53 protein-coding genes and 1 tRNA gene (1 of these 54 running past the window's edge) are annotated in these 57,671 nt (G+C 37.0%); 28 read left to right on the top strand and 26 right to left on the bottom strand.

The window, feature by feature from the left end:
* The coding region (locus tag EGI31_RS19760) for an integrase core domain-containing protein (protein WP_255038886.1) at positions 1-1,131 on the top strand (1,131 nt) is incomplete at its 5' end.
* A 47-nt stretch (positions 1,132-1,178) separates the two neighbouring features.
* Here EGI31_RS19760 and EGI31_RS19765 read toward each other — a convergent pair.
* The 3 genes from EGI31_RS19765 to EGI31_RS19775 all read right to left on the bottom strand — a co-directional run bounded on the left by EGI31_RS19765 (position 1,179) and on the right by EGI31_RS19775 (position 4,555).
* Positions 1,179-1,904 carry a hypothetical protein gene (locus EGI31_RS19765; protein WP_255038887.1) on the bottom strand — a complete coding sequence of 242 codons (726 nt, stop codon included), beginning with the start codon at positions 1,902-1,904 and terminating at the stop codon, positions 1,179-1,181.
* Positions 1,905-1,966: 62 nt separating this feature from the next.
* Positions 1,967-3,205 (bottom strand): site-specific integrase, encoded by a 1,239-nt coding sequence (locus EGI31_RS19770; RefSeq protein ID WP_255038888.1) that lies wholly within the window; start codon positions 3,203-3,205, stop codon positions 1,967-1,969.
* Positions 3,206-3,472: 267 nt separating this feature from the next.
* On the bottom strand, positions 3,473-4,555 hold the full coding sequence (locus EGI31_RS19775) for an acyltransferase family protein (protein WP_255038889.1): 1,083 nt from the start codon (positions 4,553-4,555) through the stop codon (positions 3,473-3,475).
* A gap of 298 nt (positions 4,556-4,853) precedes the next feature.
* Here EGI31_RS19775 and EGI31_RS19780 point away from each other — a divergent pair, with 298 nt between their 5' ends.
* Together EGI31_RS19780 and EGI31_RS19785 are read left to right on the top strand one after the other, a co-directional pair.
* Complete coding sequence (locus EGI31_RS19780) at positions 4,854-6,455, top strand: hypothetical protein (RefSeq protein ID WP_255038890.1); 1,602 nt, start codon at positions 4,854-4,856, stop codon at positions 6,453-6,455.
* Positions 6,456-6,593: 138 nt separating this feature from the next.
* Entirely contained in the window at positions 6,594-7,889 is a 1,296-nt protein-coding gene (locus EGI31_RS19785) for a Gfo/Idh/MocA family protein (RefSeq protein WP_255038891.1), read from the top strand.
* A gap of 18 nt (positions 7,890-7,907) precedes the next feature.
* Here EGI31_RS19785 and EGI31_RS19790 read toward each other — a convergent pair whose 3' ends face one another.
* Positions 7,908-9,011 carry a site-2 protease family protein gene (locus tag EGI31_RS19790; RefSeq protein WP_255038892.1) on the bottom strand — a complete coding sequence of 368 codons (1,104 nt, stop codon included), beginning with the start codon at positions 9,009-9,011 and terminating at the stop codon, positions 7,908-7,910.
* Positions 9,012-9,183: 172 nt separating this feature from the next.
* Here EGI31_RS19790 and EGI31_RS19795 point away from each other — a divergent pair, with 172 nt between their 5' ends.
* Positions 9,184-9,522: a DUF6984 family protein gene (locus tag EGI31_RS19795; protein ID WP_255038893.1), complete on the top strand. Its 339-nt coding sequence runs from the start codon at positions 9,184-9,186 to the stop codon at positions 9,520-9,522.
* 109 nt (positions 9,523-9,631) lie between these two features.
* Here the strand turns inward: EGI31_RS19795 and EGI31_RS19800 are convergent, their stop codons facing one another.
* Genes EGI31_RS19800 through EGI31_RS19810 form a run of 3 tightly spaced genes read right to left on the bottom strand, consistent with a single transcriptional unit; the run spans position 9,632 to position 15,242 of the window.
* Positions 9,632-13,276, bottom strand: a complete 3,645-nt coding sequence (locus EGI31_RS19800) for a PVC-type heme-binding CxxCH protein (RefSeq protein WP_255038894.1) — start codon at positions 13,274-13,276, stop codon at positions 9,632-9,634.
* Between the two features lie 11 nt (positions 13,277-13,287).
* Positions 13,288-14,412 carry a Gfo/Idh/MocA family protein gene (locus EGI31_RS19805; protein ID WP_255038895.1) on the bottom strand — a complete coding sequence of 375 codons (1,125 nt, stop codon included), beginning with the start codon at positions 14,410-14,412 and terminating at the stop codon, positions 13,288-13,290.
* Positions 14,409-15,242, bottom strand: coding sequence for a sugar phosphate isomerase/epimerase family protein (locus EGI31_RS19810; protein ID WP_255038896.1), 834 nt, complete (start codon positions 15,240-15,242; stop codon positions 14,409-14,411). The genes EGI31_RS19805 and EGI31_RS19810 overlap by 4 nt, the downstream gene beginning before the upstream one ends.
* Before the next feature lie 135 nt (positions 15,243-15,377).
* Here EGI31_RS19810 and EGI31_RS19815 point away from each other — a divergent pair, with 135 nt between their 5' ends.
* Positions 15,378-16,244 (top strand): AraC family transcriptional regulator, encoded by an 867-nt coding sequence (locus EGI31_RS19815; protein WP_255038897.1) that lies wholly within the window; start codon positions 15,378-15,380, stop codon positions 16,242-16,244.
* A 2-nt stretch (positions 16,245-16,246) separates the two neighbouring features.
* Here the strand turns inward: EGI31_RS19815 and EGI31_RS19820 are convergent, their stop codons facing one another.
* From EGI31_RS19820 to EGI31_RS19830, 3 genes are read right to left on the bottom strand one after another with little or no spacing between them, the layout of a single operon-like run.
* Positions 16,247-16,456 carry a VF530 family protein gene (locus EGI31_RS19820; protein ID WP_255038898.1) on the bottom strand — a complete coding sequence of 70 codons (210 nt, stop codon included), beginning with the start codon at positions 16,454-16,456 and terminating at the stop codon, positions 16,247-16,249.
* Complete coding sequence (locus EGI31_RS19825) at positions 16,457-17,161, bottom strand: DUF3307 domain-containing protein (protein WP_255038899.1); 705 nt, start codon at positions 17,159-17,161, stop codon at positions 16,457-16,459.
* Positions 17,158-17,760 carry a SatD family protein gene (locus tag EGI31_RS19830; RefSeq protein ID WP_255038900.1) on the bottom strand — a complete coding sequence of 201 codons (603 nt, stop codon included), beginning with the start codon at positions 17,758-17,760 and terminating at the stop codon, positions 17,158-17,160. Before EGI31_RS19830 ends, EGI31_RS19825 begins: the two co-directional genes overlap by 4 nt.
* Positions 17,761-18,026: 266 nt before the next feature.
* On the opposite strand from EGI31_RS19830, the gene EGI31_RS19835 reads away from it, so the two are divergent.
* The 4 genes from EGI31_RS19835 (at position 18,027) to EGI31_RS19850 (ending at position 22,188) form a co-directional block, all read left to right on the top strand.
* The gene (locus EGI31_RS19835) at positions 18,027-19,904 is read left to right on the top strand and encodes an AAA domain-containing protein (protein ID WP_255038901.1); all 1,878 of its coding nucleotides are present in this window, start codon (positions 18,027-18,029) and stop codon (positions 19,902-19,904) included.
* 121 nt (positions 19,905-20,025) lie between these two features.
* Complete coding sequence (locus tag EGI31_RS19840; protein ID WP_255038902.1) at positions 20,026-21,051, top strand: glycosyltransferase; 1,026 nt, start codon at positions 20,026-20,028, stop codon at positions 21,049-21,051.
* Between the two features lie 110 nt (positions 21,052-21,161).
* The gene (locus tag EGI31_RS19845) at positions 21,162-21,620 is read left to right on the top strand and encodes a DinB family protein (RefSeq protein WP_255038903.1); all 459 of its coding nucleotides are present in this window, start codon (positions 21,162-21,164) and stop codon (positions 21,618-21,620) included.
* 13 nt (positions 21,621-21,633) lie between these two features.
* Positions 21,634-22,188, top strand: a complete 555-nt coding sequence (locus EGI31_RS19850; RefSeq protein WP_255038904.1) for a DinB family protein — start codon at positions 21,634-21,636, stop codon at positions 22,186-22,188.
* 76 nt (positions 22,189-22,264) lie between these two features.
* Here the strand turns inward: EGI31_RS19850 and EGI31_RS19855 are convergent, their stop codons facing one another.
* Genes EGI31_RS19855 through trpS form a run of 3 tightly spaced genes read right to left on the bottom strand, consistent with a single transcriptional unit; the run spans position 22,265 to position 24,215 of the window.
* On the bottom strand, positions 22,265-22,693 hold the full coding sequence (locus tag EGI31_RS19855) for a DUF2147 domain-containing protein (protein ID WP_255038905.1): 429 nt from the start codon (positions 22,691-22,693) through the stop codon (positions 22,265-22,267).
* On the bottom strand, positions 22,690-23,238 hold the full coding sequence (locus tag EGI31_RS19860; protein WP_255038906.1) for a phosphatase PAP2 family protein: 549 nt from the start codon (positions 23,236-23,238) through the stop codon (positions 22,690-22,692). The genes EGI31_RS19855 and EGI31_RS19860 overlap by 4 nt, the downstream gene beginning before the upstream one ends.
* A 2-nt stretch (positions 23,239-23,240) precedes the next feature.
* On the bottom strand, positions 23,241-24,215 hold the full coding sequence (trpS, locus tag EGI31_RS19865) for a tryptophan--tRNA ligase (protein WP_255038907.1): 975 nt from the start codon (positions 24,213-24,215) through the stop codon (positions 23,241-23,243).
* A gap of 55 nt (positions 24,216-24,270) precedes the next feature.
* Here trpS and EGI31_RS19870 point away from each other — a divergent pair, with 55 nt between their 5' ends.
* From EGI31_RS19870 to EGI31_RS19880, 3 genes are all read left to right on the top strand, one after another.
* On the top strand, positions 24,271-24,939 hold the full coding sequence (locus EGI31_RS19870; protein ID WP_255038908.1) for a DUF2461 domain-containing protein: 669 nt from the start codon (positions 24,271-24,273) through the stop codon (positions 24,937-24,939).
* 291 nt (positions 24,940-25,230) lie between these two features.
* The gene (locus EGI31_RS19875; protein WP_255038909.1) at positions 25,231-25,521 is read left to right on the top strand and encodes a hypothetical protein; all 291 of its coding nucleotides are present in this window, start codon (positions 25,231-25,233) and stop codon (positions 25,519-25,521) included.
* A gap of 124 nt (positions 25,522-25,645) precedes the next feature.
* Positions 25,646-28,078 carry a TonB-dependent receptor gene (locus EGI31_RS19880; RefSeq protein ID WP_255038910.1) on the top strand — a complete coding sequence of 811 codons (2,433 nt, stop codon included), beginning with the start codon at positions 25,646-25,648 and terminating at the stop codon, positions 28,076-28,078.
* A 79-nt stretch (positions 28,079-28,157) separates the two neighbouring features.
* On the opposite strand, the gene EGI31_RS19885 is transcribed toward EGI31_RS19880, so the two are convergent.
* From EGI31_RS19885 to EGI31_RS19910, 6 genes are read right to left on the bottom strand one after another with little or no spacing between them, the layout of a single operon-like run.
* Positions 28,158-29,327, bottom strand: a complete 1,170-nt coding sequence (locus EGI31_RS19885; protein WP_255038911.1) for a trans-sulfuration enzyme family protein — start codon at positions 29,325-29,327, stop codon at positions 28,158-28,160.
* Complete coding sequence (locus EGI31_RS19890) at positions 29,327-29,890, bottom strand: 1-acyl-sn-glycerol-3-phosphate acyltransferase (RefSeq protein WP_255038912.1); 564 nt, start codon at positions 29,888-29,890, stop codon at positions 29,327-29,329. Before EGI31_RS19890 ends, EGI31_RS19885 begins: the two co-directional genes overlap by 1 nt.
* Positions 29,891-29,892: 2 nt before the next feature.
* On the bottom strand, positions 29,893-31,023 hold the full coding sequence (locus EGI31_RS19895) for a site-2 protease family protein (RefSeq protein WP_255038913.1): 1,131 nt from the start codon (positions 31,021-31,023) through the stop codon (positions 29,893-29,895).
* A gap of 2 nt (positions 31,024-31,025) precedes the next feature.
* Entirely contained in the window at positions 31,026-31,658 is a 633-nt protein-coding gene (locus EGI31_RS19900) for an HAD family hydrolase (protein WP_255038914.1), read from the bottom strand.
* 1 nt (position 31,659) lies between these two features.
* Positions 31,660-32,613, bottom strand: coding sequence for an acetyl-CoA carboxylase carboxyltransferase subunit alpha (locus EGI31_RS19905; RefSeq protein ID WP_255038915.1), 954 nt, complete (start codon positions 32,611-32,613; stop codon positions 31,660-31,662).
* Positions 32,614-32,623: 10 nt separating this feature from the next.
* A complete protein-coding gene (locus tag EGI31_RS19910; protein WP_255038916.1) occupies positions 32,624-34,042 on the bottom strand; it encodes an MBL fold metallo-hydrolase RNA specificity domain-containing protein in 1,419 nt (472 codons plus the stop codon).
* Between the two features lie 85 nt (positions 34,043-34,127).
* On the opposite strand from EGI31_RS19910, the gene dacB reads away from it, so the two are divergent.
* The 4 genes from dacB to EGI31_RS19930 all read left to right on the top strand — a co-directional run bounded on the left by dacB (position 34,128) and on the right by EGI31_RS19930 (position 38,609).
* Entirely contained in the window at positions 34,128-35,525 is a 1,398-nt protein-coding gene (dacB, locus tag EGI31_RS19915) for a D-alanyl-D-alanine carboxypeptidase/D-alanyl-D-alanine endopeptidase (RefSeq protein ID WP_255038917.1), read from the top strand.
* Between the two features lie 154 nt (positions 35,526-35,679).
* Positions 35,680-36,957 (top strand): aminotransferase class I/II-fold pyridoxal phosphate-dependent enzyme, encoded by a 1,278-nt coding sequence (locus EGI31_RS19920; RefSeq protein ID WP_255038918.1) that lies wholly within the window; start codon positions 35,680-35,682, stop codon positions 36,955-36,957.
* A 6-nt stretch (positions 36,958-36,963) separates the two neighbouring features.
* The gene (locus EGI31_RS19925; protein WP_255038919.1) at positions 36,964-37,764 is read left to right on the top strand and encodes an alpha/beta fold hydrolase; all 801 of its coding nucleotides are present in this window, start codon (positions 36,964-36,966) and stop codon (positions 37,762-37,764) included.
* A gap of 29 nt (positions 37,765-37,793) precedes the next feature.
* On the top strand, positions 37,794-38,609 hold the full coding sequence (locus tag EGI31_RS19930; protein WP_255038920.1) for a hypothetical protein: 816 nt from the start codon (positions 37,794-37,796) through the stop codon (positions 38,607-38,609).
* Here EGI31_RS19930 and EGI31_RS19935 read toward each other — a convergent pair.
* Both EGI31_RS19935 and EGI31_RS19940 read right to left on the bottom strand, forming a co-directional pair.
* Positions 38,580-38,774, bottom strand: coding sequence for a hypothetical protein (locus EGI31_RS19935; RefSeq protein ID WP_255038921.1), 195 nt, complete (start codon positions 38,772-38,774; stop codon positions 38,580-38,582). The genes EGI31_RS19930 and EGI31_RS19935 overlap by 30 nt on opposite strands.
* Position 38,775: 1 nt before the next feature.
* Positions 38,776-39,033, bottom strand: a complete 258-nt coding sequence (locus EGI31_RS19940) for a cytochrome b5 domain-containing protein (protein ID WP_255038922.1) — start codon at positions 39,031-39,033, stop codon at positions 38,776-38,778.
* A 112-nt stretch (positions 39,034-39,145) separates the two neighbouring features.
* On the opposite strand from EGI31_RS19940, the gene EGI31_RS19945 reads away from it, so the two are divergent.
* The 5 genes from EGI31_RS19945 to EGI31_RS19965 all read left to right on the top strand — a co-directional run bounded on the left by EGI31_RS19945 (position 39,146) and on the right by EGI31_RS19965 (position 45,209).
* Positions 39,146-39,592, top strand: coding sequence for a hypothetical protein (locus EGI31_RS19945; RefSeq protein WP_255038923.1), 447 nt, complete (start codon positions 39,146-39,148; stop codon positions 39,590-39,592).
* Between the two features lie 89 nt (positions 39,593-39,681).
* A complete protein-coding gene (gene thiL / locus EGI31_RS19950) occupies positions 39,682-40,698 on the top strand; it encodes a thiamine-phosphate kinase (protein WP_255038924.1) in 1,017 nt (338 codons plus the stop codon).
* Positions 40,695-41,822: a C40 family peptidase gene (locus EGI31_RS19955; protein ID WP_255038925.1), complete on the top strand. Its 1,128-nt coding sequence runs from the start codon at positions 40,695-40,697 to the stop codon at positions 41,820-41,822. Before thiL ends, EGI31_RS19955 begins: the two co-directional genes overlap by 4 nt.
* A 49-nt stretch (positions 41,823-41,871) precedes the next feature.
* A complete protein-coding gene (locus tag EGI31_RS19960) occupies positions 41,872-44,859 on the top strand; it encodes a PVC-type heme-binding CxxCH protein (RefSeq protein ID WP_255038926.1) in 2,988 nt (995 codons plus the stop codon).
* Positions 44,860-44,930: 71 nt separating this feature from the next.
* Positions 44,931-45,209 carry an Rdx family protein gene (locus tag EGI31_RS19965; protein WP_255038927.1) on the top strand — a complete coding sequence of 93 codons (279 nt, stop codon included), beginning with the start codon at positions 44,931-44,933 and terminating at the stop codon, positions 45,207-45,209.
* A 53-nt stretch (positions 45,210-45,262) separates the two neighbouring features.
* Here the strand turns inward: EGI31_RS19965 and EGI31_RS19970 are convergent, their stop codons facing one another.
* Entirely contained in the window at positions 45,263-46,525 is a 1,263-nt protein-coding gene (locus EGI31_RS19970) for an asparagine synthetase B (protein WP_255038928.1), read from the bottom strand.
* A gap of 128 nt (positions 46,526-46,653) precedes the next feature.
* On the opposite strand from EGI31_RS19970, the gene EGI31_RS19975 reads away from it, so the two are divergent.
* Together EGI31_RS19975 and EGI31_RS19980 are read left to right on the top strand one after the other, a co-directional pair.
* Entirely contained in the window at positions 46,654-47,895 is a 1,242-nt protein-coding gene (locus EGI31_RS19975; RefSeq protein WP_255038929.1) for an ABC transporter permease, read from the top strand.
* A 116-nt stretch (positions 47,896-48,011) separates the two neighbouring features.
* Positions 48,012-48,095: transfer RNA gene (locus tag EGI31_RS19980), tRNA-Leu, on the top strand.
* An 816-nt stretch (positions 48,096-48,911) separates the two neighbouring features.
* Here the strand turns inward: EGI31_RS19980 and EGI31_RS19985 are convergent.
* Positions 48,912-49,709 carry an MOSC domain-containing protein gene (locus EGI31_RS19985; protein ID WP_255038930.1) on the bottom strand — a complete coding sequence of 266 codons (798 nt, stop codon included), beginning with the start codon at positions 49,707-49,709 and terminating at the stop codon, positions 48,912-48,914.
* A gap of 242 nt (positions 49,710-49,951) precedes the next feature.
* Here EGI31_RS19985 and EGI31_RS19990 point away from each other — a divergent pair, with 242 nt between their 5' ends.
* Positions 49,952-50,935, top strand: a complete 984-nt coding sequence (locus tag EGI31_RS19990; RefSeq protein WP_255038931.1) for a pyruvate dehydrogenase complex E1 component subunit beta — start codon at positions 49,952-49,954, stop codon at positions 50,933-50,935.
* A 50-nt stretch (positions 50,936-50,985) separates the two neighbouring features.
* On the opposite strand, the gene EGI31_RS19995 is transcribed toward EGI31_RS19990, so the two are convergent.
* Positions 50,986-51,606 (bottom strand): inorganic pyrophosphatase, encoded by a 621-nt coding sequence (locus EGI31_RS19995; RefSeq protein ID WP_255038932.1) that lies wholly within the window; start codon positions 51,604-51,606, stop codon positions 50,986-50,988.
* Between the two features lie 238 nt (positions 51,607-51,844).
* On the opposite strand from EGI31_RS19995, the gene EGI31_RS20000 reads away from it, so the two are divergent.
* The 3 genes from EGI31_RS20000 (at position 51,845) to EGI31_RS20010 (ending at position 54,052) form a co-directional block, all read left to right on the top strand.
* On the top strand, positions 51,845-52,189 hold the full coding sequence (locus EGI31_RS20000; RefSeq protein ID WP_255038933.1) for a hypothetical protein: 345 nt from the start codon (positions 51,845-51,847) through the stop codon (positions 52,187-52,189).
* 84 nt (positions 52,190-52,273) lie between these two features.
* A complete protein-coding gene (locus EGI31_RS20005; protein ID WP_255038934.1) occupies positions 52,274-52,702 on the top strand; it encodes a thioredoxin family protein in 429 nt (142 codons plus the stop codon).
* A 165-nt stretch (positions 52,703-52,867) separates the two neighbouring features.
* The gene (locus EGI31_RS20010; RefSeq protein ID WP_255038935.1) at positions 52,868-54,052 is read left to right on the top strand and encodes a thiolase family protein; all 1,185 of its coding nucleotides are present in this window, start codon (positions 52,868-52,870) and stop codon (positions 54,050-54,052) included.
* Here EGI31_RS20010 and hisD read toward each other — a convergent pair.
* Entirely contained in the window at positions 54,041-55,303 is a 1,263-nt protein-coding gene (hisD, locus tag EGI31_RS20015) for a histidinol dehydrogenase (protein WP_255038936.1), read from the bottom strand. The two genes, EGI31_RS20010 and hisD, sit on opposite strands and share 12 nt — an antisense overlap.
* A 3-nt stretch (positions 55,304-55,306) precedes the next feature.
* The gene (gene hisG, locus EGI31_RS20020; protein WP_255038937.1) at positions 55,307-56,164 is read right to left on the bottom strand and encodes an ATP phosphoribosyltransferase; all 858 of its coding nucleotides are present in this window, start codon (positions 56,162-56,164) and stop codon (positions 55,307-55,309) included.
* 414 nt (positions 56,165-56,578) lie between these two features.
* Here hisG and EGI31_RS20025 point away from each other — a divergent pair, with 414 nt between their 5' ends.
* Positions 56,579-57,671: the 5' portion of a S8 family serine peptidase gene (locus EGI31_RS20025; RefSeq protein ID WP_255038938.1), read on the top strand. The gene runs 536 nt beyond the window's last position; only the first 1,093 of its 1,629 coding nucleotides appear in the window; its start codon is at positions 56,579-56,581; its stop codon lies off the right edge, out of view.

Here is a 57,671-nt window from a genome sequence, read left to right on the forward strand (position 1 = left end):
ACTGCTAAAAAAGAAGTATCCCCAGACGAAAAAATAGATTTGGCCAGGAAGTACATTGGTCTGGGGTTAAGCAAATGTCTGGTATTTAGCTTATTAAGAATCACCAAGCATCAGTATTATTATAAGTCAAAGTTAACTGATAACCGAGGTTTGAAACCAACAGAAACTACCCTCAGGATAGATTCAAAGGGTAAGTTACAGCCTATTTCGAATCAAATTGTAGTAGAAATGATGATTAACACCTTATTCTTGCCAGAGACCAGCTATGGTTACAGAGCTATGACTGCCAGCCTGCAACATGATGGCCTTATCATCAATCATAAGAAAGTTTATCGACTTATGCGGGAGTACCAAATACTTAATGACCGCAACCAAAGACCTGCCAAAAACTATGTCAAGTATCGAAGAGTGTATCCCAATCAACCTCTGGAGGTATTAGAGATGGATATTAAGTTTCAGTGGGTGAGTGAACAGGCACGTTATGCATTCATTTTGACGGTTATCGACTGTTTTACCAGAAAAGTGCTGTATTGGGAGGTTGCGTTTTCAATTAAGTCAGCCCAAGTAAAAAAGGCTTGGGAAGAGATAATTCTCAACTATCTGCAACCCTATCAAATGCTTAAAAATGATATCACCGTCGAAATAAGAAATGATAATGACACCCGATTTGCTGCCAAAGAGATTCAGACGTTTTTTAAGGAAAACTACCTTAATCAGGTATTTACTCACCCCTACACTCCACAAGAAAACGGACATATCGAAAGCTTCCATTCCATACTGGCAAGGTCGTTAAATGCCAAAGCTTTCAAAACATTAAACGAGCTAGAAAAACACCTGATGAATTTTTATAAAATATACAATAACAGCAGATTACATGGAAGCCTCGATCACCTCTCGCCAGTAATTTTCTGGAAATTGTGGAATCAAAACTTAATAGAAATGATAGAAGAACAGAACAAGCCAAAAAGATTTAATCTAAAAATTCCCCACTACCTGCTATCGGGGAATGGAAGCCTGAGGGAAGTTTCTCCCGAGCTCGAAAAGCTCACTATCAAAATGCACGGGCCCGATACACTTGATCTACTTTCGGTGCAAAGGTCACCGTCGGTCGTTTCTCCATCACAAAATTAGTATATTGCAGTACACATTAAATTAACATTTAAAAAATAGTCCGAATTTCAGGGGGCTAAACCAATGACATTAAGAACATATTCAATATTATTAATAATTGAGTTTAATTGTTCAAGTTCTTTCGTTCCAAATGGTTCTTCATCTATTAGATCACATGTTATAGTCTCGATAATACTTGCTTCTCCTTCGTAAGTTTTGAAATAATAATCTATGTCCAGTTTTAACTGTTTTATAAACTTATTTTGCCAAACTTTCCCAGTTTTGGGTTCATCAAAGAATAACTTTACTCTTTTCAAACTTAAAAGATAATTACCAAGTATAGTATTTATTTTATCGAATTTTTCGAAAATACCCTCTAGCTCTTCATTTTTTGCACTAGAATAATCAAATTGAAATTGTGCATTATAGAGATGAAAAAAAGATTTTCTAACCATTTCCTCACTGACCTCTTTATCTATTTGTTCTGTTATTTTTCTTTCGTTTATCGGTGAGAAAAAATTTTCCTTTTCATTGGCCTCAAGTCGTGACTTTAGAATTTTATACTTTTCTTTCGCAAGATTTGTTTCGAAATCTTCCATACTCGAAGAATAATTTTGAAATCTCGGTGAAGGCTTTTTTGAAGTTATGTCTTTGAATACCTTTAACATAGAGTTGTAATCTTCAATGTCGAAGTGATAAACCTCGTTAAAAATGAATTTATCAATATCGGTATGGAAACAGTATATTTTGTAATCTAATAATTTAGTAAAATTATTTAATAAATTTTCACTCATATTTTTTCAGAAATTGAGATTTAACGAAGTCTAATATTTAGTATTTCGCACCATTTGAAGTATCAGGTACGGTTATACAACCGCTCCATATAATCGAGTAACTCCGATGTTTTGTCTATACTTCCTTTCCCGATATAATCAAGGAAGGCTCGTTCGGTAGTGTGACCCGTTTGCACCAATAATAATGCAATAGGTACTTTACCATAATAGTTTGTAGCGAATGACCTTCGGCCAACATGTGAGGTTACCAATTGCCATTTTTCATAAAAACCATCTATCCCTCTTTTAGTAGTTGCATCATATAAGGTACCTTCTTCAATGTGAGTGAGGCCAGCAATTTTACATACCTCCTTGATGTATTCATTATACCTTTGATCTGATATTGGTCTTGGAAAGTCACCGTCTCGCTTAGCTAGATATTCTTTGACCTTTTCAAAAACCCCAACCATTACAGCCTGGTCAGTTTTCTTTTGCCTTATGTCAACCAGCATTTTATTACCATTCATCACAATGCGTTTTTTAGAACACCGCATTAAGTCCGAAACTCTTTGACCTAGATGACAGCTGATAACTAACCAATCTCGAGCGTTTTCAAGGCTCTCGGTAGGCATGGGGGCTTCCTCGATAAGCCTTAGTTCATCCTCGTTCAGATAAGTTTTGAAAGCTTTCTTATCTTTTGATTTTATACTATCAAAATTAGTACTAGTACTATAACCTAAATCCTTAAAATACTTCCCCACCATCTTAATAAACTTTACATTTCTGAAAATATAACTTTGCTTATAGTTTTCACTTCTTAAGAATTTTTCAAAATCTGACATCCAATTGACATCTACATCTAAAAGGAGAAATTTTCTTCTTTTCTTTGTTTCATATCTTTTCACTAATGCTTGAACAGATTTTGTTTTTTTTAACAAAGATAACTTTGTTTCAGAATTTGTTTTTTTTTCATCGTGGTATACATCAAAGCAATTCTGTAAATAGTGGTCCTGGTCTTTGGCAAGTATTACTTCAGGGGTGGAAATAACTTTTTCAATCCATTCCTTTGTGATTATTATTGTTCTCTTAGAATTGTTAAGCTCTGTAATTATCTTACTCCTTATAGAAAACAGCTCACTCATAAGAGACTTTCCATTTGCATCTTTTATATTCTTAGGTTGTTTTTTAGATTTGCTCCAATCATTTGGACTTATAGAATATGAAGTTTTGAACTTAATATCAGCGTTTCTTCCATTTCGAAGTCTTAAATAAATTGGAGATGGATTCTTATCAGATTGAATTAAAAATTGTACAGTTGCCATATTCAATAGTTTTAAAATTTTTTAGCCCACATTTAGCCCACAAATGTCAATTTTAAAACAATTCAATCCAAGCGATTACAAGAATATATTTTATAAGTTATTGATATAGAGATTGTTTAAGATTGTATTTGATTGGATTAGATTGCCTATATGTAGAGCCTGCGTCTCCACAAATACTAATCGTAACTATTTGATTATTAAATAGTTGCGATTTTTCTTCTTAAACCTAGTCCGTATTTAGTCCAGATCATGATTAAAATCTATCTATTACTTAAACTTATGTTTGAGTTTGTTGATAGGATGTTCGAAGAACCTGAATGAAAACCAACAGAATCCCAGCAGTAAAACCAATTTGAGAACAAAGAAAATAATCTTTGTTTCTACGTTTGAGGTGGGTATGCTAGCAAAAAAGGCCGAATGTAAGGTTAAAGCGTTGAAGCCTAGGTTCCAAACCCACGGAATTATGCTGTGAAAAAGATAAACTCCATAACTTATTTTTCCTACAAAAATCAGAAATGAATTCTCCAAAATAAACTTATGTACAAGGGTATCTTTGTATTCTATCGCAAAAATAATTAATGCCAGTGCAATAATGGAGATAAAGGTTCGGTTTGAAATTATCGGATCAAATTGGAATATTTCTCTCGCTAAAAAAAAGAAAAAACAGCCTACTCCTACTTTTACAAAAGTACTTTTTAATTTTTCGATTTTATCTACCTTATAGACCCTTACATAGGCCCAGATGCCACCCAAAGAGAAGGCATCAAAACAAGTGGGGGTGAGTAAATCGTGGAATTCATTACCCGGGAAAATGGCTTTTATGACAAAAGTCGAAAGTATTCCCAGCAAAAAGCTCCCAATAATGACTGCTAGGATGTGCTTTCTCGGAACAAAAATAATTAACCATGGCCAGATGAGGTAAAATTGCTCCTCAACCGCTAAGGACCATAGATGCGAAAGCATTCCATCCCAATTTTGAGTATTAAAAAATAGAATATTTGAAGTGTATGTAAGATAATAAACAAGGTTTTGCTCAATATTGGTGTAAGTATACTTTGCAAATACAGCCAAAGTGATAATAAGAAGATAATAAATCGGAAATATCCTTAGGGATCTTCTGATTATGAAGTTTTTTAGATGTACAAACTTGGTTTTTATATTGTTTTCGTCTGATTCCTTTTCTTTTAGAAGATTGTGAGTTATCAGAAAACCACTCAAAACAAAGAAAATGTCAACACCGACATAGCCGAAGTGAAACACTTTTACAAAATTAAAAGGCAACCAGTGAGAAAGAATAACTAAAAAAACAGCGATTGCTCGAATAGCATCTAAAGTTTTGTAATACTTCATTTTGAAGAAGACTCCGAATAATAAAAAAAACAAAACTAATGCAATATAAGTATTAAACCAACTTTAAATATTGGGTAACTTTAGGGCCTGGTTGATATTCAAGATATACCAGAAACTATTTCTGAAATTATTGAAACTAATCTCTTCAATTATAAAATTTCAGAGTTTTTGATTTTCAAATAGGCTTGAGAGCCACTGTTTTTGTTGGAATCCTTAAATTTGGCACACTATGTGTATATGTGTTGGATGTGTAATAAAATTATTCAAAGGCTACTATCTTTGAAATACTCCTAATAAAATGAATACTTTTAAGTTTTTTCTATTCTTTTTAGTCCAATTGGTGATGCATTCGATAGAAAGTTCAGCCAATGACAAATTCCTAACATTGACACACTCGGCTATTGTACAAATTAACAACCCCGACGAGATAGAAGTTGGTAAATGGACCTTGCTACCAGGAAGTATATTGGTCATTAAAAAGACAAATAACACCTTTTGGCTAATGCAAACCGACAAAGATAGAAGCTATTATGTGGTTAGAGGAATGAATTTCTTGTATGACTCTAATGTTCAAGTTACCAAACCCATTAACCGAAATAAATTGTCAAATGAAATTACCGCAGAAGGTGGCCTGCTACCTGCTAAAAACGGGAGTTTACCAACAAAATGGGAGTCTGAATGGTGGAGATCTAATGGATATATCAGAAATAATATTGGCGAATTTGTAAAAAACAATATCACTGAGGTTAGCCCGCCTGTCGTGATGGACACTACTAAAGTTACACCTCCTGTGGTGGTGCAGCCAGTTCAAGTAGACCCGATAAGTTCGTCTGATAAAATCAAAATTCCGGTAGGTGCAATTATGTGGGATGGCTGGTATAGAGATTATTGGAACGATGAAAATCCTAAATATGACCTCCTGATAAACCACGTTTCAAAATCGAGATTGGTGGCTACCGAGTATATGGATCAGTTCAGAGTTGTACCTTTCTATGGCCAATATCACGAGCCGGAAATTATTAAAATCAGATATAATGTAAAATGGAGTCCAGAACTCGGACGCAATACTTATGACGAAATGGAGCGTGCTGTTCAAGTTAGATATGACAAAACCCAGGCGGATTGCGATCGAGAAATACAATATTATGCCGAAGCTGGCTTTGATTTCTTCTGTTTCAATTATTACAATAATGATAGCCCACTAAGCGAGGCTAGGTTACAATTTGTAAACTCAGAAAACAAACGTGGTGTTAAAATGACCTTTATGTTGGCTTCTAATCGCAGTGACACTGAAATTAACTACATTACCGATTTGATGCTTAAAGATTACTGGTTTAGGATAGACAATAAGCCTGTCTTATACTTCAATAACAGAGACATGCAAGATTTGCCCAAATATAGAGCTGCCTATTCGGCAAAAGGTGGTGGTGATATCTATGTAGTTTATTACAGCATGGGTGGAGCTCCGGGAGACTTTGGTCAATATATGCAATTTAGAGCCAATGCTGGAAGTTCTTACACACTTTTCGTAGGTCAGAAGACCGCAGAAGAATTTATACAGGCTGAAGTAGAAGCCAGAGATACTTGGATGAGACAATTTAAAATAACAGATATTAATCTTATACCTACAATTTCTACGGGTTTTGAGAATTTACATAACCGAAGTTCGCTTGATTTAGATAAGGCTGTTACTGTTGGCAAGGCTTCTCTTCCACAAATTGAGCAAAAACTAGAACTTATGAAAAAATTCATAAAAGAACATCCCAACAAAGTACCTGCTGTATTGTGGTATGCGGGTAATGAGATTCTTGAAAGTGGCAACCCGATAGTACCAACCAAAGGAAGAGACGGAAGGATTGATACAAGCATGTTAGATACCATTAAAAAACATTTAGAATAATACGAACTCACTAATCCCATCCACTTGATCAAGGCCATTTAGCACTAATAAAGCTGAATGGCTTTTGTTTTATGGGGTGTTATTTGCCAAAGTTATTTTTTAATCATAATTTCATGAACATTTATTCAAAACCTTAATATGAATCGTAAATCTTTTCTCAAAGCAACGGCTTTGGCCGCTGGTGCCGTTTTTACTCGTCCACTTATTACGTTTGCTTCACAATCGAAATATAGATTGGCTTTAATTGGCTCGGGCTGGTGGGGTACCAATATTCTCAGGGAGGCTTTAAAATCAGGCGAATGCCAATTGGTAGCTCTTTGTGATGTGGACGAAAGACAAGTTAAAAAATGTCTGGAAGAAGCTAATAAACTCACAAACGATCAGCCCAAAAATTATAAAAACTACGAAGAACTACTACATAAAGAGAAGCCTGAAATTGTTATAAATGCTACTCCCGACCACTGGCACGCTTTGATTGCCATTGATGCTATGAAGGCCGGAGCCCATGTGTATTTAGAGAAGCCGATAAGCCATACCGTTAACGAAGGAAAGGCCATTTTGAAGACAGCTAGAGATACCCAAAGAATATGTATCACTGGTTTTCATAGAAGATATTCACCTCATAATGTTAGCGGGCAAGAATTTCTTAAATCTGGAAAAGTAGGGCAAATTAAAGAGGTGAAAGCATTTGTAACTTATAATTTTGGACAAGGCAAAATAGTAGCGGATGAACCTGTTCCACAAGGCCTTGATTGGGATGCATGGTGCGGACCAGCCCCACTCGTTGCCTATAATCCAACCATTCATCCACGAAGCTGGAGACAAAGAACGGAATTTGCTAACGGCCAACTAGGAGATTGGGGACCTCACTGGTTTGACCAAATCCTTTGGTGGTCTGAGGAAACGGCTCCTAAGAAAATATTCTCATTGGCTTCGGATAAAATCAACACTAACAACAACAATGCTCCCGAAAGTCAGGTAGTTGTTTATGACTTTGAAGGATTTACATGCACTTGGGAACATAGCCAATTAAATGGCCGACCAACTTCCAAAACTGAAAACGTTGGTGTTTATTTTCATGGCACCGAAGGCACTTTTCATATGGGATGGATGGGCGGTTGGTCATTTTATCCAAAAAACAAAAATACCGAAATTATTCACCAAGATGCAAAACTGAATCAACCAGATCAACAAAACATTGATTTGGTTTGGGCGGATTTCTTAAATTCTATTAAAACCAAGAAACTGCCTTTTGCAGATATTCAGAAGGGATATGAGGCAACAAATATGAGTTTGCTCGGTATGGCTGCCCTGAAAGCTGGAAAAAGTCTGGATTGGGACGGAAAATTGGGAAAAATAACCAACGATTCAGAGGCCAACAAACTGCTGGAAAGGCAATATAGGAAAGGATATAGTTACCCAAAATGGAAATAAGTATCTAAGTTTAGATTCTTAAACATCCATAGAAGCTAATCTTTCTTTCATCGAAATCGCCATACCTTTATCCAATAAGTTCGGTAATTGTTGGAGAGCTTTTACTTTAAGCTCTCCAGCCACTTCGATATTGCCATGTAGCAATTCAAGAATGGCCTCAGCCATAAAAATCTGACCTTTCGGTACAAATGGACTGGGTGAAAACTTGTCCCAAAACTCTTTACATTTCTCAACGTCCTTTCTTGCCAAACCGTAAAAAATAGAGGCATCTAACCAACTGACTCCTCTAAATGCTTCCGGAATTTCCTGTATTTTATCTAGATATTGATTTAAATAGCTCTCAGCTTCGTCATAATCTTTTTTATCAAAGGCATGGTGGAACAAATAACTTAAAAGATAAACCTTAAATGGGTCATTCAGCTTTTCTGCTAATTCAAAAGCTCTTTTCAAGTCATTTGAGTTTAATGCGGCATATCTCTGGCCTGAAGTAGTTTTGGACATTATTTTTAAGAACAAGATTTCCATTTCTGAAGTCTCATCATTTTTAAGCAACCTCAATATACGTCCACCATCTGAATAGAAAGTACCTGCCTTAAACGGTACAACTGTTACCAAGAAAATCAGAAAAGAAAGAAATGAGGTGACCAACAAAATTACTCCAAGAAGACTTTCGAAATGATTAGATGAGGAAGATTGAACCAAGAAATAGACAATCAGAGAAATCAATGTAAGTATCAAACTTGCCGATGGACCTCCGGCGGCATATTTCATAAATTTCTCGCCTAAATTATGATCTGCTGTTGGCGTACAAATCACCATTCCACCCGACAAATTTAGACTTTTGTTCCATTTGAATTTCCAGTTCTGATTTTCCTTTTCCCAAAAAAATGGCCCGATAATGTACATCCTAAAATCAAAGCCAACCCATTTCCCGGCCACGGCGTGTCCTATTTCGTGAAATCCGACCACTATAAAATATATAGGAATCAAAGCTGCTAATAATGCAATCAAGTAGTTTTTGGGCAGGTCTTTTGGTATTGAACTTAATCCATATTTGCCAAATAGATAACCCAAAAAACCTCCAAAAAGTAACATTATGACGATTTTGAAAATTTTGTTCATAGCGATTAGGTTATATTTTTTGCAAATAAACTATGTACTCAATTAGTTTGTTTTTTTAAGTGATAATCGGATGCAATTAAGTTTGACGCTATCTTATAACTTTTACAATCGATGTGTGATTTGTTTGAAAGCTTAATGAATTGAATTTTCTTTGCGTAGTCAAATAAAAGAAATGCAAGAAAGACGAAAAATAAAACCGGAAGAAAAAGCTTTGATTGAGTTTCTATTAAGCAAAGTGGGTCTCAATTCGGAAGAGTATCCAATAGCAGACTTGGTGGATGAATACGAGGGCTATGTGATGGGAAGCATCGGATTAGGCGACCCCGAACTTGCTCCCTACGCTGGTGATTTAATTCAGGCGAAATACACCGATACAGACGGAAAAGAGGTGGTCATTACACTTACCATGGATGAAAACGGTCAACTGTTAGATTTAGATTTTTGGAAAGTAGATTTCTCTAAACTGATCACTTATCCAAAACCTGAGAATTTATTTTTTGAAGAAGATTAACAACATAAAATGAAAAAGTATTAGCAGTGGTTTCTGAAACGGTTTACCCAAATCGATACTTGTTTTGTGAAACAAACACTACTAATACTTTCTCTAGCCATTTAAGGTTTTATTTTACCACTTTCATGGTACCATTCATCAATCTCCAGTGTCCCGGGAATGTACACACATATGGATAATTTCCAACCGCTTCTGGGGCTTTGAATGTCAACTTAAAACTTTGATCTGGCGTAACGAGTGGAGTTGAGAATAGGACTTCGGATAATCCTGGCACATAGTTTTTCTCTGCACCCTTTTCGTCCATCATCATCTTATCGGCGGCTATTCCAACCTTCTCCATTGTTTTTGGCTTCACTATTACCAAATTATGCTGCATAGCATCTGGGTTCTCAAAGGTCAACTCCACGGTCTGTCCTCGCTTAACTGTAAACTCAGTCAAATCGTATTTCATTGCTTCTCTTATAGCTTTGATTTTAACAATTTTAACCTCACCATTTGGTTTTGTATCTTCAATTACTTTCCATGCAGTTAGCAATCTGGTTAGCCTTGTATCAGGTGTTTTGTACAAATTTGTTAGATATACCTTATCAGCTGGTTTAACTTTTACATCTTTAAGTCGGTAGTTCCAACCTTCAGAAATAGCTTTTAAAACTGAATTTTTACCTTGTAAATCTAGATTCTGAGAACGTTTTATTAAAGCCACCAAAGAATCCACTGGGGCAGTTGAAGCATAAGAACGAATTGATCTCTCTAAAGCAAAAGAATTCATATTTGCAGGTGCCGAGAAATTAATTTTCTTGCTTGCTGTATTGTTTTTCTTGTTGGCCTCATTTATTTCGTTGTTTTTGTCCATCACCACTCTGAGATTATACTCACCGATGATATCAGCTGAAAAAGAGATATTTCCAACCCATGGTCCGTTGATGTTTTTAGAAATAGAAACTGTTTCTCCCGCTTTTATTCCATCTTTATAATTCTTACTCAATTGATCAATCTTGATTCCCACACCTTCGAAAGTGAGGTCAAGTTGTATCAGTTTTTCAGCAGGTAAATCTTGTGTTCCTTGATTTTTTACATCTACTACCACTGAAACTCTTTCTCTAGCTGAAGGATTGGCTGGATCGATTTTTATCTCTGAAATCACCAAATCAACACCCTCTACTTTTGTTTCTGCCTTGGCCTCATGCATCATTTTGCTGTGGTCATGAGCCATGGGAGCTGCTGCCACTGGCTTAGCCGCTTTTGCTACCTTAAGCTGATTCGAGAAATGCTTTTTCATTAGTTTGCCGTTGTTTGCTGACAATACGGTAGCAAATGCATCTGGCAACCATCTGTCTTCCACTTCGTTAGACTTGGCCATTCTTTCGAAAAATACCTTCTCTGCTGCGGCGTTTAGTGGAGATTTTGAAAGTAGTAAAAGGGTATTCAAAACTACCAGTGGTTCTTCGTCATTTAGAAGGTCGTTTTTGATGACAGTTTCAACAGATTTTGCAGAAAAATCCATAACTTTTAATCCATTTTTGCGAACATCAGCAGAAGTATGATTTAATGCAATGTCAATCACATTTTGGTCAATAGCATTTAGACCTTTCAATGTCCAAAGAGCATGAATAGCAGGAGCATTGATACCAATTTCATCCAAAGTTTGGTCCTTCAAAATTTCGATTAATGCCGGAACTACATCTTTTTGGCCTCTTTCAACCAATAGTCTTTGGGCCTGCATTCTCCAAAACATATTATCGTTTTTCAACGTGGCTAACAGTTGAGCACTATTATTTTTAGAAAGTGTTATCGGAGTATATGCAGGAGCCTCCTTGGCCGAAACTCGATAAATTCTACCGTGTGTAAAATCTCTCAAGTCCGTTTCGTATGCATTTCCTGCTCCGTTTTTGAAGTCTTTAGGCACTGGATTGTGCTGAATAATGTAACTGTACCAGTCTGCCACCCAAACCGCACCGTCCGGACCTGTCTCTGCAAAAACGGGAGAAAACCATTCATCGGCTCCAGCCATGAGATTGAAACTTTCTTTATCGAAATAATCAGTACCTTTTTTAATCAAATTGTTCTGGTGTAGCACATGACCTGTTGGTTCTGCTACGAAGGCCATTTTGTTCCAATATTTTTTTGGAAATGCCCTTGCCGTGTAAAAATTATGTCCGGCAGCGGCAGTAAAACCACCAAATGCATCAACTTGTCTTACTTTTGGAGTAATTGGTTTCATATCGCGATGCGTATCCGTGCTTCTACTTCCATTGTCCACATTATTTTTTGAACTAAAATAACTGTGTGGAATGGCCATATACCAGCCGTGAGAGTTGTTGGCCGTTGAACCAAAAACATCGTTGGTTTCATTAAAACTCATACCCCAGGTATTGTTTGAAGTAGTTGTCATCCATTCCATCTTACTGCCATCAGGCAAAAATCTGAAAAATGCCTGGCCAAACTTTAAAGAATCTGTTTGCGGTAGTTTGCCGTTAAACCCAGAATAGCCTACACAACCCCAAATCCAGTTATCGAAGCCATAATGGAGATTAGAGGGTCCAGCATGTGTATCAAAAGTACCAAATCCAGTGAATAAAACTTTCTTTACATCGGCTTTATCGTCGCCGTCCGTGTCTTGTAAAAATAACATATCGGGTGCCTGCGAAACCACTAAGCCGCCATTGGCGAAGACCATTCCTGTGGGAATACTCAGGCCGTCCGCCCATTTTGTAAATTTATCAGCCTTACCATCTTTATCTGTGTCTTCGCACATTAAAATATAATCGGTACCTCCTTCTGGTTTTCTTTCGTTGGGATAATCTTTGGTGATCAACACAAACAATCTGCCTTTTTCATCCCATGTAAGTGCAATGGGGTGCATCACATTCGGTTCTGCAGCAAACATTTCCAACTTAAAATCTACCGGAATCTGAATATGCTTCATAGATTCCTCAGGCGTAAGGGGAAACTGCTGAAGTTGAGGCCCGGGACGTTGCTCGTAGTTAGGTAATTTGGCTTCACGATATTTGAAAGGCTCGGGATTTCGGTCATTATAAGCAGCAAGAGCCTCATCGTTTACAGCCCATAAAATTGCTCTGTAAAGCATTTCTTGGAACCCATCGTTTGACCAAGTTCGGTCATCGTGTCCGTAGGCCGTATAAAAAACTCTGCCTTTTCCATGCGTTCTTGTCCATGTATAAGGCTCGATTTTGGTATCTGGTTTATCTTTAAATTGGTCAGCTTTAATTTCTCTTGTGGCCAAAATATTATTGTCCGCCTCCAATTTTGTATGCAAGTATGTTTCATCAAAAACCGTGAAAGGTTTCAGACCTTGCATAATTGGATGGTTTGACTGAACGGTTTGGGTGGTAATGGAATCCATGGTGTGTCTCCAAAACTGCCCTCCTACTAACTTTATAAATTCTGGCGAGTTTCTAAAACAATAAGAAGCACAATGTATGGGCAAAAAACCTTTCCCAGAGGCCACAAAGTCAAGCAATGCTTTCTCTTGTGATGTACTGATTTCGTCCCAATTGGCAAAAAGCATCAAAGCATCATATTTGCCCAATGTTTTTGAGTTTAAATCGCTCAAGTCATCGGTATAAGTTACGTTAATGCCTTTAGGCCCTAAAGCAGCCATCAAAGACGGCACTCTTTCGATGGGTCGGTGATGACCGTTGTCTCCAAGAAAAAGCACCTCAAGCCTTCTCGCTTTTTGAGCAAAAGTTGAAACGAACGAAATGGTAAATAGAAAAATGAGTATTTTTCTCATTAGTTTTTTATTTAAATGTTGAAAAAATCTGGTACTCGTATAATTTCACCTCCTTGCATGGCTGATTCGTGGGCCAAAATACCTACGGAAGTCCAATTAGCAGATTGAGCAGCATTTGGAAAAGGATCACGATCTTCGACCAATGCAGTTAAAAATTCGTGAGCCAAATGTGGATGCGAACCACCATGACCGCCACCTTGGGCAAAACTCAAATGTGTATTTTCGTCGTGATCATAAACACCTTTCCCTGTAAAAGATTGGATTTCTTTGGGTAAAAGGTGTGCATAATCTGGCGTTTCTACTTTTTCAGGAATCTCAGGCTCAGGTTTTTTAGCGGTATGAATTACATTTGGTTCGCCTTCAATCAATGCCCACTCAAATGATTTTTTCGAACCATAAACCTCAAAACTTTCACGATACTGACGAGCTACATCAAAAAGTGACCGATACACGTATGCACTCAAGTCGCTGTTTTTGAACTTTATATGAGCCGATTCTACTGCAAAAGGCGAGTTATGAATCTTTACCAAATCTTCTGAAATAGTACCTGACCCAAAGCAAGAGACATACTCCGCTTCCAGTTTTAGCAAGCCCGCCACTGGACCAACACAGTGTGTGGCATAGTGCATGGGTGGTAAGCCTGGCCAGTAGTCAGGCCAACCTTCCATGTCTTGTTGATGGGAAGCTTTTAGAAATTGAACCTTTCCTAATTCTCCTTTTTCGTACAATTCCTTGACAAACAAAAACTCGCGAGCATAAACCACGGTCTCCATCATCATATATTTTTTGCCTGTTTCCTGAGTAGCCTTCACAATTTTCATGCAGTCTTCTACGCTGGTAGCCATTGGCACTGTACATGCCACGTGCTTGCCTGCATATAGAGCTTTCAAAGACTGTTCAGCATGATTTGGAATGGGCGAATTGATGTGAACTGCATCAATATCAGGGTCATTGAGTAGTTCGTCGTAATCAGAATAGCGTTTTTCAATTCCGAATGTGTCACCAATTTTATTGAGATTCTCAACATTTCGTTGGCAAATGGCATACATGTTAGCGTTTGGATGACGCTGATAAATTGGAATAAATTCCGCTCCAAATCCTAGGCCTACAATGGCGATGTTTATTTTTTTACTCATTTTATTATACTTTTAAGATATTCATAACTGTCTTTCATTAACTGTTCTTCTGATTCAAACATTTTCCGCCAGATGTTTGCGGCTGCAAGCTTTTCACTAAAAGCTTCAATGCTCAACATTCCATCATAATTGATGGATTTTAGGGCTTCTATGACTTCCGGAATTTCTACTCTGCCTTGGCCTAAAGTTCCTCTGTCATTTTCAGAAAGTTGTACATGCACCAACTTCTCCCCTATTTTTTTGATGGCTTCAGCCATGTTTTTCTCCTCTATATTGGCATGAAAAGTATCAAACATGATTTTACATGCTGGGTGATTTACATAATTTACCAATTCCAACAATTCATCGGCACAAGATACCAGATAGCTCTCAAAGCGGTTTAAATATTCCAAACCAAGCGTAATTCCCAAACTATCTGCATATTCGGCTAAATCCCAAAGTCCTTCTTTGGCCCAAAGTTTTTCTTGTGAAGTAGCTTTTGAGCCAGTAAAAACTCCTAAAGCGGAGTGATAAGGTCCGGTTAGAAGGTCTGAGCCCAATATCATAGCACAATCCAAGGCTTTTTTATTACGTTCGAGGGTATTTTTCCTCTCTTGTGGATCTTGACTGATAAAACTTTCTCCCGGTCCATTTATGGTAACGGCAACTCTCGCCAGCCCAAGTTCATCTAGTTTTTTTCTCCATGCGTACCAATGCTCTGGGTTTGTATTGAATATCGGAACTTCAACGCCATCGTAGCCGATTTCTTTTATTTGTTCCAATACTGGAAATAAACGCTCGTCTATTTCGGTACCCCAAAGTAGCAGGTTCATTCCTAATTTGTTCTTCATAAGTGTATAGTCTATTTAAGTACAATATTATAGAAGAAAATTGCAATTTTGTTCCTTAATCTTTGCCACTACTTCCAGTATTTTGACTATTTTTGTTTTAATTCTAAATTTGTCGAACAAAAAACTGTACCTATTATGCCAGTTGTTCTTGAAAAAAACGTTGGAAGTCAACAAGAATCCGTCACGGTGCTGAGCTTGAAGGAAAACTTCTTTGATCCCAACTGGCATTTTCATCCTCATTATCAACTATTTACAGTTTTAGAAGGAACTGGTACGAGGTTTATCGGCGATAGCATTCAATATTTCGAGCCTGGTGACACCGTATTTCTCGGGCCAAATCTTCCGCATCTTTGGAGAAGTGATAAAATCTACTTTGAAAACAACTCCGAACTCAAAACCCATGGTATCGTACTTTATTTCACTGAGGATTTTCTAGGTAAAGATTTTTTCGGAAAATTCGAGATGGCGGGCTTGAAGGTCTTTTTAGAAAATTCAAATAGAGGCATGGTTTGGTCAGGAAAAACACAAGGCCTAATTGTTGAAAAACTTCTTGAATTGGTGAATATTAAAGGTTTTAAACGAATCTTGTCTCTACTTGATTTGCTTCATTTCCTTTCACAATCAAAAGACTATCAGTTTATTACAAACGAAAACTACACCAATTTGCACAAACTCTCAGAAACCGAACGTATGCAAAAAGTGTATGAATATGTGAGTAAAAATTTTAAGGAAAGTATTAAGCTGGGCGATATTGCTGAAAAAGTAAATATGAGTGAGGCTGCGTTTTGTAGATATTTTAAGAAACGTACCAACAGATCATTCGTCGATTTTGTGAATGAGATTCGTGTCGGAAATGCTTGTAAGCTACTCAGTCAAAACAAAATGAATGTATCTGAAATATGCTATGACAGCGGCTTCAATACCATTTCGAATTTCAACTTTCACTTTAAAAAAATAGTCGGAAAAACGCCTTCAGAATACGCCAGAGAGTTGAAAAATTAGTTCTATGCCTTTTTTTTAATTTCTTTGATATACAATTGCTCCACTTTTGTTCTGGCCCACGGTGTTTTTCGGAGAAATGTCAAGCTCGATTTTACGCTTGCATCAAATTTGAAACAGTTGACTTTTACTTCTGCGTACATGGCTTCCCAGCCAAGGTTTTCTATCAAATAGATTAAAATTTTTTCGAGCGTGACGCCGTGTAATGGATCCATTTATATCAATTTTAAAAGTTTTTGATAACCTAAGGCAATTCCAATCGCTATTCCGAAGCTCAATAGTGTACCTATCAGTATATATTCTGTTAGCCTAACTTCATGGCTTTTGGTCAAGTCTCCAAACCTAAAAACAGACTTGGCAGCCAATAAAAAACCTACGCCTTCCCAATGGTTCAAAACGATAAATACAAAAACCAGAATCCGCTCCATCATTCCGATGTATTTACCTGCTGCGTTGGTGGTTTCGTTTTCTTGTTTCCATTTAGAAATCAATATCTTTATAACCACAGAGGCTACGTAGCTTATTGATATAAAAGCTATTAATAGTAATAATACTTTTGCCTTAAATGCCTGAGAAAAGTCAACTTGGAAAGAGAAATATAGCTTGGTTATTAAAAATATTACGAAGAAATGTAAGGCTTGGTCTATAAAAAACAATATTCTTGTCTCTATTTTCTTTCTCAAAAGAAGCTTTCCCAAATCAATCACATAATGTGAAATCGGAATTAAAATCAATGCCGCCCAATATTTAAAGTCGAACGCTAAAACCAACAAAAGCAATACAAAATGTATCAATACATGAAAATAGAGATACTTCGACCTGTACGTTTTACGATTTTTGTGCTCAATCCATTTGTCTGGTTGCAACATAAAATCTCCTAAAAGATGTGCGAGAGTGAGTTTTAATACCCAAGCTATCATAATTCATTGATTTTGAGTTTATAATAATCCATAAGTTTATGAAGCTCGTCGTAGCCGCCTCTTTTCAATCCCTCACTTATAGTTCCTTGGGCCGTTTTGTTTAGCATATTAGCCAACTCTTTTTGATTGGCCGTCGGGTTTTCAATTTTGAGTTTGATCAATTTAGCAGCGGTTTCCGTCCACCTATCTATGGTAAGCGAGGCCAACTCTATCATTAAATTCAGTGTGGCGTTCAAGTCCTTATTGGGTGTTTTTATTGCCAGTGTTTGTTTTTTTAGCTCCTCAAAGCATTCGCCCGAGTTCAAAAAAGCAGTGCCGTTGGATTCCGTAATTTTGGCGGCTGGATAGGTGATTTCTCCCAGGCCGATTCCTATCCTAACGTCCAAGTCTTTCCATTGTTTTATCTCTGCTTTTATTAGAAGTGCCGCCATGAGGGCGTCTTCAGGCTTGGTATTTAGCTGAAAACTATCACCCCTGAATATCTCCCAATTCTTTGGCTCCTTACCGTACTTTTTGAGCACTTTTTTCAAGGCTGGCATCCATTCATTGGGCTCTACCTGCCTTGAGTTTATCAAGTCTCCTGTTATTATTGCTTCCATAATATTTGAAAAACATCCAAATATAATACCAGAAAGCTTATTTTCAAAAAATATCGGCTAATTAGCAGATATTTTAAATTATCGGTCAATAAGCCGATATTCTTCATTATCGGCTTTTAAGCAGATATTTGTCATTATCGGCTCTAGAACCGATATTTTTCAATTATATGCCTTTAATTGAATTTTAGGCCATTTTTTATTCAAAATTCCCATTAAATAGGCATTGGTTGTTCTTCGCCTTATCTTTGCACCAAAAAACATCCTGAATGGATTATTTCAAAGATTTAGCGGAATTACTAAAAATAGAGAAGCTTGAAGACCAAGCACAATATAAAAAGCTCACCGAATCTGCATCAATAGGCGAACGACGAGCCAGTGGCCTTACTTGGTATCCAGTGGCCATCAGAGGGCAAGAATTGGGCAGAGGAGATTATTTGACAGTAGAATTTGAACGCACCACACATCAGGATTTGCCTCATCAGTTCAGATTCGGGGTGCCAGCAGTTTTGTTTTCAAACCACGACGCAAAGACTGACAGACTCGAAGGCACCATTACTTATCAAGGTGGCAATAGACTAAAAATTAACTTTAGAACGGATGAATTGCCGGACTGGAGCCGAGATGGTAAATTGGGCATTGATGTACTTTTTGATAATAATAGCTATGAAGAAATGTTTTCTACCCTAAAAAAAGCAGAAAATGACGAATCTGACATTTCAAGAGTTCTGAAAGGAGAAAAGGCCCCAACATTTTATCTTCAAGAAAATAAATATCACAACGCCCAACTAAATACTTTTCAGAACGAGGCCGTCAATAATGTACTCAACGCCAATCATTTGTCTATAATTCATGGACCTCCAGGAACAGGTAAAACTACGACTATCGTACAGGCAATTAAGGCACTAATAGATAAAAAGAATGAAAAAATCTTAGTGGTTGCTCCGAGCAACACTGCCGTGGATTTATTGACCGAAAAATTGAGTGCAGCAGGTTTAAATGTAATTCGCCTCGGAAATCCAGCAAGAGTTTCGGAGGAACTTCAAGCACAAACTGTGGAAGGAAGAATAAAAAACCACCCATCGTTTAAAGATATCAAGACTTGGAAAAAGCAAGCCAATGAATACAAAAACATGGCTCACAAGTACAAGCGAAACTTCGGAAAAGCAGAAAGAGACCAGCGGAAAGCACTGTTTGATGAAGCACACAAACTGATGAAGGAAGTGGAGAAAATTGAAGAATATATAATTGAGGATTTATCAAATAAGGCTCAGGTAGTTACGGCCACACTGGTGGGTTCTAATCACTATTCTATGAAAAACATCAATTACGACACCGTAGTGATAGATGAAGCTGGTCAAGGAATAGAGCCTGCATGCTGGATTCCTATTTTGAAAGGCAAGAAATTGATTCTGGCCGGTGACCATTGCCAGCTCCCTCCTACCATTAAGTCGCAAGAAGCATCTGCCAAGGGGCTTTCTAATACACTGCTCGAAAAATTGACTGTAAAATATCCAGAGGCAGTCACACTTCTGCAAACGCAATATCGCATGAATGAACAGATTATGGCCCATTCATCAAAAACATTTTATGGTAATCTTTTAAAAGCACATGAAAGCGTTGCCAATCATCAATTGAGTACTGCACATCCGCCTGTTCAATTTATAGATACCGCTGGCTGCGGATTCGAAGAAAAACTCGAAGGTACAAGCTCAACTAACCCAGAAGAAGCTGCTTTTCTAGTTAAAAGATTAGAAGAGCTCGTGAACAATTTCTCCGAAATGACGATGCCGAGTATAGCTGTTATCAGTCCGTACAAACAGCAGATTCAGTTATTGAAAGAATTTATCAGTGCATCCAGTATCCTTCAGCCATGGCAAAGTTTTATAAGCATAAATACCATCGACAGCTTCCAAGGCCAGGAGCGTGATGCCGTTTTTATATCCATGACAAGGTCAAATTCGGATGGTGAAATAGGCTTCGTGGCTGATACGCGTAGAATGAACGTGGCCATGACACGTGCCAGAAAACTGCTGGTAGTGGTAGGTGATAGTGCCACCATTGGTAACTTTCCGTACTATTCAGATTTTATTCAATATGCAGAGTCTATAGATACCTATAAAAGTGCTTGGGAGTATTTATCCTAAATTCATTTCATATGATAAAATTAAGCTCACAAAAACTGGTATAATTATTGGAACTATGATAAAAATTGTAATTATTACATTTTAAATATAAATAATACCTAATAATACACAAAACAAACTTATGTCGACAACAACTCCCATACCCGTAAGTGTTTTAATACCAGCGAGAAACGAAGCCAAGGGCATCCATAGAATGCTCGAATCTTTGGAAACAATTGATTATCCTAGGGAAAGTTTACAAATAATACTTGCTAACGACAATTCCACTGACGACACACTAAAAATAATGCAAAAATTCGCCACTGGTAAGCCCTGGATTACGGTGGTGGATATCCCAGAAAGACAATCCAACGAAGAATTAAAAGGTAAAACTCGAGCATTGGCAAAAATAATGCATCAAACCACCGGGAAATATATATTTTTTACTGATGCAGACGTGGCTTTGCCGCGACAATGGATAAATGGAATGCTTTCGGAGTTGGAAAATGAAATGGCCAACAGAGCTGGAAACACAAAAGGAATTGGTGTAATGGTGGGTGTGACTGGCATGAAACATGACACCTTTGCCTCTACCATGCAAGCATTAGAATGGTTTTGTGTAGTTACAGTCAATAAATTATTTTCTGACAGAAATATACCTACCACTGGTATGGGTAACAACATGGCCGTACTAAAAGAAGCGTATTTTGCTACGGGTGGCTACGAAAAAATTGGATTTAGTATAGTGGAAGATTACACCTTGTATAAAAAAATAATCGCTGAAGGCTACGATTTCAGACAGGTTTTTATACCTGAAGTGGTGGCTTACACCGTGCCGCCCGAGGATTATTTTGAACAACGAGATCGCTGGATTCAAGGTGCTATTGAGTCAAATTCGGGCCCCTTATACCTTGGAATAATACAGGCCGTTTCGCTTCCATTGTATGCTTTGATTGCCTTTTTTTCGTGGAAAGCTTCTCTGACTGTATTTCTAATTACTTTTTGTTTTTACAGTTTTTTGGTATTCCGATTTGAGTCAAAACTTAAACTGTCGGGTTATTCTAAATACCTTCCGCTATTCGCATTGTATTTGCCTACCTCTTGGCTGCTTCAGTTTTTACACTATTTGTTTGCCAAAAAGATAGTTTGGAAAGGCAGAGATTACTAAAAAACCGTTTCAGCAATTCTTTCGAGAATAATTATTTTCTGTTTTTTTTATGTCAAAAAATGAATTCTAAAATAGATTTTTATCATTTTTGTAAATATTTCTAAAAACGAATGAGGGCATTAGAATTAATCATCGACAATCTTGATACTGTATTTCGCGGAGACGCATGGCATGGCCCTTCTGTTATGGAAATTATCAATAGTTTACCGCTGGAAAAAGTATCTCAAGTTCAGAACTTTTCTAGTCAAACCATTGCTCAGCACATTTATCATTTGGCTGCTTGGAGGAAGTTTACTATCGAAAAACTCAATGATAATATCCATTACAGCCTAGAAACAGAAGAGGATAATTGGGGTAACAACGAAATGACGAAGCCCGAAAATTTCAACGAATTGATAGAGTATCTCAAAAAACAACATTTTGCACTTATTGCTGAATTGGAGAAATACGATGACGATATTTTAGAAAAAAACGTACCTGGAGAATACTATAATTTTTATAAACTACTAAATGGATTAATTCAGCACGACACCTACCACTTAGGTATGATATGGGTGTTGTGGCAATGAAAACCTTGTTAATATGGCAAACAATACAAACATTAACATCGAGAACTTAAAAAATCTTCTTAATACCGCATTTCATGGAGGGGCATGGCATGGTCCTTCAGTTTTAGAACTTGCCAAAGGTCTTACTGTAAAAGAAGCATCTTTTTCGGCGGGAAATATTCATAACATTGCTGAGTTGCTTTATCATATTACCAGCTGGAGGTTATTTGCAGTAAAAAAAATGCAGGGTGACGAAAACTATAATATTTCGGATGAGAAAGCAAACTGGGGGAATATTGGTAAAATTGACCAGTTTGAGTTAGAAACGCTCATGATGGAACTCACCCTCAGTCACGACGAACTTATTAAAGAATTAGAAACCAAAGAGGATTCTTTCTTGCAAGAAATTGTTCCTGGTGCAGAATATAACTTCAATACACTTCTGAATGGTATTATTCACCACGATTTGTATCATTCTGGTCAAATAGCCATCATCAAAAAATTAGCTAGCAAAGGAGGAAAGGCAGTAGATGATGATTACACAGAAAGCAGATATTTCGAGGATGATTTAGAAGACGATTTTATCTAAAAATTATAATTCATAAAAAAGCCTTCCAAAGTGTAAAAACTTCGGAAGGCTTTTTAGTTTTCGGTGATTCTAAAAATTAGTCTGCCTTTGTAAACTTTGAAGTTTTGCCAATCAGCGAAATTCCTATATAACCTCTTACATCCAACTGAGTTGGACTAACCAATTTCATATTACTAGAGTATGTTTTGCCACTTTTCGGGTCATATATCGTCCCATCTTTCCACTCTTTCTCACCGTCTTTCTGAAAATTCTTCAAAAAAACTAGACCTAAAAGTGGAGCACTTTTAAGTTTGTCGTTCGGGTTAAATTCGTCGGTTCTCGGCTTTCCGTTTTTGTTGGGGTCTTTCAGCCAAACTATTTTACCGAATAACTTGCCATTTGTTTCGTAGAATTGAAGTTTAGCATTTTTTTCTTCATTATACCAAGTGCCTTTGGTGATGTCCTGTGCAGACAACTTAAACACAAGTGCTAGAACGAGGACAAACACTGAAAATACTTTTTTCATTTGGTTATTGATTCGTTTATTTTAAAAATACAGGTTGATATTAAAATTCCTAAAAGCCCTCCAAACAAAACATCTAGGGGAAAGTGAACTCCGAGATATATACGACTGTAACTAACGATTATTGCCCAGCACAAAAGTGTATAGGTCCAGAAATGCTTCTTGCCAAATATTTTATAAATACTAAAAAATAATGCAAAACTATTGGCTGCGTGTGAGCTTGCAAATCCATATTTCCCTCCACAGTTTCCAACCAGCGTCATTTCGCTCAGAAAATCATAACATGGCCTAAGTCTCTGAAAATAAGGCTTCATAATGCCTGAAGTTATAAAATCGCTCATGCACACTGCCAAAATAATCAAAGCAATGAACCTAACCCCATCTTTTAATCCGAAGTTTCGGAACAAATAAAATACAATGATTAAATACAACGGAATCCATACTTTAGATTTTGAAAAAAACAGCATCAATGTATCCAACCAAGGCCTGTGGAAACCATTGAGGAACAAGAATAACTGTTTGTCAAATTCTAAAATAGTTTCAATCAATCTTATGCAAATTTTAGGAGTTTTCTTACTTCATTCATTGTTTGCGAGGCTATTTCTTTTGCCTTTTCTTCACCATTTCTGAGCTTAGCTTCTAATTCATCTGGATTTTCCATGTAAAAATTAAAAACCTCTCTTTGCTTTTTATACTTGGTTAGAATCAACTCTAAAAATTCTTTTTTTGCATGACCATAACCATATCCACCAGCCATATATTTTTCTCGCATTGCTGATATTTGACTTTCATCAGCCAATAGGGCGTATAATTTAAAGACAAGGCAAGTATCAGGATTTTTCGGTTCCTCTAGAGGTGTAGCGTCTGTTACAATTCTTTTAATTTGTTTATCAAGTTCTTTCTCAGGCAAAAATATATCAATGTAGTTATTGTAAGACTTACTCATTTTTTGCCCATCAATACCTGGAATTGTCATCACCGACTCATTTATCAAAGGCTCAGGCAAAACAAAAACTTCCCCAAAAACTCTATTGAAGGTCGCTGCTATGTCCTTTGACATTTCTAAATGTTGCTTTTGGTCTTTACCAACCGGCACAAAATTGGCTTGGTAAAGGATAATGTCAGCTGCTTGAAGAACGGGATAAGTAAAAAGTCCAGCATTGACATCCGAAAGTTTGTCAGACTTTTCTTTAAACGAATGTGCGTTGGCGAGCATGGGATATGGCGTAAGACAGCTCAAATACCACAAAAGCTCGGTATGAAATCCTGCTAATCGTGATTGTCTGTAAAAAAAGTTTTTTTCAGCGTCAAAACCACAAGCGAGCCAAGCCGAAGCCACCGCAGCTGTGTTAGACTGCAACAAAGCGGGGTCTTTTACGGTTGTAAGTGAGTGTAGATCGGCAATGAATAGGAAGGACTCATTCTCTGGCTTTTGTGACAGAGCCACTGCTGGTTCTATCGCACCTAAAATATTACCCAAATGTGGTCTTCCGCTCGCTTGTATTCCAGTTAAAATTCTAGACATTTTTTATTTTTCGCTTTTTTAATCTTACTTTTTCACAAAATTAGACATTTATTATATGATAAGAGAAGCTACTTTTGAATTTTTGAGAAATTTAGAAGAAAACAATAACCGCGAGTGGTTCAATGAAAATCGAGCTTTTTATGAAGAAGCCAAATCCAATTTTACAGATTTTAGCGATATTTTACTCACTAAACTAAAAGGAATAGAGCCTGATTTTGCAAACACCCAGATTAAAGACTGCATCTTCAGAATAAACCGAGACGTGAGATTCTCAAAAAACAAAGCACCTTACAAAAACAACCTCTCCGTGGCGTTTGGTCCAGGCGGAAGACATTCGGGGAGAATTGACTACTATTTTCAATTACAAAACAACGAAACATTTATTGGTGCTGGTATGTGGCAACCCTCACCCGGCAATCTCGCCAAGTTTCGTCAGGAGTTGGATTACAATCCTGAAATCTTGAAGGGTATTATTGAAGACCCCAAATTTAAAAGTACGTTTCCTACTGTTCATGGGGAAAAGCTGAAAAGGCCTCCAAAAAATTACACAGAAGATCATCCAGAAATAGAATTGCTGAAATGCAAGGAATTGTTTTTTATTCGAAATTACCAAAACAGCGAGATAATCAAATCCGGCTTTGCAGACGTACTATTTGAGCATATGAAAGTTATCAAACCTTACATTCATTACTTAAACGACCTGTTTTTCTTGGAAAACGACTGAAACAAAATATAATATTGCTTTTGATAAAAATTGCCAAATTTCTTATAAAAATCCAGTTTAGCAATTACACAAAGCTTTATGAAGAATTTTTCACTTAAAAACCACAAAAAAGCATTTTTTTACTAAGAACATCGTGGTTTTTTATTGCACTATTTCAATTTTTTTATATATTTTTCAAATTATAGTCATTTTTTCAACCTATTTTTCGACTTTTTGCCAAAATTATATTTCGATTTATTTGGAAATAGCCAAATCAATGATTTAAATTTGTGTCAACAAAACGACATAAATATGAGAAATTCAATAGAAAAAGACGGTTACAGATTTTTGTTTGGCATACTAATATTTTTTGGGGTAGTTTTAGCTATCGTCTCAACATTATTATTCATTGATTTGAAAGGTTTTGCACCAAAGACTCTGAGTGTTTCAACATCACTGCTTTTCTTATTGATTGGAGTTTCTTTGTGGTTGCGTACAGAATATTTGAAACTTTATAATATCAATCAATATCAGACTAAAAGAATTCCAATGTGGTTCTCAGCTGGTGCATCTATTTTGGTTGGTTTATTCATTCTAGTATAACCTATTTTACCTATATATTGAACTACAAAGAGGCTTAGGCCTCTTTTTTTATGTTTTTTGTTTCAAAATTAAAACCTCCTACCCTGTATTTTGGTTATAACGGTTCAATCATTATACATCTAAAATGAAACACTTTCTTACAATTACATTTTTATTTCTTACTCTAACTATATTTGCTCAAAAAAATGGTAGCATAACAGGTAAAGTGGTAGATAAAAATACCCAAGAGATTCTTCCTTTTGTTAGTTTGCAGATAGTCGGCACTCAAAAAGGTGGCACTACTGACGAAAATGGTAGTTTTCGTATAAGTGATATACCAGTAGGTACTTATAATATTTTATTTAGCTATGTTGGGTACCAAAACTTCACACTTTATAATGTGGTGATCAATACTGGTAACGAAAGTACCTTCCAGGTAGAATTAGAAGCCCAAAAGAACGACCTAAAGGCCTTGGAAGTAACTGCCAAAAAAGAAACTGCTTTTACAGGTACTTTGGAGTCTCCATTGAGTATTCAGAAACTCACTACCGAAGAAATCAGAGCCAATCCGGGTGGGAATTTTGATATTAGTAAGGTTATTCAGATTCTCCCTGGCGTTGGTGGTGGAGTTGGTGGAGGGTCGTTTAGAAATGACATCATTATTCGCGGTGGTGGTTCAAACGAAAACGTCTTTTATCTTGACGGAATAGAAGTTCCTGTAATTAACCATTTTCAGACACAAGGAAGCAGTGGCGGGCCTCAAGGAATGCTAAACGTAAGCTTTATTGAGGACGTAAAACTGAGTTCGTCGGCATTTGATGCCCGATACGATAATGCACTTAGCTCTGTCTTTCAGTTCAAACAAAAAAATGGTAATCCAAACGAACTACAGGGCAACATCAGATTAAGTGCTACGGAATTAGCTACTACTTTTGAAGGTCCATTATCTAAAAACACGACTTTTCTGGCCTCTGCCCGTAGATCTTATCTTCAGTTGCTTTTTAAGGCCATAGATTTACCCATAAGACCTAATTACTGGGATTTTCAGACGAAAATCAGTCATCAAATAAACAAAAAGACTTCACTTACTTTTGTAGGTTTGGGTGCCATAGACGAGTTTAGTTTTGCTATTTCTGATGAATATTCGGCTGAGAAAGCACAAACTATCAATTCCGCCCCAAACATAAACCAATGGAATTACACAGTGGGAGCCTCACTTAAGAGATTGATAAACAATGGTTATTGGAATCTCGCACTGAGCAGAAATATGTTCAATAATGACATTGTAAAATTTGAAGACAATGAGAATCCTGAAATCTCACCCAAGACATTAGATTTGAATTCCAGAGAAGCAGAAAATAAACTTCGTTTTGACGTGAATCAAACCTTAAATGGCTGGAAATTAGCCTATGGACTATCCACTCAGCTCGTAAAATATACCAATCAAACATTTAATCTTATCAGAAAACAGATACTTGATGCCAACGGAAAAATAATACAACCCGAGCTAAGCATCAATTTTGAAAGCCCGATAGATCCATTTATGAAATACGGAGCATTTGTTCAGGTTGGCAAAAGATTTGAGAAACTTGGCGTTAGCGGTGGAATCAGAACAGATGGAAACAGCTTCACTGACAACGGAATGAATTTTTTGAACACCCTTTCACCTCGAATTTCCTTAAGTTATTTCCTAAATAACCAATGGTCAATTAATGCTTCGGCTGGTAGATATTTCAAACTACCACCTTATACTATCTTGGGTTTTGCAAATACTGCTGGCACTTTATTAAATCAAGACGCTGAATATCAAATCAGTAATCATTTGGTTTCTGGTTTAGAATTTATTCCAAACGAAAGTTTAAGATTCACTTTGGAAGGTTTTTACAAATTCTACCAAAACATGCCCGTTTCTAAAAATTCAGGTATTTCTTTGGCCAATTTGGGTGCTGATTTTAATGTTTTAGGCAATGAGGAAGTTCTTTTTAACGGAGATGGTAAAACTTACGGAATTGAGTTTTTTGCCCAAAAGAAACTTACAAAAAGGTTTTTTGGCGTTTATTCTTACACATTTTACAGGAGCCTTTTTAGTGGTTTGGATGGTAAGCTAGTATCGAGTTCATGGGACAATAGACATTTGATGAGTTTTGCTGTAGGTTACAAATTTCGTAGAAATTGGGAAGCTGGTTTGAAATTTCGTTTGCAGGGTGGTGCACCTTATTCTCCAATTGACGAAAATGCATCAAGACTTAATTATATCACTCAAGGCGTAACTGTTTATGATTACTCTAGACTGAATACCATGCGTTTGGGTTCATTTAATAGCAGTGACATCAGAATTGACAAGAAAATTAACTTCAAGAAAACGGCTTTAGACTTATACATAGACATAACGAACTGGTATCTAGCCAAATCACCAGTTGTTCCCGAATTTACCCTTAAAAGAAACGAAGCCAATACCGGTTTTGCCACAACAGATGGCGGTCAAATTAAACAAGATGCATCAAATGGAATTCCAGTAATTTTGACGGAGCCTTCGGCCTTGGTTACACCAACTATCGGGTTTATTTGGGAGTTTTAATGCCGAAAATGGCTTAAAATGAAAAAGCACATGGAGCGAGGCTTCAAGTGCTTTTCTGTATAAACCAATCCTCCGATTCTTAATTTGACCCTTCAATTGCTTGGGTGAAATCTTCAATGAGGTCTTCGATATCCTCTAAACCTACTGAAACTCTCATGCTGCCTTCAAAGATTCCTAGCTTGGCTTTGTCTTCCTTCGATACTTTGGCGTGTGTTGTGGTATCTGGATTCGTAACAGTTGTCCTACTGTCTCCAAGATTCGAGGTCAAGGATGCAATCTTTAAGAGTTTGGTAAACTTCACTACTCGTTCAAATCCACCTTCCAACTCGAAAGTTACCAAAGCACCGCCGGCGGTCATTTGTTTTTTGGCGAGTTCATATTGCGGATGTGATGGTAAAAACGGGTAATTTACTTTTTTTACACCTTTAACACCCTCCAAGGCTTTGGCCAATTTCAGTGCGTTTTCGCAATGTCTGTCCAAACGTAAGCCCAAGGTCTCTAAACCTTTGGTTAGCACCCAAGCGTTAAATGGTGCCAAAGATGGCCCGGTTTGACGGCAGAAAAATCTTACTTTCTCTATCAGTGCCTTTGTACCAACTATGATGCCCCCCAAAACTCTTCCTTGACCGTCAAAAAACTTTGTGGCTGAGTGAACAATGAGGTTAGCCCCATATTCTGAAGGAGTTTGAAGCATTGGAGTTGCAAAACAATTATCAACAAAATAAATTAGATTATGGTTTTTAGCCAATTCGCCAACCATTTCCATATCCACCAATTCAAGGCCTGGATTTGATGGCGTTTCCAAATAAATCATTTTCGTATTTGGCTGAATGGCTTTTTCCCATTCCTCTTTGGGTGCTGAGGCGTCAATGTAGGTGTGAGTAATTCCCCAATTTGGTAAAATTTGAGTGATAATTTGGTGTGCTGAACCAAAAAGAGCCTTTGATGAAACAATGTGATCGCCAGACACTAAGTTAGCCACAAAGCCGGCAAATACAGCAGCCATACCTGTAGCTGTTGCAATTCCCTCGTCTGCATCTTCCAACATACATACTTTATCTACAAATTCCTGAACGGTTGGGTTCGAAAAACGTGAGTAAATATTACCTTCGAGTGTGTTGTCAAACAAATCTTTGCCCATTTGAGCATCTTCAAAACAAAAGCTACTGGTCAGGTAAAGAGGCGTTGAATGCTCCCTAAACTGTGTTTTTTCTGTCTGAATACGAATCAATTTGGTCTGCTTTTTCATCAAAAAATATCGTTTTTATAATTATTTATCCAGTTTTTCTGAAATCCTCCCATTTTTTCAAAGAAAGGAATAAAGTACTTTTTCATATCTGCTGCAAAGTCACCGCTTGGATAAAATGGCTCAGCAATGATTACTTCTTTTTTAACTAAATCAAAACCCACTCTGATTATAGGAATATTGGCTCCGACTGCAATGTAATAAAAGCCGGTTTTGAGTTTATCTACGTTTTTGCGAGTTCCTTCTGGTGCAATTCCAATCAATATTTTTTCAAACGAATTGATAACGGCCACTTGACTATCAACCATATTCATTTTTTCTGACCTGTAGACTGGAGTTCCACCCAAAGCTTTAAAAATAAACCCGAATGGTGGCTTAAAAAGTTCTGCTTTACCTAGGTATTTAATATCTAATCGCATTTCTGCTCTCGCACTAATACCCACTAGAAAATCCTTCCAGCTGTTATGAGGAGCTACTGAAAGTATTGCTTTGTTTATGCTGGAATCCACATTTCCGATGACCTTCCAACCCAAAAGCCTAAAGAATGTGCGTAATAAGAAGTTCATTTTCAATTAATTGGATTAGGTGAAAAACAAATAATGAAAATTAGTATCGCAATCCAGCCAAGAATCTTTCTTGTGATACCCAGTGGCTTTGAATCAACCGTTTCAGGATGATAAACACCCAAAACTCGGCCAATTAAAAAACCGAATGCTAGAAATCCCGAATAACCGGAAACTTCAGGTAAATATTTTGAAAATGACAATTGAATGAGGATTACCGCAAGTGCGAGAATCAAACTATTCAATTTTTTGTCAAATATCCTTGAAAAGCACAGATAATTGAAGTAAACAAAAAATAAGAATTGCAAAAGAAGAGTTCCTTGTTCTTCAGAGTAAGCCATTGTAAAATCGGTCAGTTTAAACATTCCAAGACCCGAATAAGAAACCAGTAGCACTAAGAAAATCGGTGAAACTACATCAAAAGCTTTTTTACCAATAAGTGCAAAAAGAATATGCCCGCCGTCTAATTGCCCGATGGGCAGGAGATTAAGAGCAGTAAAAAGCAAACCCAAGAAACCTGCCAAAATTAGTGGATAATGAGTAATTTCATATTTGTGAGGTATCAAAGATGGATCAGCCAATTTGCCTTCTAAGAAATTATATATCAAGCTTTTACCTAAAGTTATTATTTCGCCATTGGTCTGATATGTATCTAAGAAGGCTCTGTAATTTCCTTGAAAATTTTTGTATTCAGGGTGAATGGTGTAGATGTAATCGTCGGTCGGAAGAAAATAAAACCCACACGCCAAAACAACCACTGCAACTACGAAACCAGCCAATGGGCCGGCTATTCCGATGTCAAAGTAATCATTCTTAGAGTTGATTTTTTCTTTAATCTTTATGAATGCACCAAACGTACCGATCGAAGTCAGAACCACAAACCACCCAGGAATATAATAGGGTAAAGTAACATCAATCTTTCGGATTTTGGCCATAAAATAGTGGCCGAATTCGTGTGTAGTGAGAAAACCCAAAAAGGGAATAGAAAACCACAGTCCTTGCTTAAATTCAGCCCAACCCGTCATGTCACTCTGAAAAAAGAAGGATTTACCATATATCCACTCAGCCCCAGCAAGTGTAGTGGTAATAAATGTAACCACAAAAAGAATGATATTGATGTAAGGGCTTTTTAGCATTTCTAAAGAATATGTTCTAAAATTTCTGTAAAACAATCAGGCGGATTTATTTTTATACACTTTATGCCCAGATCAGTAGCGGCGTCTATATTGTCTTGGTTATCGTCCAAAAAAAGTATTTCTTCTGGCTTACAGCCAATGTTGCCAATTACCGCATCATATATCTTATAATCAGGCTTCCACAACCCCATTTTGTAAGACAAAAAAGTTTTACTAAAAATGGTTTCGAAGTTCGGAATACCGAATTTTGTTCTAAAATATTGCTTGCACTGCTCAATATGAATATTGTTGGTATTGCTGAGCAAGTAAATCGGATATATCATTTTCAGAGATTCCAAAAAGTCTAAGCGTTTTTTTGGAACGTCTAGCAAAAGAGCGTTCCAAGCTTGGTCAATCTCTTGATCATTAAGTGGATAGCTCAATACCTGCCTAATCACATCCCGAAACTCGTCGTCTGAATAAAATCCCGTCTCATATTTTTTGAAAACCTCGGCATCCGTAAAAAGTTGTTTTACTCTTGCTGGTGACTTGAATGTCAACTCAGAAAAGGCCGACATGGTCTTCTCAACATCAATATTGATGATGACATTTCCAAAATCAAAAACAACAGCTTTTGTGGTAGTTTTAGAACACATACTATTCTACAACTACACCCATTGCACAAAACTTATCTATCCTTTCTGAAATTCGTTCTTGAGGCGTTAGTTTTTCAAGCTCCGAAATTTCCTTAATTATGGTTTTCTTCAAGATATCTGACATTTCATCCCATTTAAGATGTGCCCCACCCTGAGGTTCGGCTATAATTCCATCTATCAAGCCATTTTGTTTCATATCCACGGCAGTCAGCTTCAAAGCTTCCGCAGCCTGCTCTTTATACTCCCAAGTTCTCCAAAGAATTGTTGAGCAGTTTTCAGGAGAAATTACTGAATACCAAGAGTTTTCGAGCATTAATACTCTATCACCAATAGCAATTCCCAATGCCCCTCCAGATGCTCCTTCCCCTATTATTATACAAATAACTGGCACTCTCAAAGTCATCATTTCTTTAAGATTTCTTGCGATAGCCTCACCTTGCCCTCGCTCTTCAGCTTCCAAACCAGGAAAAGCACCTGGAGTGTCAATTAAAGTAACTATTGGCAAGCCAAATTTTTCGGCCAATTTCATCAATCTCAAAGCCTTTCTGTATCCCTCAGGATTCGGCATTCCAAAGTTTCGGTGTTGTCTTTCCTTCGTTTTTCTACCTTTTTGCTGTCCGATAATCATCACACTGACCCCGTCTATATCGGCTATTCCACCTACCACAGCCGGATCGTCTCTCACGGTTCGGTCTCCGTGCAATTCATGAAATTCGGAACAAATTCTCTCTATATAATCTAAAGTATAAGGTCTGTCTGGATGTCTCGAAAGCTGAACCCTCTGCCAACGAGTAAGGTTTTGGAACGTTTCAGCTCTAAGGGTATCAATTGCAGATGATAGGTTTCTAACAGCGTCACTTACGTCAACGTTATTGTCTTCGGCCAATTTTTTCATGTCCTCAAGTTTGGCTTCTAATTCAGCTATTGGTTTCTCAAATTCTAATAAAGTTCTCATTGAAGTCTATTTATAATTCAAATGATTGGTTTTGATTAGGTAATTCTACGTTTTCGTAACCTTTCGTTTCTAAAATTTCTTTAAAGTTTGTCATGGCGTCAAAATCACCATGAACCAAAAAAAGTTTTTTCAGCTTGCTCTTATCTTGGTTTTCTGCAAAGCTAATCAAATCGTTTAAATCTCCATGCCCACTAAACACATCTATTTTTTTTATGGCGGCATTTACAGCAAATTTCTTATTTCTGATCTGCAAATCTTTCAGATCTCCAGATAGCAACCTACCTCCTACCGAGTCTTCAGTAGCATAACCTACCATCAAAATTGTGGCATAAGGATTTTCAATGTTTTTCTCCACATGATGTTCTACTCTACCGCCTTTGATCATGCCTGAGGAAGAAATAATGATGCAGGATTCGGTATGAATAGAGGCAGCTTTACTTTCAATATCGGTTTCAAGGTAATGCAGATTCTCGAAGTCAAATATTGAATCCGTTTCTTCGTAAAAATCTCTGGCTTCTTTGTTTAGCTGTTTCCTGTATTTCTCATAGACTTTGGTACTTACACGAGCCAAAGGACTGTCAGTAAAGACTTTAATCGGCTTAATGTCGTAGTTTTGGTAAAGTCTATTGAGCGTATATAATAAACATTGGGTACGACCCACACTGAAAGATGGAACTATCAATCGGCCGGTAATATCCACACAAGCTTCCTGGATAATATCTTTCAAAACTTTCTCCGGATCGCCTGCATCTGAATGGTTTCTATTACCATAGGTCGACTCCATCACCAAGTAGTCTACCTGTGGAATAGCAACTGGATCAACCAAAAGCGGGAAGTTTTTTCGACCAATATCTCCGGAAAAACCGATTTTTTTAAACTCTCCGTTTTCTTTGACTTCAATTACGATATGAGCAGCACCCAACAAATGTCCAGCTGGATAAAAGGTCACATAGCCGTCATCTTTAAACTTAAATCTATTGCCAAAAGCAATGGGTACAAAGTTTTGAACGGCTTCATCCACTTGCCTTCTTAAATACAGCCCTTGCGTTTCTATGCTCTTCCACTTCTTAGACTTCTTATGGCTTTTCTCTATGTTTTTAACGATTTTCGAGTTCAAATTTGCAGCGTCATGCAACAATAACTCCGACAATTCCATAGTAGGGCTCGTGCACAACACTTGTCCTTCAAAACCAGATTGGTAAAGATTCGGAATTTGACCCGAATGGTCAATATGAGCATGTGTTAGAAAAACAATATTTACAAGAGAGGCATCAAATGGGAAATTTCCATATTGAAATACCTCGCGATGGTTTTGAGAGCCGTCTAATGTTGAGCCGCAATCAATAAGAATACGGTAATCATCCTCCAATTCTAAGAGAAACATACTACCCGTCACTTTTCTGGCTGCACCATAAAATGTAAGCCTCATTGATTTCTGTTTTTTTGGGAAAATTATGTAAAAGGACTGCAAAGATAGTATATTGGAGTACTATTAAAGAAAATTTTAGAAATTCATGAAAATAATTTGCATAATAATCTTACAAATAAGCACTTATTCAAGTCAATTAAATACCATTATTTCACAATATTTAGGAAATTCGAGTACTGAAAATGTAAATGTTTCCATGAGTGTTCGGAAAATTGGCTCTGGAGAAGAAATTTATGCCTATCAATCAAAAATGGCCCTCCCACCAGCTTCTACATTAAAATTGCTCACCACTGGCACCGCCTTGGATATTCTAGGATCTGACCACACTTTTAAGACACAAATCCTCAGAAATGGGACAATCGAAAACAATGCCTTGGATGGAGATTTGGTCATTACCTCAAATGGTGATTTTAGTTTTGGTTCCATAAGGTTAGGATTAAATTCTTTGAAAGAAATAGTTGATGTTTTGAAATCAAAAAATATCAAGAAAATTACGGGTAAAATAGAAATAGAAGAAAATCAGCATTTCGATATTCCTTCTGAATGGCTTATGGGTGATCTCGGCAATTATTATGGTGCTCATCCTAAGCAATTTAACTACAATGAAAATTTTTACACAGTTTACTTCAATGGAGGAGAAAATATTGGTGATTCGGCCACAGTTAGTGGAATTTTTCCCAATTCTGAAAGTTGGAAAATTGAAAATCTGGTCAAAACTGCCGAGAAAGGATCAGGAGATCAGGTAAATATCGTCAACCTAGCACCCTCAAATGAGATAGTTCTGACAGGCACCGTTCCGCAGCGGAGTGTAAATTTTGAGGTAAAAGGCTCTACTCCGAATATCAATGAGGTTTTCATAGGTCTTGTTAAAAACGAATGTTTAAAAAATGGAATTGAGATACAAGGAAATGAAATGCAAGTGAATCTTAGAAATGATACTTTGGCTGTATTAAACTCTCCACCACTTTCAATTATAGCAGAACATTGCAACTTCAGAAGTGTGAATTTCTTTGCTGACGGAATATCGAATTTCTTAAAATCTATGGCAAGTGACTCAGTGGAAAATTACGATGACTTTCTGAAATCGTATTGGAAAACCCGGGGTTTAAACTTATCAAATTTCAAATTTCTAGACGGTAGTGGCTTATCTCCTTTAAACACACTTTCTACTCAAGCCATGACCTCTTTTCTAAGCAAAATGTATTCAAGCCCACAATTCGGTTCATTTCTGAAGACCATTCCGAGAGTTGGAAAGACAGGAACAGTGGTTTCCTTAGACCCCAAAGGTATAACAGATGGTAGAATTTATGCCAAAAGTGGTTCAATATCAGGAACTAGGAATTATGCAGGCTACTTTTTGGATGAGAAAAACGAAATTTATGCTTTTTGCATTTTTCTCAACGGCTTCAATGATACCGCTCAATTATTTTCCCGCCAATTACTGCAAAATTTAATGTTTAAGATGATTGATTTAAATCAATAATATTTTTATTTGCCATCAAATTATCGATGTTCCCAAAAACAAGAAATTTAACGAAATCGTACTTTTCTGATGTGAATCAGCAAGGTATTCTATGTGCTTTTTTAATAATTTAAAAGACGCTCTCTCATATTTTTCACCATAAAAAAGAAAAAAAATGGGAGTATCCATCTTTGACAAAATTCAAAAGGACCTCGGTCCTCTTGGTGCCATTTCGCATTTTGGCCACCATTATTTCAGTTATCCTATCCTCGAAGGAGACATAGGGCCTTACATGACCTTTAATGGGAATAAAATCTTGAATTGGTCATTAAACAACTATTTGGGGCTTTCAAACCACCCAGCGGTTCGAAAGACAGACTCTGACGCAGTTGATAAGTTTGGGCTGAGCTATCCGATGGGATCAAGGATGATGAGTGCTAACTCACACTATCATGAAAAGTTTGAAAGAGACTTAGCAGATTTTTCAGGTTATGAAGACGCTTTCTTGATGAATTTTGGTTACCAAGGCATTATGTCTGTGATAGAATCGTTGGTGGATCACCGAGACGTGATTGTTTACGATGGCGATTGTCATGCCTGTTTGATAGACGGAATTAGGCTGCATAAAGCCAAGGGCGGTGCGTATTACAGATTTAACCACAATGATATGGCCAGCCTTGAACTCAACCTGAAACGGGCCACGAAGCTTTCAGCTCAAAATGGTGGCGGAATTTTGGTCATAACGGAGGGAGTTTTTGGTATGACGGGCCAAATTGGCAAAATTGACGAAATTGTCAAGCTAAAAGAAAACTTTAACTTTAAACTTCTTGTCGATGACGCTCACGGCTTTGGTGTTTTGGGGGAAAACGGAAAAGGAACTCTAGAACACTTTCAATGTCAGGCTGATGTAGATATTTATTTTGCCACATTTACCAAGGCCATGTCAGCAATGGGTGCATTTGTGGGTGCAAGTGCTGAGGTGGTTAAATATCTGAGGTATAATGTTCGGTCTCAAATTTACGCCAAAGCTTTACCTATGGGTTATGTGCTTGGTGGTATAAAAAGGCTCGAAGTTTTGAGAGAAAATCCGCAGTTTAGACATAGACTTTGGGATATTGCCATGCGTTTACAAAACGGACTAAAAGCAGAAGGATTTAATCTTGAAACTACTAACAGTCATGTTACACCAGTGTATTTTAACAAAGATTTTACTCAAAACGAAGTAGGAAATATGATTATAGACTTAAGAGAAAATTTGAGTATTTTTTGTTCAGTAGTTATATATCCCGTTGTAAATAAGGGTGTTGTAATGTTAAGATTGATTCCAACTTCTATGCATACCTATGAGGATGTTGATTACACCATAGAGGCTTTCAAAAAAATAAGAGCAAAACTTCAAAACGGGGATTATAACTTTGCTATACCTTTGAGAAGCGAAATATACTCTAACTAAAAAAATATGCCGATTATTGAACTCAAAAATGCCTCATGTAACTATATTTTGGAGGGTGATGGAAAAGAGACAATTGTTTTTGCTCATGGTCTTTTGTGGAGCCATTGGATGTTTCATAACCAAGTATCTTTCCTAAAATCTAGATATCGCATTTTGGCCTACGACTTTAGGGGACAAGGAGGTACAACTGCTAAAAATGGGAAATATGATCTGGATAGTCTTTTTGACGATACAGTGGAAATTATAGAAACACTTGTAGGTAAGCCTGTAATATTTGCAGGCTTATCTATGGGTGGTTATGTTGGAATAGCTTTGGCTGCCAAAAGACCAGACTTGGTAAAAAAACTAATTCTAATGGAGTCTACCACAGATGCAGAAACATTGGAGAGCATTTCGAAATACAAAATGCTGAATAATATGGTTAAAACGGTTGGTTACTGGCCAGTTGAAAAATCTATAATGAATCTCATGTTCGGAAAAAAGTTTTTGCAAGACAAAACCAGATCTGACCAGTATGATTTTTTCTTAAAGAAACTGAAAGAAAATAACAGGTATTTGATAGTAAAAGCAACTGAAGGGGTAATTACACGATTTTCAACGGAATATCATTTACCAAATATCAAATGCAAAACCTTGGTGTTAGTCGGTCAAGATGACATACCTTGTCCTGTTGAAAAATCTGAGTATCTAGCGGAAAATATTCCCAATGCCAAACTGATGATAATTGAAGGTGCCGGTCATACCGGGCCACTAGAGGAACCGGAGAAATATAACCAGGCCATAAAGGACTTTATTGAAAATGATTGATACTTTTGGGTCAGATTTTAGCAGAAAGCATGATTTTGAAAGTGTTGAAAAAAATATTGGGTGTCATTGTATTATCCAACCTCAATGTAGTGGCAGCCACAATGGTTTGTTTTGTGGCTTTTTATAAACTTCCTAACAATCAGCCTTTTCATGATTTTTTATCTCTTGCCCAGCTTGGACTTACCTGCTGGGCAATTTATGTTTTGGATAGATTGAAAGACAATATTTCTAAACCCGAAATCAGCACTGACAGACATAAATTCCATTACGACAATCAATTCATTTTGCAGATATTGATGATTGCTGCTGTATCAATTTCAGTCGTTATTATCTTTTTTCAACCACTAAATCTGATTATTTATGGTTTCTTTATAATCATTTTAGCAGGTTTTTATCTTTATTTTATTTCACCTAAATTCCCGTATCTGAAAGAAATCTTTATGCCCTTCATCTATACCTTGGCGGTAGTTGGGGTGCCATTTGTGCTTGATTCTAGCATAAGCCTCAGTTCGTGGATATTAGGGTTAATGTTTTTCGGAATTACGATTCAAAATACCTTTTCATTTTCATTTTTTGAATTCTTGGAGAACGAATCTGAGGAGAATATTTGCAAAAAAATTGGAATTAGAAATACTAGAAAGGTAATTAACTATATAACCGCACTCAATATTTTTGTTGTAATTTTCTTTTTTTCAAACCAAATAAACTACCCCAATCTACTTGGTTTTGTGTTAGTTACTATTTCTTTGGTTACTTCATTGATTGTAGCAGCTGCACCAAAGTTCAAAAACAATTATCGTTGGCTTATCGACAGCTTACTTTTTCTTCCCTTGATTATCCTTTAATTTCTGAATGCCTCTTCTGTACATGGCCAGCATAACACCACCCAAGCCTAACATGAGCCAAAAATAAGTATCAGAAAAAGGCACACTTTTGTAAATAAATTGGTCTACCCAAATGACCAAAAAGCCAATACTTCCGAATAAAATTAGTGTATCTAAAAGTTTCATCTTAATCTATTAATTTTCCAACTACTTTCATTTTGTCAAAAACACCTGCTGTGTGAGGGGCATCTTTTAGTTCATCGGTCAGGTCTTGTCCAGCCCAATGCTCATAATGTTTGCCATTTTTCCACAGTCGAGACTCAGAAACATCGAAAACCAAACCATTATAAGCTACCCAAATCTCTGGCTTATCAGTTCCATTTCTAAGTGCTAATGTTCTTTTATTAATTTCCTTTAATTCCAAGTCTATTGTTTTTATTTTCAAAAGTAATACAATTGATAAACCCGAAATGTTTTTGTGAGAAAATTTGGCATTTTTTTTGACTAATACAACGAATCAAGATATATTTACGTTTTATAAAGAAAACAATTTTAAAATGAACAGAAAGGTACTTTTATCTACCCTATTTGCTTTCGGAGTGTTGGTGATCAGTTCTTGCGGACCAAAAGTGCCACCAGTTTCTGAAAGAATTGCAAAGGTTTGGACTGCCGCTTCGGTTAAAGAAAATTCTACTGAAGTTTACAAAACAGGTGGAACTTCCAACGTTAAACCAGGCTACAGTACTTATAGATTAGACCTTTCAGCTCCACCTGCTGTCACGATAAGAGAAATTGATGGTGGCACTTACACTGGTACTTATAGTGTTACGGCCACAACCTTATCTATCAAAGGGCTTACTCCACAGCCAACTGGCACTGGAGGAAATCTTGAGTTTACAATAACTTCGTTATCAGATGAAGGTAAAAATTTGGTACTGACAGGTACTACACCTTATCCAAAAACAGGAAATACAACCAATACGTACACTTTGGTAACTAACTAAAAGTATTTAAGTAAAAATATCAATTCAGAGGTGTTTCGAAAGAGACACCTTTTTTTTGTATATAGGGTCTAAAAGCCTAATTTTGTAGCATGGAAAAAGAATCAATTGAAAGTTTAGGTGAGTTTGGTCTTATAGACAGAATAAAAAGCACTGCTGTTTTATACGACAGCAACAATACAAAATTAGGCATAGGTGATGACGCAGCAGTAATTGATAACGGCAAAACCTACACACTTGTGAGTACAGACATGTTGCTTGAAGGCGTACACTTTGACCTGACTTATACCCCGCTAAAGCATCTGGGCTACAAGGCTGTGGCTATAAATGTTTCGGATATTGCTGCCATGAATGGCACTCCTAAACAAATAACGGTTTCAATTGCCATCAGTAATAGATTTGATTTGGCGGCTGTAGACGAATTTTATGAAGGTGTAAATTTAGCTTGCGAAGCCTATCATATTGACCTTGTGGGTGGCGATACATCATCTAGTAGAGCGGGTTTGGTAATTTCAGTTACAGCAATCGGTGAAGTTGAAAAAGATAAAATAGTTTATAGGTCGGGTGCAGGTGAAAACGACATAGTTTGCGTTACTGGTGACTTGGGTGCTGCTTATTTAGGATTGCAGGTGCTAGAAAGGGAAAAGCAAGAGTTTTTGGGTAATCCCAATATGCAACCTAAAATAGATGACAAAACTTACGTAGTTGGCAGGCAACTGAAGCCTGAAGGCAGAACAGATATTATTCATGATTTAAACGAAATAGGTGTAGTTCCGACTTCCATGATTGATATCTCGGATGGTTTAGCCTCTGAAATCCTTCATCTCTCAAAGCACTCTGGGGTTGGGTTTACGGTCTTTTTTGAAAATTTCCCTATTGAGAATATTACGCTGGAAACCTGCACAGAATTTAATCTAAACCCCATTGCCAGCATTATCAGTGGTGGAGAGGATTATGAGCTCCTTATGACTTTCAAACAGGCAGATTTTGAGAAAATCAAAGCCATACCAGAAATAACTCCCATTGGATTTGTAACCAAAGAAAAGGAAAACTGGTTGGTGTTGAATTCCGGCGAAAAAACTAAAATTGTGGCTCAAGGCTGGAAATGAAAAAAATAACCTTAATTGTTCTTTTATCTTTAAGTTATTGTGCCAATGCTCAATACGAGGAGCATATTGAGAAAATAAGGAAGATTTATGCACCCGACAAACGTACAGCCATATTCGAAATAACTTATAGTCCGAATACCAACGCAATTGTAGGAAAAACCAATCTAAGGGAAGCAAAGGATGCTTTACTTTCTATCATCAAGAATGAAAACGTCAAGGATTCAGTTTTAGTACTCCCCATTTCAAACAGAAATTTCGAAAAAAATGCGGTGGTGAATGTCTCAGTGGCAAACTTAAGGTCAAAACCAGAGGAGTCTGCTGAATTAGCCTCACAAGTACTTCTGGGCATGCCTTTGTTGGTTTTAGAAAAAACTAGAGGCTGGTATCGGGTACAATGTCCTGATGATTACATCGGTTGGATAGAGGGCTCAACTATCAAGCAATTTTCAGAAACCGAATATGTGAATTTCAAGAATAAGGAAAAAGTAATATACGTTAATCCCTCTGGATTTGCAATGAGTGATACTACCTCAAAAGCTTATTCGGTAAGAGACGTAAGTTTCGGCAATCTATTAGTTTTTGCAGCTAAGAGTGGCCGTTTCACAGAGGTTATTTTTCCTGACGGAAAGCACGGATTTGTGAGTACAGATAATTTACAATCGTCTAAGGATTGGTTAAAAGATAGACAAAATAGCGGTGAAAAGATTGTCGAAAACGGCAGAAAAATGCTTGGAATACCCTATTTGTGGGGTGGCACTTCGTTCAAAGGGGCCGATTGCAGCGGTTTTACCCGAATGGCTTTTTTCGCTTCTGGTCTCTTATTGCCAAGGGATGCATCTCAGCAAGCCCTCATTGGCGACCCAGTAAGTATTGAGAATGACTTTTCAATGCTTCAAAAAGGAGATTTATTGTTTTTTGGAAACACAACTACCTTTAAAGTAACACATGTCGGCATTTGGGCTGGCAACAAATCCTTCATACATTCGTCCGGAATGATCCAAATCAACAGTTTTGATGCAAATTCACCAGATTATGATGAATATAACTTAAAAAGGTTACTTTTTGTTAAAAGAATAAATCCAAAAGCCTTATATTTAACTGGTCAAAACCTTTATAAATTCTGAAATCAGTTTTTATAAATCATCCGTTTTAGTTTTTAAAATTCAACCTTTTATGAAAAGAATAACCATTTTGTTGGCGTTATCGCTGTGCTCATTTTTATCAGATCAAAAAGAACCACTTTCAGCCGAAGATTATGCTAAATTGACGGACTCTGAAAAAAGAAGTGTCGAACATGCACTTGACGGCATAGAATTATTCGATCCTGAGCTCGAAATCACCCTTTTTGCTTCGGAACCCATGATGACCAACCCTACTAATATGGACATTGACGCCAAGGGAAGAGTCTGGATATGTGAAGCTTACAACTATAGGAACACCCTGAACCCAAGAAATCCTTACAATGCCAAAGGTGATAGGATTTTGATTATGGAAGATACTGACAAGGACGGAAAAGCCGACAAATCTAAAGTATTCTATCAAGGAGAAGACATTAATGCGGCACTCGGAATTGCTGTTTTAGGAAACAAAATTTATGTTTCTTGTAGCCCAAATGTATTTGTCTTCACAGACGAAAATGGGGACGACATTCCAGATAAAAAAGAAATTCTATTCTCGGGCATTGGCGGTTTACAGCACGACCATGGAATGCACGCTTTTGTTTTTGGACCTGACGGAAAACTTTACTTTAACTTTGGAAACTCAGGAAATACGCTTATTTCTAAAGAGGGAAAGGCTTTTCTTGACGATAAAAAACAAGTTATAACGGGAGATGGGAAACCTTACCGAGAGGGTATGGTGTTCAGATCCGACGAAGATGGCACCAACCTTGAACCATTGGCTTGGAATTTTAGAAATAATTATGAACTCGCCTTGGATAGCTATGGTAAAATGTGGCAATCGGATAACGATGATGACGGAAACCGAAGCACAAGGATTAACTACGTCATGGATTATGGCAACTACGGCTTCAAAGACGAAATGACTGGAGCCGACTGGCGTGTTAGAAGGACCAACATGGAAGATTCGGTTTATAAAAAACACTGGCACCTCAATGATCCTGGTGTAGTACCAAATTTGCTCCAGACTTATGCTGGTTCCCCAACGGGTATTATTTTTTATGAAGGCTCACTCCTACCTGCCAAATACCAAAATCAAATTATTCACTGCGATGCTGGGCCAAATATAGTTCGTGCCTACCCAACTGTTAAAAATGGTGCGGGATTCTCGGCTTCTGTCTTAAACATTTTAGACGGTTCTAAAAGAGATAAATGGTTCCGTCCATCGGATATTACAGTGGCTCCAGACGGTTCTTTGTTTGTGTCTGACTGGTACGATCCAGGTGTTGGTGGACACGCCATGGGCGATTCTCTCAGAGGTAGAATTTATAGAATAGCTCCTAAAGGCGTAAAATACAAAACACCAACTTACGACTATTCTACGGCCTCAGGAGCAGCTCAAGCACTTCAAAGCCCCAATCAAGCCGTTCGATACCTAGCTTTCAATTCTTTAAAAAATATGGGTTCAAAGGCCGAAAGTTCGCTTAAAGAGTTAATACAATCAGGAAAACCGAATATGGCCGCTCGTGCGTATTGGCTTTTGGCAGAACAAAATAGTCTTTGGGTAAATCATGCCGCTGAAAGTCCAAACGAGGATTTAAGAGTTTTATCTGTCAGAATGGCCAGACAATACTTTAAGAACCCTTACGAGTTTTTGAAAGAAATGTCAGCCGATCCATCCATACAGGTTCGTAGAGAGATTGCCTTGGCTTTGAGACATAAAAACTACGCCGATATTTGGGCAAAATTGGCTTCGGATTACAAAGGAAATGACCGTTGGTTTTTAGAGGCCCTTGGTATAGCCGCAAATCAAGACTGGGATAATTCGCTTGAACTTCTTCGGGCCAAAGAAGGTCAAAATTGGCTGCAAAAGCCTCATGTAAAGGAGTTGATTTGGAGAAGTAGAGGTGCCAAAACTATGGAATACCTCTCAGAAATCATTCAAAATGAACCTCTCGAATCAAAATGGAAATACTACCGAGCCTTTGATTTCCAAAAAGGAGCTAATAAAAATGATGTTCTTTTTGGTTTAATAAAGAAATCCAAATCTGACGTAGAGAAAGTAACAATTTTTAAACTTTTGGACCAAACCACTATCCAGAACAATGCAAGCTTTAAAGTAGAATTTCCAAAGCTTTTGGCTGGAATAAAAAATGACCTTGATTTTATTGACTTAGTTGACAAATTTAATGTTAAAACCCAATTTGCCCGTTTGCATAATTTGACTTTGAATTCTACCGATAGGCAGGTAGCGTCCGAAGCTGGAAGGGTAAATGTCAAATTACACGGAGTAAAAGGCTTATTATTAGAGCTGACCAATCCAAAAAATGCTAAAAATGCCATTGACAAGTATGGTAATGTGGACAATGTGACCATTGCCAAGGAATTGGTAAAAATTTACGGAAATCCTAAATACAAAGAGGAATTACGATTGTTAGCCCTCAACGAAATGGGTGGCTGGGAATCAGAGGAAGTGCTTTGGGAGCAATTTAAATCAAAAAAAATACCCGCAGAATATGTAGAGACAGCTTTGAATATTTTGAAACGGACTTGGCATGGAGATATAAGAAACGAAGTGAACAAAATTATAGCTACTTCCGGAGGTCAAACCATCAATATTGATAATATTTTGAAGTCGGGCGGAGACCAAGCGGCTGGTAAGGAAGTTTTCGAAACCTATTGTATTACTTGTCATGTCGCCAAAAACTCAGGGATTGATTTTGGTCCATCTCTCTCTTTAATTGGTAATAAACTCAGCAAACAAGGACTCTTAAATGCCGTCATAAACCCAAGTGAGGGTATTGGTTTTGGTTATGAAACCCAACAAATAACCATGAAAAATGGAGATGTTATACAGGCAATTGTAACCTCAAAAACAGAAATAGACCTCATTGTGAAATATCCAGGAAGTGCAAGCATAAATATTCTGAAACTTAAGGATGTTTCTAAAATTGAACAAAAAGCTGAATCTCTTATGCCAAAATTTGCCCTTAATGAATCCGAATTGAGAAATTTAGTCACCTACATGGAAACTTTAAAATAGTACAAACCAGAACAAGAGAATCATTCAAACCCTAGATTTTTTGTATTAAATCTATTTTTAAGAATAACTAAATGAAGCATAAAATAACAATAGAATATTGCCCCAAATGTAACTGGATGATGCGTGCAGCTTGGCTTGCCCAGGAATTGCTCGTGACTTTTGAGGAAGAAATAGAGCTGATGAGTCTCAAACCCAGCCCTTCATCAGGTAGTTTTATAATTTCGGTCGAAGACACCATAGTCTTCGACCGAAAAACTTATGGCGGTTTTGCAGAACCCAAAGTGATCAAACAGCTAATTAGAGATTTTATTGCTCCAGACAAAAATCTGGGCCATTCTGATAAAAAATAATTTAATGCCGAATACCCCTAAATCCGTTATATTCAAATTACAGAAATAGTAAATTACGTTTTCAGTTTCTTTTTCTTAGCAGCTGGAAATAATACGTTATTCAGGATAAGTCTGTAACCTGCCGAATTGGGATGTAAATTTAGATCTGTGGGTTCTTCATTTACTAAGTGTTGATAATCTTCCGGATCATGACCTCCGTAATAAGTATAAAACCCCTTGCCTGCGGTTCCATGAATGTATCTGGCCTCGTTTGAAAGTCTGTTTTCAGCCAAAACCAGTACCTCCGATTTTATGTATTGTTTCTTAAAGGCTGTTGTTTGGCCCATAAATCCTTTGATAAGATTCTGATGGTTTTGTGTGAGCATAGTGGGAACAGGATCATATTTAGCCGAAAATTCGAACAAAGTGAAATAATCGTTGGATTCGGTAACTCCTCTTTCTCCAGGCTGATTATCAATGTCGGAAAATTCCACTTCGTATGGATCTGGCTCCAAAGTAAAATTTTTAAAGGCAAATGTTCTGTCAAAGTTAAGCTTTGAGTTGGCCTGCGGATCAGAGCCGTCACCGTCATAAACCGACTCCACAATATCAATACCTTGTGCTGCTAACGCCACCTCATAAGTATCTGTGGCGTTGCACATAGCAAACATGTATCCACCGCCAAGAACAAACTCGCTGACTTTTTTCGCTACAGCTCCTTTTAGTTCTGAAGCTTTTGAATACCCAAATTTCTGGGCTATGCTTTCCACCTCTCGTTTCTGTTCTTGATACCAGGCTGCACTTTTCATACGAATGAACTTACCATACTGCCCAGTAAAATCTTCGTGGTGCAGATGTAGCCAGTCGTACTCAGGCAATTTTCCGCTCATGACCTCATCGTCGTAGACTTTATCGAAGCTTATTTCTGCATAATTAAGAGCCAAGGTAACGGCATCGTCCCAAGGTTGGGCACTTTTTGGGGTATAAACAGCTATTTTTGGAGCTTTCTGGAGCTTGACTGCATCCATGTTTACATCAGGGTTTTTTACCAATTTTATAATGCCAGCTGCGTCAGCCTCTGATATTACATCATAACTTATGCCTCTTATTACACATTCGTTTATGAAAGATTGACTGGCCGGAAACATAAAACTTCCACCACGGTAGTTAAGCAACCAGTCAATTTCCGTATCGTAATTTTTCAATACCCAAAATGCCAATCCATAGGCTTTTAGGTGGTTCTTTTGACTTTCGTCCATCGGAATGAACACCTGATTTGCGAATATTCGACTGCTGAATGTCAAAAAAATGATAAACGGCAAAATGGCTTTCCTCATTGGCTTGTTTAATTATTTACGAATATTGTAATTTGCATTAAAAACAAAAATACCTCAGAATTATTGTTTTAGTATGTTTTTGAATAGCCTTTATTCAAAAATAATTCCAAAGATTTAGAACAAAAAATATGAATTTAAAAGAGAATATATCTGAAGGCCTAAGGTCGATCAAATCCAATCTGCTCAGAACAGTGCTTACCGCCGCAATCATAACATTTGGTATAATGTCGTTAGTGGGCATTCTAACGGCAATCGAAGGTATGCAAGGCTCTGTAAATAAGAGTTTCGAGGGGCTTGGGGTGAATACCTTTGACATAAAAGTGGAGCAAAATAATGGTAGACGCCGAAGAGGTATTGTAAAAAAACAACCAAAGCCTATTTATTTTCGCCAAGCCTTGGATTACAAAGAAAGTTTCTCCAAGAAAACCAAAGCCATTGTGAGTATTTATACTTTTGCCTCTCAAGGCGAAACCGTGAAGTATGAAACAGAGAAATCAAACCCGAATATTATAGTTGTTGGTGCTGACGAAAACTATCTGAACTTGAAGGGTTATAAGATTCAATCCGGAAGAAATATTTCTGAAAATGATAGATTCTATTCCAATAAAATGGTTCTGATTGGTTTTGAAGTAGCTCAGAAGTTTTTTCCAGAAGTAAGCCCTATTGGAAAGAATATCACATTGATGGGTGAAAAATTCAATATCGCCGGTGTTTTGGAAAAGAAAGGAAGTATAACTGGTGGTGATGACGACAGAGTTACTATCATACCACTTGAAGTTGCTAGAAATTTTGACCAAAATGGAGTATTCTCATACCAAATTACCACCTCGGTGCCTGATGCCATAGATTTGGACTATACCTTAGCAGAGGCTACTTCGGTAATGCGAATTGTGAGGGGAGATAAAGTTTATGATGAAGATTCCTTTAAAATAGAACGTTCAGACGCACTTTTAAATGACTTAAACGAAGTAACAGGCTATTTAAGAATTGGAGGCTTCGGAATTTCCATCATAACCCTTCTTGGAGCCTCTATAGCTCTTATGAACATTATGATGGTATCGGTAACAGAAAGAACCCGTGAAATAGGTATTAGAAAAGCTCTTGGAGCCTCTCCAACAAAAATAAGGTTACAGTTTTTGATAGAAGCCATCGTGATCTGTATCATCGGTGGGCTTGCTGGGGTATTTTTAGGTATTGCAGCTGGCAATGTGGTATCGTTTTTCATGACTGGAGGTGGTAGTTTTGTAGTACCTTGGAACTGGATTTTACTTGGTTTGGTAGTGTGCGTAATAGTCGGTTTATTATCAGGCTATTATCCTGCATATAAAGCATCTAAACTTGATCCTATTGAGTCCCTAAGATACGAATAAGACCATTTCGTGATGTATTTGAAGAAATTAATTCAAAAATATTTCAAAAAATAATGCTTGAAAACTTGGACTCTTAAAAATCATATTCTACTTTTGCACTCCCAACACGAAGACACGCCCGGATGGCGGAATTGGTAGACGCGTTGGTCTCAAACACCAATGAGGTTACACTCGTGCCGGTTCGACTCCGGCTCCGGGTACAGAAGGCTCCTAAAGAAATTTAGGAGTCTTTTTTTTTGTTTACAGAAATCTCAAATAGGTAATCTTCATTTTTTATTTCGGATTAAAAAAAACAATGATTTTGACGGTAGAAACACAATAGCAGTGAGTAGTCCTTAATAAATTTGATCTTTTTTGAATCTGATCAATCGAAGTAATCTAAATAAAATAACAAGTGAAATAAAAATCGAATCTTGGGTAGAATTATAACAGAGAAAAACTGAATAATATACAAAAAAAAAGGACTGGAACAAATGTTCCAGCCTTTCCCGCTACTAAATCCACACAACTTTTATCTTAAATATCTTATTTCTTTCTTTACATGTCCAGCTCTTGCTGATGACATTACAAAAGTAATCCTTTTTTTTAAATCAAAAAAAAAAACAAAAACATTTTTTTAAAAATTTCGCAAAAAGTTGGAAAATTGTTCGATATAATATCCATTTTTTTACATTTTTTGAAGACAAAAACAATCACAAATATCTCATTTTTAGAACACTGTAAAATGACGTATCCGTTTAATAACTTTTTTTCAAAGAAAAATTATTCAGAAAAAAACTTAAAAAAAATTGATATATATCAATTCAAGGGTCTTGTAAATTGCTTTTTGAGGCCTAAAATTCATTTTTTATTAACCACAGAATAAAATTTTCTAATGTCCCGATAGAAAACCGCAGCTTTTTAGGCCAAAACTATACAAATGTATGAATAACAATATACTTTTGAATAAGTGATTATCCTAATCTATATTTTTTCTTGAAAGTCGATAATCTATTAGTAATACTTGGTTTTTAGCACTAGTCTACAACTGATATTTTATCTCCAACGTTAACTTTACCTACGTTGTGAACAACCAAGTTCTGACCAAACAATATCTTGTTGCCAAATTTTCTGATTTTTGATAATGTTAAAGAAGGCTCATTTGAAAACTTTAGAGAATCGGGATTTAAATTGGGTACATTACATCTGGCACAAGGTTTTACTCCATAAAGCTCAACATCATTAATTTTGATCTTTTTTAGCTTATCCTCATGAAAGGCTTCAATATTTTTGACAACGATATTGGGCCTGAATCTTTCCATTGGGATGTATTCTGGACAAACGGAGTTCAGATAATCAAGAGAGCCCTCACTAATAATTAGAACTGGATAACCGTCAGACAGACTGGTGTGCTCTTTGCCTGTTACCGAATAATCTGGATCGATAGGCCGGATTGATTCGTTAGGCTGATAAACCAATTCTACCTTTCGCCCGATTTGATTGCTAAACCATAGGTTTATTTCGGGCGGACCAAGGGTAGCCAACACTTCATCTTCCCATATTTGCACTTTTTTATATTGATTCGATTCAATCTCAAGTGGAATGTTTATTTGCTCTTTGTTTAAAGTGTTTGTAACAATTAGACATTCTTCACTTAATGTCATTGCAAACCTTGATAAAACGGGAAGCTCTCGTTGCGACAAAAAACGATTGTTTTCATCAATAAGCATCCATCGTCTATCGTATTTCAATCCTCTTATTTCTACTGTAGAACTTTGTAGCGAAATACCGCCGAGGGATTTAATGGGGTAAATAAAAAGGCCGGTAATTTCCATAATAAAGATTATTGGATAATTTATTTCTGTCTCTGTTTTCTCAAAATGTTGGTTTTAAAACAATTGGCTCTGAGACCAGTTTGTTTTCCGTAGACATTATCAAATAAATGATAATTATTTTCCAAAAATAGCTAACGAATTAGCTCAATTGTAGAAATAGATTTCGAAAATTGACAATAGCTTACTATTTTTGTAAACCATTTGGGGACTTTACCCGAAATTAATTTATTTATAAGCCAAAAATGAGAGAAATTCAATTTAGAGATGCTGTAAAGGAGGCCATGTCAGAAGAGATGCGTCGTGATGAGACAATATTCTTAATGGGTGAGGAAGTAGCCGAATACAATGGTGCTTACAAAGCTAGCCAAGGTATGTTGGACGAGTTTGGGCCTAAAAGAGTTATTGACACCCCGATTGCCGAGTTGGGTTTTGCAGGTATTGGTGTAGGTGCGGCTATCAATGGATGTCGTCCTATTATTGAGTTCATGACTTTCAACTTTTCACTTGTAGCAATAGATCAAATTATAAACAGTGCGGCTAAAATAATGGCCATGTCTGCAGGACAATATTCTTGTCCTATAGTTTTTAGAGGCCCTACAGGCAATGCAGGCCAACTGGGAGCTCAACACTCTCAAAATTTCGAGAATTGGTTTGCCAATACACCTGGTTTGAAGGTGGTAGTACCGTCAAGTCCTTACGAGTGCAAAGGTCTATTGAAGGCTTCTATCAGAGACAATGACCCTGTAATTTTTATGGAGTCTGAGCAAATGTACGGCGACAAAGGAATGATTCCTGACGGTGAGTACATATTACCAATAGGTAAAGCAAATGTGATTCAAGAAGGCAAGGATGTGACGATTGTTTCTTTTGGAAAAATGATCCCAAGAGTAGTTTTGCCAGCTATTGAGGAGTTGACAAAAGAAGGCATAAGCGTTGAATTAATAGATTTGAGAACAGTCAGACCAATTGATTACCAAACAGTTATAGATTCAGTAAAGAAAACAAACAGATGTGTGGTGGTGGAAGAAGCTTGGCCTTTAGCTGCTATCTCTTCCGAAATAACTTATCATCTTCAGAGATATGCATTTGACTATTTGGATGCTCCAGTTATTAGAGTTAACAACATGGATATTCCTTTACACTACGCTCCTACCTTAATAGAAGCTACCTTGCCGAACGTCGCGAGAACAATAGATGCGGTAAAGAAAGTTTTGAACAAAAAATAAGTTTTAGTCGGAACAAAACAAATAAAAAAAGGAGCAAATGCTCCTTTTTTTTATTTCAATGGATTAAAAATCAAATCCCTATAATCTTCCATTGATTTCTTAATAACCTCTCCTGCCCCTTCCTTGCCATATTCATAGGCAATCTCACAATGCTGAGGTTCGCCAGGTAAATTCTTGTAAGTCAAAAAGTAATGCTTCAATTTTTCAACAACTCCACCTGGTAATTCAGAGATATCGTTGAAATTTCCATAAATTTGGTCACCCGTAAGTACGGCTATAATTTTATCATCAGCTTCTCCTTTGTCAATAAAACAAAATCCACCAATCGGCCTTGCTTGCAACAAAATATCACCATGAGGTATATGATGTGAAGACAAAACACAAATATCTAGTGGGTCCCCATCGCCCACTTTAATTGCTGTGGCTCCTTTTTCTCTAGCAAACTCTGCCACTTTGTCTCCACAGTAGGTTTGAGGAATAAATCCATACAAGGCAGGAACGATATTGGAATATTTTTGCGGTCTATCTATCTTAAGAAAGCCTGATTCTTTGTCAATTTCGTATTTAATGGTGTCTGACGGTACGATCTCAATAAAGGTCGTGACAACTTCTGGGGCATCTGGCCCTACCGAAATGCCATGCCATGGATGTGCTTTGTATACTGGTTTCATTCTCTTTTATTTTCTGCAAATATAATCCCAATTTGAACTTCAATCAGGAATAAAAAGTAGAAAAATAAAAACTTAGACAACTTTTTTATTGTTAAACTCGTAAAAGAAAATAAATAATTGAAAAATATTTGGTGTTCAAATATTTTTTGCACGATTTTAGTGTTTTATTTAGAATCACGGGATTAAAACAAACGAGACCTGAACATTATATAAATATTGTTTTTCTAAAAGTACAAAAATGAACAAACCAAGGGCCATCAAAGATTACGCAAAGCTTTCAGATGATATGCAGGAGCAGATAAAGCTTTTCTATCCAAACGGATTTTCTGACCATCTGATTAGATTTACCGACAAAGACGGAAAAAATGTAAGTGCCTTGCCATACGAGACTGAGGATAAGTATTATTTGATTAGAATGACAAACTTACAAGCTCAAAAAATAATCAAAGATGACACAGATTATGACGATGACGGCAATTTAAAAGACGATATTAAAGATGATTACGAAGACAAATATACCGACTTGGACACCATGAGGGTGGGAAGCGGTAGAAAGTCAGACGAGGACGAAGATTACGATTGATGTTAAAAATATGTTAACAGCGAGGATATTGGTTTAATTTTTGTCCTGTTATCGTTGTAAAAAGTATAATTTAAAGTATTAATAATGAAAAACATAGTTTTAGTCCTTTTATTGGGCATTTCCAAAATGGTTTTGGCTCAAGATTCTGGGATAAAGTTTGAAAAGAGCAATTGGAATCAAGCAATTCAAAAAGCCAAAGCTGAGAATAAGATAATTTTCATGGATGCTTACACCAGCTGGTGTGGTCCTTGTAAATCTATGCAGGCAAGAGTTTTTCCTGACAAAAAAGTCGGTGATTATTTCAACGAAAATTTTATCAATGTCAAAATTGATATGGAGCAAGGTGAAGGCCCTGCGATTGCGTTAAAGTATCCAGTTAGAGGATATCCAACCTTATTTTTCATAGACCCTAAATCTGGAAAAATTGTCAATCAAGCACTAGGCTATAAAAGCACGGAGCAATTGATACAAATTGGCGAGCAAACACAGCAGAAGAAAAAAGCCTCAATCTAATTTGGACACAAACGTTTTATCAAAAGGTAAACAAGCGATTGTTTACCTTTTTTTGTTATCTAAAACCCGCTAATAATATTCAATTCCAAGCATTAATATCAAAAAATGGGTTTAGATAATCTGAAAATTCAATTCAATGTCTATCTTTGAATTTTAATAATTAACATGAAAGAAGTTTATATTGTAGCCGCAAAACGCACACCTATTGGGAGTTTTGGTGGAGTTTTAGCCAATGTTTCAGCCGTAAGACTTGGTGCAGAGATCGTAAAACAAACCTTACAAGATTCTAAAGTAAGGAAAGAAGATATCGGTGAGCTTTATTTTGGATCCGTAGTACAGGCCAATCTGGGTCAAGCTCCGGCCACTCAAGTTGCTTTGGGTGCAGGTTTGCCTAACTCCATACCTACCACTCTTATCAATAAAGTATGTGCTTCGGGTATGAAAGCCACGATGTTGGCCGCTCAAAGTATTGCACTAGGTCAAAACGAGGTTGTGGTCTCCGGAGGAATGGAAAATATGTCTCAGATTCCTTTTTATCTAGAAAAAGCAAGATACGGATATGGATATGGTAACGGAGTTTTGATTGATGGTCTTGCAAAAGACGGATTGACGGATGTCTATCAGCAAAAGGCAATGGGTTGCTTTGCAGATGCCACGGCCAATACCTACAACATTTCAAGAGAAGAACAAGACGAGTTCGCTATAAACTCATATAAAAAAGCCGCTCTAAATACTTCCAATGGGAATTTTTCAGCCGAGATATGTCCAATTGAAATCACCGATAAAAAAGGTAATGTTACAGTAATTTCTGAAGATGAAGAGTTTAGGAAGGTTAACTTTGACAAAATACCAACCTTAAAACCTGTTTTCAGCAAAGAAGGTACAGTGACTGCAGCAAATGCCTCGACGATTAATGACGGAGCTGCGGCCCTGATTCTTGTTTCGGAGGATTATTTACATGAATATCAATTAGAACCTTTGGCCAAAATAATTTCATACGCAGATGGTTCTAGAGAGCCCGAATGGTTCACTACGGCACCAATAATTGCAGCCGAAAAGGCCTTAAAAAATGGAAATTTAAATATCTCAGACATTGATTATTTCGAAGTGAACGAGGCTTTTGCTGTTGTTCCAATGGCATTTGCACAGCATTTTGGTATAGAAGATAATAAACTCAATGCATTTGGAGGTGCAGTGGCGATTGGCCATCCACTCGGTTGCTCTGGTGCAAGAATAATTGTCACCCTGTTGAATGTACTTCAAAATAAAGGTGGAAAGTATGGAATGGCGGCTATCTGTAACGGGGGCGGTGGTGCAAGTGCAATAATCGTTGAAAATCTAAGATTCTAAACGAACTGTTACGGCGTTTTTATGAGCAAATAATTGCTCAGCTTCAGCCATTTTTTCTACAATCGGACCAAGATTTTTAATACCCTCTTTACTTATTTGTTGGAGGGTAATTTTTTTCACAAAACTATCCAATGAGACTCCACTGTATGCCCTTGCATAGCCGTTGGTTGGTAAAGTATGATTGGTTCCAGAGGCATAATCACCACAAGACTCAGGCGTGTAATCACCCAAAAATATAGAACCTGCATTGATAATTTTATCGGCAATTTCGTGTGGATTTTCTACTGAAAGTATCAAATGTTCCGCTGCGTACTCGTTGAGGATATCAACGGCAATTTCCATATTTTCAACCAAAATAGCTTTTGAATTTTCTAGGGCGAGTTTGGCTATATCTTTTCTTGGGAGATTTTCTAACTGTATCTCAATTTCAGAAATTGTAGCCTGAATAACTTTCAAATCATCTGCTACTAAAATTACCTGACTATCTGGTCCGTGTTCGGCCTGTGAAAGCAAGTCAGAGGCAATAAAAACAGGATTCGACCTATGGTCTGCCAATACCGCAACTTCCGAAGGGCCTGCGGGCATATCTATGGCTGTACCGAATTGATTCACCAATTGTTTGGCCGATGTTACATATTGATTCCCAGGGCCAAATATCTTGTAAACTTTTGGGACCGAGGCCGTTCCAAAGGCCATAGCTGCGATAGCCTGAGAGCCGCCAATTCTGAAAACATCTGTTATCCCACATTTGTGGGCGGCATAATAAATGGCGGGATGATTACTCGGGGAACACAAAACCACTTGTTTACATCTGGCGATTAAGGCTGGAATGCCCAACATCAAAACAGTAGAAAACAAAGGTGCCGAACCCCCTGGAATATATATCCCAACTTTCTCGATTCCTACACTTTTTCTCCAGCATTTAACACCGGGCATGGTTTCAACCACATTTTCGGTAATAAGTTGTGCTTGGTGAAAAGTATAAATATTCTCAAAAGCTTGGTCAATGGCCTCTACGAGCTCAATATCTAATAATTGTTTGGCATTTTGAATTTCAGAGATATCTACTTTGAAATTGTCGAGCAGAATATTGTCAAACTCTAGAGCAAATTTAATTAGTGCCTCGTCGCCTTTTTCTTTGACTTCAAGTATTATGGGCCTTACTTTCTGCTCTACTTCGTCGAACGACATGGTAGGTCGTTTGAGTATTTCTGCGTATTGTTCTTTCTTTGGAAATTCAAAAATATTCATTTATCAAAGTATCATTTTTTCTATCGGAATTACCAAAATTCCTTGTGCCCCTGCATTTCTTAATGCTTCTATTTTTTCCCAGAATGCCTTTTCTTCTAAAACGGAATGAACTGAACTCCAGCCTTCTACAGCCAAAGGCATAACCGTTGGGCTTTTCATTCCAGCTATTATATTTATTATCTCAGGCAGTTTATCATTAGGTGCGTTTAACAGAATGTACTTATTGTCTTGAGCTTTTTGAACGGCATTGATCCTAAACAAGATTTTTTCAAGGATACTCTTATTTTCAGCTGATAAATTCTTGTTTCCAATTAATACAGCTTCTGACTTAAAGATCTCTTGTACCTCTTTCAGACCATTACTCAAAAGCGTGCTTCCAGAACTGACAATATCGCAAACGGCATCGGCTAGGCCTATAGATGGTGCTATTTCCACAGAACCACTTATTTCATGAATATTGGCTTTAATGCCATTTTCTTTGAGATACTTCGACAATAATTTCGGGTAAGAGGTTGCTATACTCTTGTTCTGCAGCGACTGTGGCCCTTCAAAACTTTCTTCCCTGGGTATTGCTATGGAAAGTCTACATTTCGAAAAACCCAGTTTTTTCACAAGGTTTACCTTTTTAGCAGACTCCACAAGGACATTCTCTCCTACTATTCCCAAATCAGCCACTCCGTCCTCTACATACCCGGGGATATCATCGTCTCTTAAGAACAAAAATTCAGCATTAAAGTTTGAAGAAACAGACTTTAATCTGCCTTTGCCCATGTCAAGTTTTATGCCGCATTCTTTAAATAAATCTATTGAATCTTCGCTCAATCTGCCTGATTTCTGTATCGCAATCCTTATATTTTGCATCAAAACTCCTCTGGTTGTTATATTTTGGCACAAAATTAGTTCTGAATTGTTAAAGTAATTTATAAAAAAGGAAATATTTTCTTTCAATATTTTTTGAAAATTCAATTTATATAATTATCTTTAATGCAAGTTGTGCTTCCTAATAAAAACTTACAAAAATGAAAGACCTAAAGTTGAACTATCACAAAGCGAAAACCCCTTCCTCATTGATTAATTTCAGGTGGTTTAAAATAGTTAATTTACTACTGTTATCTGCCTTGGTTTTGATGGGTTTAATGAATTTGTAAAAGAAGTTTTTTTTATTCCTTCGCTTTTACCCATTGCAGGGGTGAAATTCTTTATGCTTTTTTTGCCCGTTTTAGTATAAATAGTATCTTTATTTAGTACTTTTGGTTACTAAAAAAAGAATATTTGATGAAGAAGGAGGTAAATTTAGTTCTGTTTTTTACGTTTGTTATTTCTTTATCTTTTGGTCAAAATAGATACTTTGTTTATTTGAAGGACAAAGCCGGTTCAAATTTCAGTATTTCATCTCCCGAAAAGTTTCTTTCTCCAAAATCTATCGAACGACGTAAGAGTCAAAATATATCCGTCAATTCGCTGGATATCCCCGTAAGTTCTACCTATATAAGTCAAATTAAAGCACTGGGGGCCAAGGTTATTGGAACATCGAAGTGGCTAAATGCCGTTTTAGTCGATTGTACACCAGAAATTTTTAGTATTCTGAGCAAACAGTCATTTTTTAAAAGTGTAGACGGAAACCAAGATATTCGAGGAAGAAGAGTATCCAGTACATCAAATCAAAATGTTACAATGGATAAGTTTGGCTCATATGAGGAATTCAGCTACGGCAACTCACTGGTCCAAATTCAACAATTGGGCGTTGACGAAATGCACAAAAATAATTTCACCGGAAAAGGAATTTTGATTGCCGTTTTCGATGCAGGGTTTGACAAGGCCAATACAATGGATGCATTTAAACACCTTTTTTCTGCAAAAAGAATTATCAAAACCTATGATTTTGTTTCTAATGACACCACAGTTTACGAGTCTCATTGGCATGGAACCGCAGCTTTAAGTTGTATAGGTGCCAAGCTTAACGGTCAACTAGTAGGCACGGCACCCGATGCAGACTTTGCCTTATACCGAACCGAGGATGTAAGCTCAGAAACTCGGATAGAGGAAGTTTATTGGTTATTTGCTGCCGAAAATGCCGATAGTCTGGGCGTTGATGTCATCAATTCATCTTTGGGCTATTATTCATTTGATAATCCAGCTACAGATTACAAGTTTGAAGACCTCAACGGTGATAAAACCATTTCGGCTAGAGCTGCCGATTTTGCAGTTACGAGAGGTATTATAGTTGTTAATTCTGCAGGTAACGAAGGAAATAATAAGTGGAATCACATCGTAACTCCAGCTGATGCCGATTCTGTTATTGCGGTAGGTGCAGTGGATTTAAATGGAAATACTGTTGGTTTTAGCTCACCAGGGCCTAACGCCAAGA

The sequence above is a fragment of the Lacihabitans soyangensis genome, assembly GCF_024343775.1.
GTDB lineage: Bacteria > Bacteroidota > Bacteroidia > Cytophagales > Spirosomataceae > Leadbetterella > Leadbetterella soyangensis.

What these genes read in the sequence shown, in the direction of transcription:
- EGI31_RS19765 (WP_255038887.1), bottom strand. Translation starts at nt 1,904, where the DNA reads ATGAGTGAAAATTTATTAAATAATTTTACTAAATTATTAGATTACAAA.
- EGI31_RS19770 (WP_255038888.1), bottom strand. Translation starts at nt 3,205, where the DNA reads ATGGCAACTGTACAATTTTTAATTCAATCTGATAAGAATCCATCTCCA.
- EGI31_RS19775 (WP_255038889.1), bottom strand. Translation starts at nt 4,555, where the DNA reads ATGAAGTATTACAAAACTTTAGATGCTATTCGAGCAATCGCTGTTTTT.
- EGI31_RS19780 (WP_255038890.1), top strand. Translation starts at nt 4,854, where the DNA reads ATGAATACTTTTAAGTTTTTTCTATTCTTTTTAGTCCAATTGGTGATG.
- EGI31_RS19785 (WP_255038891.1), top strand. Translation starts at nt 6,594, where the DNA reads ATGAATCGTAAATCTTTTCTCAAAGCAACGGCTTTGGCCGCTGGTGCC.
- EGI31_RS19790 (WP_255038892.1), bottom strand. Translation starts at nt 9,011, where the DNA reads ATGAACAAAATTTTCAAAATCGTCATAATGTTACTTTTTGGAGGTTTT.
- EGI31_RS19795 (WP_255038893.1), top strand. Translation starts at nt 9,184, where the DNA reads ATGCAAGAAAGACGAAAAATAAAACCGGAAGAAAAAGCTTTGATTGAG.
- EGI31_RS19800 (WP_255038894.1), bottom strand. Translation starts at nt 13,276, where the DNA reads ATGAGAAAAATACTCATTTTTCTATTTACCATTTCGTTCGTTTCAACT.
- EGI31_RS19805 (WP_255038895.1), bottom strand. Translation starts at nt 14,412, where the DNA reads ATGAGTAAAAAAATAAACATCGCCATTGTAGGCCTAGGATTTGGAGCG.
- EGI31_RS19810 (WP_255038896.1), bottom strand. Translation starts at nt 15,242, where the DNA reads ATGAAGAACAAATTAGGAATGAACCTGCTACTTTGGGGTACCGAAATA.
- EGI31_RS19815 (WP_255038897.1), top strand. Translation starts at nt 15,378, where the DNA reads ATGCCAGTTGTTCTTGAAAAAAACGTTGGAAGTCAACAAGAATCCGTC.
- EGI31_RS19820 (WP_255038898.1), bottom strand. Translation starts at nt 16,456, where the DNA reads ATGGATCCATTACACGGCGTCACGCTCGAAAAAATTTTAATCTATTTG.
- EGI31_RS19825 (WP_255038899.1), bottom strand. Translation starts at nt 17,161, where the DNA reads ATGATAGCTTGGGTATTAAAACTCACTCTCGCACATCTTTTAGGAGAT.
- EGI31_RS19830 (WP_255038900.1), bottom strand. Translation starts at nt 17,760, where the DNA reads ATGGAAGCAATAATAACAGGAGACTTGATAAACTCAAGGCAGGTAGAG.
- EGI31_RS19835 (WP_255038901.1), top strand. Translation starts at nt 18,027, where the DNA reads ATGGATTATTTCAAAGATTTAGCGGAATTACTAAAAATAGAGAAGCTT.
- EGI31_RS19840 (WP_255038902.1), top strand. Translation starts at nt 20,026, where the DNA reads ATGTCGACAACAACTCCCATACCCGTAAGTGTTTTAATACCAGCGAGA.
- EGI31_RS19845 (WP_255038903.1), top strand. Translation starts at nt 21,162, where the DNA reads ATGAGGGCATTAGAATTAATCATCGACAATCTTGATACTGTATTTCGC.
- EGI31_RS19850 (WP_255038904.1), top strand. Translation starts at nt 21,634, where the DNA reads ATGGCAAACAATACAAACATTAACATCGAGAACTTAAAAAATCTTCTT.
- EGI31_RS19855 (WP_255038905.1), bottom strand. Translation starts at nt 22,693, where the DNA reads ATGAAAAAAGTATTTTCAGTGTTTGTCCTCGTTCTAGCACTTGTGTTT.
- trpS (WP_255038907.1), bottom strand. Translation starts at nt 24,215, where the DNA reads ATGTCTAGAATTTTAACTGGAATACAAGCGAGCGGAAGACCACATTTG.
- EGI31_RS19870 (WP_255038908.1), top strand. Translation starts at nt 24,271, where the DNA reads ATGATAAGAGAAGCTACTTTTGAATTTTTGAGAAATTTAGAAGAAAAC.
- EGI31_RS19875 (WP_255038909.1), top strand. Translation starts at nt 25,231, where the DNA reads ATGAGAAATTCAATAGAAAAAGACGGTTACAGATTTTTGTTTGGCATA.
- EGI31_RS19880 (WP_255038910.1), top strand. Translation starts at nt 25,646, where the DNA reads ATGAAACACTTTCTTACAATTACATTTTTATTTCTTACTCTAACTATA.
- EGI31_RS19885 (WP_255038911.1), bottom strand. Translation starts at nt 29,327, where the DNA reads ATGAAAAAGCAGACCAAATTGATTCGTATTCAGACAGAAAAAACACAG.
- EGI31_RS19890 (WP_255038912.1), bottom strand. Translation starts at nt 29,890, where the DNA reads ATGAACTTCTTATTACGCACATTCTTTAGGCTTTTGGGTTGGAAGGTC.
- EGI31_RS19895 (WP_255038913.1), bottom strand. Translation starts at nt 31,023, where the DNA reads ATGCTAAAAAGCCCTTACATCAATATCATTCTTTTTGTGGTTACATTT.
- EGI31_RS19900 (WP_255038914.1), bottom strand. Translation starts at nt 31,658, where the DNA reads ATGTGTTCTAAAACTACCACAAAAGCTGTTGTTTTTGATTTTGGAAAT.
- EGI31_RS19905 (WP_255038915.1), bottom strand. Translation starts at nt 32,613, where the DNA reads ATGAGAACTTTATTAGAATTTGAGAAACCAATAGCTGAATTAGAAGCC.
- EGI31_RS19910 (WP_255038916.1), bottom strand. Translation starts at nt 34,042, where the DNA reads ATGAGGCTTACATTTTATGGTGCAGCCAGAAAAGTGACGGGTAGTATG.
- dacB (WP_255038917.1), top strand. Translation starts at nt 34,128, where the DNA reads ATGAAAATAATTTGCATAATAATCTTACAAATAAGCACTTATTCAAGT.
- EGI31_RS19920 (WP_255038918.1), top strand. Translation starts at nt 35,680, where the DNA reads ATGGGAGTATCCATCTTTGACAAAATTCAAAAGGACCTCGGTCCTCTT.
- EGI31_RS19925 (WP_255038919.1), top strand. Translation starts at nt 36,964, where the DNA reads ATGCCGATTATTGAACTCAAAAATGCCTCATGTAACTATATTTTGGAG.
- EGI31_RS19930 (WP_255038920.1), top strand. Translation starts at nt 37,794, where the DNA reads ATGATTTTGAAAGTGTTGAAAAAAATATTGGGTGTCATTGTATTATCC.
- EGI31_RS19935 (WP_255038921.1), bottom strand. Translation starts at nt 38,774, where the DNA reads ATGAAACTTTTAGATACACTAATTTTATTCGGAAGTATTGGCTTTTTG.
- EGI31_RS19945 (WP_255038923.1), top strand. Translation starts at nt 39,146, where the DNA reads ATGAACAGAAAGGTACTTTTATCTACCCTATTTGCTTTCGGAGTGTTG.
- thiL (WP_255038924.1), top strand. Translation starts at nt 39,682, where the DNA reads ATGGAAAAAGAATCAATTGAAAGTTTAGGTGAGTTTGGTCTTATAGAC.
- EGI31_RS19955 (WP_255038925.1), top strand. Translation starts at nt 40,695, where the DNA reads ATGAAAAAAATAACCTTAATTGTTCTTTTATCTTTAAGTTATTGTGCC.
- EGI31_RS19960 (WP_255038926.1), top strand. Translation starts at nt 41,872, where the DNA reads ATGAAAAGAATAACCATTTTGTTGGCGTTATCGCTGTGCTCATTTTTA.
- EGI31_RS19965 (WP_255038927.1), top strand. Translation starts at nt 44,931, where the DNA reads ATGAAGCATAAAATAACAATAGAATATTGCCCCAAATGTAACTGGATG.
- EGI31_RS19970 (WP_255038928.1), bottom strand. Translation starts at nt 46,525, where the DNA reads ATGAGGAAAGCCATTTTGCCGTTTATCATTTTTTTGACATTCAGCAGT.
- EGI31_RS19975 (WP_255038929.1), top strand. Translation starts at nt 46,654, where the DNA reads ATGAATTTAAAAGAGAATATATCTGAAGGCCTAAGGTCGATCAAATCC.
- EGI31_RS19985 (WP_255038930.1), bottom strand. Translation starts at nt 49,709, where the DNA reads ATGGAAATTACCGGCCTTTTTATTTACCCCATTAAATCCCTCGGCGGT.
- EGI31_RS19990 (WP_255038931.1), top strand. Translation starts at nt 49,952, where the DNA reads ATGAGAGAAATTCAATTTAGAGATGCTGTAAAGGAGGCCATGTCAGAA.
- EGI31_RS19995 (WP_255038932.1), bottom strand. Translation starts at nt 51,606, where the DNA reads ATGAAACCAGTATACAAAGCACATCCATGGCATGGCATTTCGGTAGGG.
- EGI31_RS20000 (WP_255038933.1), top strand. Translation starts at nt 51,845, where the DNA reads ATGAACAAACCAAGGGCCATCAAAGATTACGCAAAGCTTTCAGATGAT.
- EGI31_RS20005 (WP_255038934.1), top strand. Translation starts at nt 52,274, where the DNA reads ATGAAAAACATAGTTTTAGTCCTTTTATTGGGCATTTCCAAAATGGTT.
- EGI31_RS20010 (WP_255038935.1), top strand. Translation starts at nt 52,868, where the DNA reads ATGAAAGAAGTTTATATTGTAGCCGCAAAACGCACACCTATTGGGAGT.
- hisD (WP_255038936.1), bottom strand. Translation starts at nt 55,303, where the DNA reads ATGAATATTTTTGAATTTCCAAAGAAAGAACAATACGCAGAAATACTC.
- hisG (WP_255038937.1), bottom strand. Translation starts at nt 56,164, where the DNA reads ATGCAAAATATAAGGATTGCGATACAGAAATCAGGCAGATTGAGCGAA.